This is a genomic window from Actinoplanes sp. G11-F43 (genome assembly GCF_050589265.1).
Lineage (GTDB): Bacteria > Actinomycetota > Actinomycetes > Mycobacteriales > Micromonosporaceae > Actinoplanes.
Window position 1 is genome coordinate 1 of sequence record NZ_JBNZCE010000003.1, and the last position, 57,671, is coordinate 57,671.

Genomic DNA, 57,671 nt, shown 5'->3' on the forward strand with positions numbered 1-57,671 from the left:
GACCTTTCCCCCGCCTCCGACCTTTCCCCCGCCTCCGACCTTTCCCCCGCCTCCGACCTTTCCCCCGCCTCCGACCTTTCCCCCGCCTCCCACCTTTCCCCCGCCTCCCACCTTTCTCCGGCTTTGTCCGTTCTCGCCGCGCGGCCGTTCGTCGGGCGCGACGGTGAGCTGCGGCGGCTCGGTGAGCTGGCCGCGACGGTGGCACGGGAGCGCCGGCCCCGGCTCGTGCTGCTCTCCGGTGATCCCGGCTCCGGCAAGACCGCCCTCGCCGAAGCACTGGCCACCCGGCTGGCCGTGGACGGCTGGACCGCCGCGTGGGGAGTGGGCCCGGAGCACGACGGCGCCCCGGACGCCTGGCCGTGGAACCAGATCGCCACCGGTCTGGGCCGGGAGCTCGGCGCCACCGGGCCCGGGTTCGGGCTCTACCGGGCGGTGCTGTCGATGGTGGGCGAGGTGTCCGGGCGTACCCCGGTGGTGTTGATCCTCGACGATCTCCAGAACATGGACGCGGGCGCCTTGGACGTGCTGTCCGCCCTGTTCAGCGGTCCGGAAACGATCAGTGGGCCGGTGCTGATCGTGGGCACCCACCGGGCGTCCGAGAGCACCGTCGGCCTGACCGCGGCGCTGGCCCGGCTGGCCCGTGCCGAACCCGTCCGGATCCCACTCGGAGGCCTGTCCGAGACGTCGACCGGGCGGTTGGCCGCGCTGGTCACCGGGGCCGAGCCGGACGTCGAGACGGTACGGGTGCTGCACCGGCGCAGTGGCGGCAACCCGTTCTTCGCCCGCGAACTCGCCCGGGTGCTGGCCGCCGAGGGGCGGGCCGGGCTGGACACCGTGCCGACCGGCGTACGCGATGTGCTCCGGCACCGTCTGGACCGCCTGCCCGCGGCCGCCCGGACGGTGTTGCGGCAGGCCGCCGTCCTCGGCCGGGAGATCCGCCCGGACGAGCTGATCGGGCTCGCCGGTTCTTCGGGGTCTGCCGAGGCCGTCGTGCTGGACGCCCTCGACGACGGTCTGCGGGCCGGGTTCCTGATCGAGGACGGTGACCGGCTGCGGTTCGGGCACATCCTGGTCCGGGACGCCCTGTACGCCGAGATCTCCGGCCCGCGCCGATCCCGCTGGCACGCCCTGGCCGGGGCCGTGATCGAGACTCATCGGCCCACCGCCGTGACCGAACTGGCCCATCACTTCGATCGTGCCCGGCTCCTCGGCCCGGCCACCCGGTACGCCCGCGCCGCCGCCGAGCGGGCCGAGTCCCGGTCCCACCCGCACGAGGCGGCCCGGTTCTGGCGACAGGCCCTGACCTCCGCGGACCCGGCCGCCCCGGACCGGTCGACGGTGATCATGGGGCTGGCCCGGGCGCTCGCGCTGATCGGCCGTCTGGACGAGGCCCGTGCCCTGCGCGCCGAGGTGGTCGGCGATCCGGCGCTGACCGCGGCCCAGCTCGCCGGCTTCGGGGTGCCGGCGATCTGGCCCGGCAACGACGACGAGGACCTCTCCGCCCGGATCGTGACCGCCGCCGAACGGGCCCTGACCGGCCTGTCCCCGGACCAGCCGGTGATCCGCAGCCGCCTGCTCAGCACCCTGGCCCTGGAACTGCGCGGCACCACCGGCCGGCGGGGTGACACCGTGGCCCGCGAGGCGGAGGCGCTGGCCCGGGCGTCCGGCGACCCGTCGGCGCTGGCGTTCGCGCTGAACGCCCGGTTCATGCACACCTTCGCGCGTTGCGGGCTGGCCGCCGAGCGGGCCGTGATCGGCGCCGAACTCGTCGACCTCGCGGCCCGGCACGAGCTGGCCACCTTCGAGGTGCTCGGGCACCTGATCCTGCTGCAGGCCCGGTGCGCGCTCGGTGACCTGCCCGGCGCCGACGCCGCGGCCGAGGCCGTCGATCGGCTGGCCGACCGCTACGACCTGCCGGTCGCCGAAGCCTTCACCGCCTGGTACGCGGCGGTGCGCCTGGTCCTGACCGGCCGGGGCGAGGAGGCTGGGGAGGCGTACCGGAAAGCGGATCTTCTGCTCCGGGGCCGTGGCATCGTGGCGATGGAGCGTGGGCTCCTGCCGCTGGCCGAGCTGACCCTCGGTCAGGCCGCTGATCAGGTCGACTGGGGTCCGCACGAGCCGTGGGCCCGGCCGCTGATCCGGCTCGCCCAGGGACGTCCCGGTGAGGCCGCCGCGGCGCTCCGGGCGGTTCCGGAGTCACCGCACGACCTGCTGCGTGAGGTGCGTGCCTGCCTGGTCGCCAAGGCGGCGATCGCGGTCGGTGACCGGGAGACGATGGCCCGGGTGTACGAGGAACTGCGCCCCGCCGCGGGCGAGATCGCGGCCGGCAGTGGCCTCGTCACGCTCGGGCCGGTGGCGGACTGGCTGCGGGCCCTTCAGACCGCGTAGCGGGCGACCATCGTGGCCACCGCCTCCTCCACCGCGTGGTCGATCGCCTCCGGCGCCGGGGCCCAGTCGATGAGCAGCAGGTTCGGCCAGAAGACGAAGTTGGAGATCATGCCGAGGAACTGGGTGGCGGCCAGCTCGGTGTCCGGCACCCGGGCGGAACCCGCGGCGTCGGCGGCGGCCAGGTAGCGGCGGACCGACTCGAAGTACGGCAGCTTGCCCCGGCTGAACTGGGCCTCACCCAGCTCCGGGAACCGGGGCAGCTCGGCGATCACGATCCGGAACAGGGCGGTCATCCCGGGGCGGGTCAACAGCGCCACGTAGCGCTCGCCCATGGTGGTCAGGCCGGCGCGCACGTCGTCCGGCGCGGGCTGCGGCTCGTCCTCGTCACCCAGATGCCACGACTCGGTGACGATCGCGTCGAACAGGGCCGCCTTCGTCGGGAACTGCTTGAACAGGGTGGCCTTCGAGACGCCGGCGCTCTCCGCGATCCGGGCCAGGGAGATGCCGTCGTAGCCGGACGCCAGGAAGAGGGTGGTCGCCGCCCGCAGGATGGCGGTGCGTTTCTCCTCGGCGACGCGGCGGTGGTACGCGGACGGCTGGGTGCTCATCGACTCATTATGAGTCACTTGACTCACCTCTCGCACCCGGCCTAGTCTTCCATGGCGAGGTGAGCCGGTCAGCTCACCATAGGGCAGGAGTGTGACATGCGATTCAGCGGACAGACCGTCCTGATCACCGGTGCCACCGGCGGCATGGGCGAGAGCCATGTGCGGGGTTACCACGCCGAGGGCGCCCAGGTCGTCATCGGCAGCACGCCGGGCCGCCTGGAGACGGCTCACCGGCTCGCCGACGAGCTGGGGGAGCGCGCGCTGGCCGTCCGGCTCGACGTGACGAGCGAGCGGGACTGGGCGGCCGCCGTCAGCGTGACCGCCGAGCGGTTCGGCGGCCCGGCGATCCTGGTCAACAACGCCGGTGTGCAGAACCCGGCGGCCACCGTCGAGGACACCGATCCACGGGTGTGGGAGCGGACCTTCGCCGTCAACGTGACCGGCCAGTTCCTCGGCATCCGGGCGGTCACGCCAGCGATGCGCCGCTCCGGCGGCGGCGTGATCGTCAACGTGGGTTCCACCATGGGATATGGCGCGACGGCCTGCTACGCGCCCTATGTCGCCGGCAAGTGGGCGATCCGCGGCCTCACCGGCAGTGCCGCCCTGGAGCTGGGCCGCGACAACATCCGCGTCAACGCCCTGCATCCTGGCGTGGTCGAGACCAAGCTGATCACCGAGCCCGCGGAGCCCGGCGGGCGGCCGATCTCGGACTTCTACGACCCGACACCGTTCGCGGTGCCGCGGATGGCCCGACCGGCCGAGATCACCGCGGCCCTGCTCTATCTGACCTCCCCGGAGGCGGCCTTCCTCACCGGGACCGAGCTGGTCGTCGACGGCGGGCTGCTCCTGGGGCCGGCGCTCCCACCACTCCAGGCCCCGCGGGCCGGTCTCGCGGGGGTGGCCTGAGATGGCCGCGGACCCGGTGGCGCCCGCGATCCGGCGCGCCCTAGAGCTGACACCGGCCTCACCCACCCGGGCCCGGATCATCGACATCACCACGATCGGCCGGCGGACCGGGCGGCACCGGCGGATCGAGATCTTCTTCTATCGGGTGCGCGGCCGGTTCTACCTGTGCAGCGGGCTGCTGCCGTCGCCGAGCTGGTTCGCGAACCTCAGCGCCGACCCGGATTTCACCGTGCATCTCAAAGACGGCGTCCGTGCGGACCTGGCGGCCCGCGCGCGCCCGGTCGTCGATCAGGCCGAGCGCCGTGCGGTGCTCACCGAGATCGTCGCCGACCTCAACCAGCCCAGCAATCCGGGCACCATCGTCCAGCCGGCCCGCCTGGAGGACTGGCTGCGGAGCCGCCTGGTCGAGTTCACCCTGACGATCGATCAGTGACCTCTGGTCAGTAACGCTTGTCGTGGTCGGCTTGACCAGGCAGATCGCTCTGAACGTGCGACCGCTCCCAGCAAGCCGGCACCCGCAGCGACGGCGAACACCGTGTGCCACCGGTGACGCCGGCTCCCGCGGAGGCTTTCATCGCGGTCATGTCCCCTTCGCGTCTCATGCGGGCTCATGCCGACACGGGTCGATCCCTCCGCGAGAACGACCGATGAACCCTCACAGATCTTGGTCGCTTCTCCACCGGCACTTCTCCGCCGGCACTTCTCCGCCGACGCTTCTCCACCGGCACTTCTCCACCGGCGGGAGTCTTGTTCTTTCATCGCCGATCCGTTCTCGGGCGATTCTCCGCGTAAGGGCGACCGCATTCTGTCGGACTTTGGCGTATTTACCCACCCGGGCGAGCCATTTCCTCGACTCTCCCGGATCGCTAGCGGCCCATCCCTCACGCGGACGACCCATTCAGCTGATATCTTGGAAGATTTGCCACCTTTTTGAGCCTTCTCCCCGGCGGCTGGGCCGCTCGTCGTCGATTCCCGCGCGAGTCCACCTTGTGCTTCTAATAACATCGGCCTTGTGCTTCTAACATCGGCGATCTTGGGGGATTTGCCACCGTTTCCGAGTCTTCCTCTGGGCTACCGGCCCGTCCGCTGTCAATTTCTCGCGCGAGTGTCCGCCCTTCCGGTCCCGTCTTGGTTGATCTTGGCGGATTTTCCACCGGATAGAGCCTTCTTCTCGGCTGCTGGCCTGCTCGCGGTCAATTCATCGTGCGAGTGTCCGCCTTCCAGCTCCGGCCCGGCCGATCTTGGTGGATTTACCCCCGGAAAGAGTCTTGTTCTCGGCTATCTGATCACTTGCGGTCAATCCCTCGCGTGGGCAAACCGTCCCGCCGGGATCTTGGCGGATTTACCACCTTATTCGGTGGAAAATCATCCAAGATCGGCCAGAGTGGGGCCGGAAAGCGGACACTCGCGCGGGGAATTGACTGCGGACGAGCCACTAGCCCAGAGGAAGGCTCGAAACGGTGGTGAATCCACCAAGATTTCTGCTGAGCGGGTCGCCTGTGCGAGGGATTGACCGCAAGTGATTAGGCAGCCGAGAAGCGGACTCCTTCCGGGGGTAAATCCCCCAAGATCGCAACTGGGCGCATCGCCTCTGCGGGGGGGGCAAGTGATCAGGCGGCTGAGAGCGGGAATCTTTTGAGCCTTCTTCTCGGCCGCTGCTCGATTTGCCCTAAGTGTCCCGCGAGGCTGCCCTCCCCTCGCGGATTGTGATGGATCTTGGAGGACCTGCCACCGTTTTGGTTCTTGTTCTTGGTCGCCTGATCGCTTCCGGTCAAACTTTGCGTGGGTGATCCGCCCATTTTTAGGAGATTTACCCCCTCGACTTTCGCCATTTTGCAGAAGATGTACGTAGCAGGGTTCCCAGCGTCAGCCCAGGTCAAGCCTTGCGGTGGTGTCTGTATCGAGGATCTTGAGGCTCATGCGAGATTCTCTTCGAAAGTCGCCCTGCCCTGTATGGTCGCCGCCTGCAAAACGGCGAAAGTCGAGACCACCGGAAAGAAGAGTCTTCTTGGTGGAGGGCCGGGTATTGCGCAGGTCCTCGGCCGGGTGGCACGGCTCCGTCCCGGTGCGGGCACACCGGGGCCGGTTTGTGCGCGGGCACGGACGCCTTGGGCCCGGTGGGGCGTCACGGTCCTCCGGTCGTGTTCCCGCGTCGGTGTGCTCGGTCTGACCAGCGCAAACGAGCCGCGAACGTGTGCGCCGGCCGGGCCGGTGTCCGTGGCTGGCGGCTGGCGGCTGGCGTCAGGCGGAGTCGCGGAGGACCAAGGGGGTGGGGAGGAGTTGGCCGGTGGTTTCCGGGTGTTCGCCGTTCAGCTGGCGTAGCACCACCTGGGCGGCGCACGAGCCCAACTCCTTGGCCGGCTGGTGAACCGTGGTGAGCTGGGGCTGGCAGCGGACCGCCCATGTGCTGTCGTCGAAGCCGACCAGGCCCACGTCGCCGGGGACGCTGCGGCCGGCCTCGCGCAACGCCTCCAGCGCTCCGGCCGCGATCGCGTCCGAGGCGGCGAAGACGCCGTCCAGGGACGGGTCGCGTGCGAGCAGGTCGCGCATGCCCTTGACGCCGGAGCCGTAGTCGTAGTGCGGGACGTCGGCGACCAGGGTTTCGTCGAAGAGGGAGCCGAGGGCGGTGCGGAAGCCGGTCAGCCGGTCGATGCCGGAGTCGCGGTCCAGGGCGGCGGCGATCATGCCGATCCGGCGGCGGCCGGTGCTCACCAGGTGCGCGGTGATGGCCTGGGCCGAGCCGACGTTGTCTATCCCGACGAAGGGGATGTTCTGGTCGAGGTCGGGCGGGTGGCCGACGAACGCCGCGGGCAGCGAGAGATCGCTGATGACCTTGATGATCGGGTCTTTTGTTCTGGCCGAGACGACGATGGCGCCGTCGACGAAGCCGCCGCTCAGGTAGCGGGCGACACGCTCGGTGTCGCGGGCCGACTCGACGACCAGGCTGACCATCTGATGGTCGGCCAGGGACAGGGCGGCGTTGGCGCCCAGCATGATCGAGCCGATGTTGGGGTCGTCGAGAAAGAGCGAGTGTGGCTCGTGCGCGACGAACGCGACCGCCTGTGACCTGCGCATCTTGAGGGCGCGGGCGGCATTGTTGGGCACATAGCCCAGATCGGTCATCGCCGCTTCGATGGCGGCGCGGGCCTCGGCCGAGACGTAGCCGCCGTTGATGACCCGGCTGACGGTGCCCCGGGACATGCCGGCCGCGGCCGCGATGTCGTGCACCGTGGCTCTTTTTTGGGGCTGTGGCCGGGACATGAGCTAACAGTAACCCTCCCGCTATTGACCTCGTCGCAGGCCAGTCCTACTGTGTGCACGTTCACACACCCGTAACCGCCGTTTAGGCTCACAGAAATGTGTGCACGTGCACACATCCAGGAGTTCTATGAAAACCGTCCGTATGCCGCTTCCCGGCGTCAGTCTGGGATGCGACTACAACCCGGAGCAGTGGTCGCCTGACGTCTGGCGTGAGGACGCCGCGCTCATGCGACAGGCCGGGGTGGGCCTGGTGGCCGTCAACATCTTCGGCTGGTCCAACCTGGAGCCGAGCCCCGGCGAGTACCGGTTCGACGACCTGGACGAGGTCATCGAGTTGATGCACGCGAACGGCATCAAGATCAACCTGGGTACCGGCACCTCGTCGCCGCCGCCCTGGCTGACCACCCAGCACCCGGAGGTGCTGCCGGTCGCGGCCGACGGCACGGTCCGGTTCCCGGGTGGGCGGCAGGCCTGGTGCCCCAGCTCGCCGGTCTTCCGCAAGCGTGCGCTGGATCTGGTCGAGCGGGTCGCCCGCCGCTACGGCGAGCACCCGGCGATCGCCCTCTGGCACGTCTCCAACGAGCTGGGCTGCCACAACGCCCTGTGCTACTGCGAGACCAGCGCCGAGGGGTTCCGCACCTGGCTGCGCGGCCGGTACGGCAAGATCGAGACGCTGAACGAGGCGTGGGGCACGTCGTTCTGGAGCCAGCGGTACGGCGCCTGGGCGGAGATCCAGCCGCCACGGCTCGCGCTGTCGCTGCGCAACCCGGCCCAGCTGGTCGACTTCCAGCGGTTCAGCTCGGAGAACCTGCTGGACTACTACCGGGCCGAGACGGCGATCCTGCGCGCGCACTCGACGGTGCCGGTCACCACCAACTTCATGGTCACCGCGCACATCCGCAACCTGGACTACTGGTCCTGGGCGCCGGAGATGGACGTGGTGGCCAACGACCACTACCTGGACCACCGTCTGGGTGAGCCGGTCCCCGAGCTGTCGTTCGCCGCCGACCTGACCCGCGGGCTGGCCGGTGGCCGCCCGTGGATGCTGATGGAGCAGGCGGCCGGCGCGGTCAACTGGCAGCCGCACAACCTGACCAAGGCGCCGGGCGAGATGATCCGTAACTCGCTGACCCACGTGGCCCGCGGCGCCGACTCGATCTGCTTCTTCCAGTGGCGGGCCTCGGCCCAGGGCGCCGAGAAGTTCCACTCGGCGATGCTGCCGCACGCCGGCACCGACACGGTGGCCTGGCGTGAGGTGCTGAAGCTGTCCGAGACGCTGGGCCGGATCGGCGAGGTGGCCGGCTCCGAGGTGGAGTCGGACGTCGCCCTGCTGTTCAGCTGGGAGTCGTGGTGGTCGGCCGAGGGGGAGGCCCGTCCGTCGCAGGCGGTCACCTACCTGGACCAGGTGCACGCGAGTCACCGGGCGCTGCGCGCGAACGGCGTGACCGTGGACGTGATCGCGCCGGGCACCGATCTCACCAAGTACAAGCTGGTCGTGGTGCCGGGTCTCTACATGATCTCGGACGCCGACGCCCAGGCGATCACCGACTACGTGGCGGCCGGCGGGAAACTGCTGGTCACCTTCTTCAGCGGGATCGTCGACGAGCGGGACCGGATCCGGCTGGGCGGTTACCCGGGCGCGTTCCGGGACGTGCTGGGGGTGGTGGCCGAGGAGTTCGGGCCGTTGCTGCCCGGCGCCGAGGTCGATCTCAGCGACGGCACCACCGGCACGCTGTGGACCGAGCGGCTGCGCACCACCACCGCCACCGCGCTCGCCACCTACGAGAACGGCCCGATGACCGGGCTTCCGGCGATCACCCGGAACGCGTACGGCAAGGGAACCGCTTGGTACGTCGCGACAAAAACAGACATGTCTGATTTGCTCAAAGAGGCCGCCGGGGCCACCGGCGAGAAGAACGACCAACTCGAGGTGGTACGCCGGAAGAACGGCGACCGTGGCTACCTCTTCGTCATCAACCACAGTCCCGACCCCGTCGAACTGCCCGCGGCCGGGCACGACCTGGTCACCGATCAGCCGGTGACCGGAGTGCTGCGCGTCGAGGGCGGCGGTGTCGCAGTCGTCCGGGAGGAGGCATCGTGAAGGGGAAGAAGGGCGCTCTACTCTTCTTCATCGCGCCGTTCGGCCTGCTGTTCGCGGCCTTCTATCTGGCCCCGATCGGGTACGCGATCAAGCAGTCGCTGTACAAGGTCGAGCGCCAGGGCACCTTCGGCAAGGCCCAGGAGGTGTTCGGCGGGCTGGACCAGTACGTGCGGGTCTTCTCCGACGGCCCGTTCTGGGACTCGATCGGCCGGGTGCTGCTGTTCGGCGTCGTCCAGGTGCCGGTCATGCTCGGCATCGCGCTGTTCCTGGCGCTGCTGCTGGACTCCGGCCTGGTGAAGGGGCGGCGGTTCTTCCGGCTCGCGTTCTTCGTGCCGTACGCCGTCCCGGGTGTGGTCGCCGCCATCATGTGGGGCTTCCTGTACTCGCCGAACCTGTCCCCGTTCACCGCGGTGACCAGCGCCGTCGACATGCTCTCCGCCGACTTCGTGCTGTGGGCCATGGCGAACGTGGTGACCTGGGTCTACGTCGGCTACAACATGCTGATCATCTACTCCTCGCTGCTGGCCATCCCGCAGGAGGTGTACGAGGCGGCCCGGATGGACGGCGCCGGAGCGATCCGGACCGCGCTCTCCATCAAGATCCCGCTGGTCATGCCGGCGATCATCCTGACCACCGTCTTCTCGATCATCGGCACCCTGCAGCTGCTCGCCGAGCCGGCCGTGTTCCGTACCTTCAGTTCCGCGGTGACCAGCACGTACACGCCGAACCTGACGGTCTACTCGACGTCGGCGATCCCGAACTTCAACCTGGCGGCGGCGTTCTCGGTGGTGCTGGCCCTGGCCACCTGCCTGCTGTCGTTCGGCTTCCTCAAGCTCACCCAGCGGGGAGGCGACAAGTGAAGAACGTCAACCGCATCGGCCCCATGCTGGTCATGGGCGCCGCCACCCTCTACTTCCTGGTGCCGATCTGGTGGCTGGTGGTGGCCGCGTCCAAGAGCCGCAGCCAGTTCAACAACACCGACCCGCTCTGGTTCGCCGACTTCGCGCTGGGCGACAACCTGAGCGAGCTGTTCGCGTACCGGGACGGGGTCTTCCTGCGCTGGATGCTGAACAGCGTCCTGTACACCGGCGGCGCCGCGCTGATCGGCACGGTGCTGGCCGCGATGTGTGGATACGCCCTGGCCAAGTACCGTTTCCCGGGCCGGGACGCGATCTTCAACATCGTTCTGTCCGGGGTACTTGTGCCGGCCACGGCACTGGCCCTACCGTTGTTCCTGATCTTCAGCCAGTTCAACGCGACGAACACCTTCTGGTCGGTCTTCCTGCCCAGCCTGGTGAACCCGTTCGGCGTCTACCTGGCCCGGATCTACGCCACCGCGAGCGTCCCGGACGAGCTTCTCGAAGCCTCCCGCCTGGACGGCTCCGGCGAGGTCCGCACGTTCTTCACGATCTCCGCCAAGCTGATGTTCCCGGCCCTGGTGACGATCTTCCTGTTCCACTTCGTGGCCGTCTGGAACAACTTCCTGCTGCCGCTGATCATGCTCGGCAACGAGCGGCTGTTCCCGGTCACCCTCGGCCTCTACTCCTGGAACACCCAGGTGAACCAGATCCCCGAGCTGCGGATGTTCGTGCTCACCGGCGCTCTCGTCTCGATCGTCCCGCTGGTGATCGCCTTCCTGCTTCTGCAGCGCTTCTGGCGCAACGGCCTCGGCTCCGGCGCCATCAAGTAATTCCCTTCCGAAAAATGTGAGGATCATCGTGCGTCCACCCATGCGATCACTCGGCATTCTGCTGACCTCGGCACTCGCCCTCGGAGCCTGCTCCTCCGGCGGCGACGACACCGCCACCGGCGAGGGGACCGGCGCGGCCAGCTGCGCCCCGTCGTCCGGCCCGGTCGAGCTGACCTACACCACCTGGATCCCCGGGATCGAGAACGTGGTCAAGCTCTGGAACGACAAGAACCCGAACATCCAGGTCAAGGTGCAGACCGGCCCGAACGGCAACGGCGGCACCTACGCCAACTTCTTCAACCAGCTGAAGGCCGGCAACGCCCCCGACCTGGGCCACATCGAATACGACGCGCTGCCCAGCTTCCGGGTCCAGGACGGCCTGACCAACCTGGCCGAGTGCACCGAGGTCACCGCCGCCAAGGACCAGTTCGTCGACTGGACCTGGGGCCAGGTCACCTTCGGCGAGCAGAACTCGGTCTACGGCATCCCGCAGGACTCCGGCCCGATGGCGATGTTCTACCGCAAGGACCTGTTCGAGAAGAACGGCATCGCCATCCCCACCACGTGGGAGGAGTACGCCGCCGCGGCCGAGAAGGTGAAGGCCGCCGGTGGCTACATCACCAACTTCTCGCAGAGCGACATCAACCAGTTCGCCGGGCTCGCCTGGCAGGCCGGCGGCCGCTGGTTCGCCAACGACGGCGACAAGTGGACGGTGAACTTCGGCGACGAGGGCACCACCAAGGTCGCGAACTACTGGCAGGACCTGATCAGCAAGAAGCTGGTCTCCAGCGTGCCGCCGTGGACCACCGAGTGGGACAACGCGTACAACAAGGGCAACGCCTGGACCTGGGTCTCCGCCGTGTGGGGCGCCAACTCGATCATCTCCGGCGCGCCGGACACCTCCGGCAAGTGGGCGGTCGCCCCGATGCCGCAGTGGACCGCCGGTGGCACCTCGGCCGGTAACTGGGGCGGCTCCTCGACCGCCGTCTTCAAGACCTCGAAGCACCCGTACGAGGCCGCGAAGTTCGCTCTCTGGCTGAACACCGACCAGGAGGCGCTGACCGCCCTCAACAAGGAGGCCCAGCTCTACCCGGCCACGAAGTCCGGAGCCACCCTCCCGGCGCTCACCGAAGGCGTAGAGTTCTACGGCGGCCAGAAGATCTACGAGGTGTTCGCGACCGCGTCCACCCAGGTCGCCGCCGACTTCGTCTGGGGACCGACGATGACTGACACGTACGCATCCGCGTCCGACGGCTTCAAGGGCGTCGTCTCGGGCACCGGCACGCTGTCCGACGCGCTCAAGACCGCCCAGGGCAAGACCATCGAGACGCTGAAGTCTCAGGCCATCCCGGTCGCCGAGTGACCGTGTTCCACCTGCGCGCCGCGGGCACCAGCCTTGTGCTGGACGCCCGCGGCGTCGCGCCGTCGATCCTGCACTGGGGCGCCGATCTGGGCGATGTCGACGTCGAGGCCTGGGCCGACGCCATGGTTCCGGCTGTGCCGCCGAGCTCGATCGACGTACCCCTGCGGTTGTCCCTTCTGCCGTCGCTGACCGAGGGCTGGAGCGGCCGGCCCGCGCTGGCAAAGACCTCTGAGCTACGGCTAGCCGAACATCAGACAGGTAACCGCTCCATCGCCGTACGGTCGGAGAGTGCCACCGCCGAGGTCCTCAGCGAGCTGAAACTGTCCTCCGAAGGCGTCCTGCGGGTTCGGCACACGCTGACCAACCGTGGCGACGCCGACCTCGCGGTCCCCGGCCTGGACGTGCTGCTCCCGATCCCGGACGAGGCCGCCGAACTGCTCGACTTCACCGGCCTGTGGTGTCACGAACGGCAGCCCCAGCGGCTCCCGCTGCGGCACGGCGTCTGGTCCCGGGAGAGCCGGCACGGCCGTCCCGGTCACGACGACGCGTTCCTGATGGTGGCCGGCGAGCCCGGCTTCGCGTTCCGCACCGGCCGGCTGTGGGCCGCCCACCTGGCGTGGAGCGGCGACAAGCGGATCTGGGCCGAGCGCTCGGCCCTCGGCTACGGCGTCCTGGGCGCCGGTGAACTGCTCGCCCCGGGTGAGGTCACGCTGGCACCGGGGGAGACCTACGAGAGCCCGTGGCTGATCGCGGTCTACTCGGAGACCGGCCTGGACGGGGTCTCGGACCGGCTGCACCCGTGGATCCGCCGGATGTCCCCGCTGCGGATGCCGCGCCCGGTGGTGCTGAACACCTGGGAGGCGGTCTACTTCGACCATGACCTCCCGGTCCTCAAGGAACTCGCCGACGCCGCGGCCGAGGTCGGGGTGGAGCGGTTCGTCCTGGACGACGGCTGGTTCACCGGCCGCCGTGACGACCGGCGGGCCCTCGGCGACTGGTTCGTCGACGGCACGGTGTGGCCGGACGGCCTGCACCCGCTGATCGCGCACGTCCGGGAGCGGGGCATGGAGTTCGGCCTCTGGGTCGAACCGGAGATGATCAGCCCGGAGTCCCGGCTGGCCGCCGAGCATCCGGACTGGATCCTCGGCGGCGGCACCGGGCCGACCTGGCGTCACCAGCGGGTCCTCGACCTGGAGAAGGCCCACGACTACCTGCTGGAACGGCTGACCGCGCTGCTCACCGAGTACCCGATCGCATTCCTCAAGTGGGATCACAACCGGGATCTGCTCACCCCCGGTGACGCGCACCGGCAGACCCGGGCGCTGTACCGGCTGCTGGTGGCTCTGCGGACGGCCTTCCCGCATGTGGAGATCGAGAGCTGCGCCTCCGGCGGAGCCCGGATCGACCTGGGTATCCTGCCGCGGGTCGACCGGTTCTGGACCTCGGACACCAACGATCCGCTGGACCGGCAGTCGATCCAGCGCTGGACGTCGGTGGTGGTGCCTCCGGAATTCCTCGGCGGGCACCTCGGCGACGGCGTCGCGCACGTCACCGGGCGTACCTCGGCGCTGGGGTTCCGCCTGGCCACCGCCCTGTTCGGCAGCGCCGGCATCGAATGGAACCTGACGAAGGCGTCGCCGGCCGAGAAAGCCGACATCGCCGCGTGGATCGCCGAGCACAAGCGGCTGCGGCCCCTGCTGCACACCGGCCGGGTGGTCCGCGCGGACACTCCCGACCCGGCCCAGCAGTTGCACGGGGTGGTCGCTCAGGACCGTTCGCATGCGGTGTTCGCACTGGTCACGGTCGGTACCCCGGCGGCCGCCCTGCCGCCGCCGATCCGGTTCCCGGGGCTGGACCCGGACCGGCTCTACACGGTCCGCCCGATCGGTGTCCCGCCCCGGGTGATGCAGGACGCCCCGCCTCCGTGGCTGGCGGACGGGGTGACCCTGCCCGGCCGGGTTCTCACCTCGGCCGGCCTGCCGGCCCCGCTGCTGGTCCCGGACCAGGCCCTCCTGCTGGAGCTGACGTAACCCCGCGTGCCGCGTAACGGTGCGTTCCGCACCACAACGCGGCACGCGGTCGGGGTTGGGGCCTGATGTGCCGCACAGCGGTGCGTTTCGGACCGCAGCGCGGCACGCGGTCGGGGTTGGGGCCTGGTGTGCCGCACAGCGGTGCGTTTCGGACCGCAGCGCGGCACGCGGTCGGGGTTCGGACCTTGTGTGTCCCGTAGCGGTGCGTTTCGGACCGCAGTGCGGCACGTGGTCGGGGTTCGGACCTTGTGTGTCCCGTAGCGGTGCGTTTCGGACCGCAGTGCGGCACGCGGTGGGTGGGGGTGGGTGTGGTGNGACTTGCGGGGCGGAGCGCCCCGCAAGTCACCACACGAACGCCTGCGCGCGGCCCGGGTCAGGCGCCGCCGAAGCGTTCCGTGCGGACCTTCTTCGGGTCGTGGCCGAGCGCGACGAGCATGTCGGCCACCACCTCGACGAAGGTGTTCGGGCCGCAGACGAAGCAGTCCGGTTCGAAGTCCGGCGGCCAGGCGTGCGTGTTGACCACCGCGACGTCGATCCGTCGCGGCGCGACCGGCCAGCCCTCCGGCACCTCCCGGCTGTAGACGAAGTGCACGTCCAGCCCGGGATCGGAGACGGCCCGGCGGCGCAACTCGTCGGCGTACAGCACGTCGGCCGGGGTACGGACCGCGTAGATCAGCCGGAACAGCTGCCGTCCGCGGGCCCGGATCATCGCCATCAGCGGGACGATCCCGGAGCCGCCGGCGATCAGGGTCACCGGGGCCGTCGACTCGGCGCGCCAGACGAACCAGCCGCCGATCGGGCCGCGGACCTCGATCTGATCGCCGGGTTCGACGACCTCGGTGAGGTAGGGCGACACCTCACCGTCGTCGAGGCGCTGCACCGAGATCTCGACGGGATGCACGGCGGACGCGATCGAGTAGCTGCGCTGTGCCTGGTATCCGTCCGGCGCGGTGAGCCGGACGTCGATGTGCTGACCGGGCAGGTGGCCGCTCCACTCCGGGATGTCGAGCACCAGGGTCCGGGCGGTGCCGGTCTCCTCGCGCGTCTCCCGGACGGTGGCCGCCTGCCAGGTCAGTCGCCGTGGTACCGCTGCTCTTGCCACGGGTCTCCATACATGTGGTAGCCGGCTTCCTCCCAGAACCCGGGCTCGTCCTCGTGCATCATCCGCAGCCCGTCGACCCACTTCGCGGACTTCCAGAAGTAGAGGTGCGGGATCAGCAGCCGGGCCGGGCCGCCGTGCTCGGGATGCAGGGGCTCACCGTCGTACTCGTAGGCGATCCAGGCCTTGCCGTCGAGCAGATCGTCGAGCGGCACGTTGGTGGTGTAGCCGCCGTAGCTGTGGGCCATCACGTAGTCGGCGGCGGTCTCCACGTCCTCGAAGAGGGTGTCGAGGGCGACGCCCTTCCACCCGGTGCCGAGTTTCGACCACTTGGTGACGCAGTGGATGTCGACCGTGACGTCCTCGGCGGGCAGCGCGGTGAACTGTTTCCAGTCCCAGGTGTGCTTCTCGCCGGTCTCGGTGACGATGGTGAAGTGCCAGCGGTCGAGGGGGATCCGTGGCGTCGGCCCGGCGGACAGCACCGGGAAGTCGTGCGCGAGATATTGACCGGGAGGCAGGTCGGGCGACGGTTCACGCCGCCGCCCGCCGAAGCCCCGCGAGATGATGCTCATGAGGTACGAGTAAACCGCACCGCTGTCACGTTCAGGCCTTGACCGTTCCGCTGGTCACACCGGCCACCGCCGTGGTGGAGGCCAGCACCACCCGGTAGCTGCCGCCGGCCACCAGCCCGGTGATCTTGCGGCTGGCCGTGGCGGAGTAGGACTTCGCGGTCGTCCACTTGCCCTTGACCAGGCGCTGGAGGGTCATCTTCTGCCCGGTCGCGCCGGTCACCTGGACCGTGATCGCGCCCTTGCCGGACTTGGTGGCCTTGACCACGGCCTTGACCGTGTAGGTGGTGCCGGACGAGGCCTTCTCGACGGTGTCCGACTCGGGGACGGTCAGAACGACCTTGAACGCGCCGGTCGCGGTGTGGGCGACGGTGTATTCGCCATCGTCGTCGGTCATCCCGGTGCCACAGGACGTCTTCGTCCCGACGGTGACGCAGGCTTCGACGTTCTGGCCGGTCAGATCCTCGAAATCGGATCCGGTGGTGACGTGGAAGGTGGTCCGGGTCTTCGTGCCGTAGGTGATGGTGCGCGCGGAGTATTCGGTGGTGACCTCGGGGATCACGCGCTCGTCCCCGTCCCCGTCTCCGTCTCCGTCTCCGTCTCCGCCGAGCGACTCCAGGGCGGCCGCCGCGTCGACGCGCCCGTTGCCGAAGTCCTTGTCGAACCCGGCCGTGCCCAGGTCGACGGCGGTGCTCTCCAGGGTCTTCTCGATCTCGTCCGGGGTGATCTCCGGCTGGTACGCCTTGAGCAGCGCGGCCACCGCGGCCACGTGCGGCGCCGCCATCGAGGTGCCGCTCGCCTTGCGGTATTCGCCGCCCGGCCAGGTGCTGAGGATGCCGCTGCCGGGCGCGGCCACGTCCACGTAGTCGCCCCGGTTGGAGTAGTACCCCACGTGATCGTTGACGTCGGTGGCGGCCACCCCGATCACTCCGGGGTACGCCGCCGGGTACGACGGGGGGCTGCCCTCCTCGCGTTCGTTGCCGGCCGCCGCGATCACCGTGACGCCCTGCTTGCGGGCGTAGTCGACGGCGGCTTTCTCGGCGGCGGTGGCGGTGTCCCCGCCGAGTGACAGGTTGATGATGTCGGCGCCGTTGTCGGCCGCCCAGACGATGCCCTCGGCCTCGTCGGAGACGTCGCCGCCGCCTTCGGCGTCGAGCACCTTGACCGGCAGGATCCGCGCGTCCGGGGCGATGCCGGCGATGCCCGCGCCGTTGCCGGCGATGGCCGCGATGGTGCCGGCCACGTGGGTGCCGTGCCCGTTGTCGTCGGTGTCGCCGCCCGCGGTGTCCGCGATCGCGTCGTATCCGGGCAGGACCTGTCCGGCCAGGTCGGGGTGGTCGCCTTCGACGCCGCTGTCGATCACGGCGATCACCACGCCGTCGCCGGTGCCGGACTTCCAGGCGGCCGGCACATTGATCTTGTCGAGGTCCCACTGCTGACCGCGGAGGGTGTCGTCGCCCGACGGCACGTCCAGTGCGTGGACCCGGGCGTCGACCTCGACCGCGACCACGTCGTCCCGGGTCGCGGCGGTGGCGGCGATCCGGGCGGCCTGCGCCGTGCCGGTGACCGTGCGCACCGAGAACGTGGGTCTGCCGGTGGCGTCCAGGGTGGTGGTGACCAGTCGCACCGGCGGCCCGGCCGCGTAGGAGACCGGGCTGAACGCCTGGCTTCCGGTGGGCAGCGCGAACACACCGACCGCCGCCGCGGTGATCGCGGCCATCCCGCCCGCGAGGAGACTCCGCCGTGCCCGCATCCGCGTCCCACCCTCCGTAGTGGGCCGCACAGGTGTGCCCGGCCCGTGTCGACAAAGGTGGGGCCGGCGGAGTGCGGAGCGGGCTCACGCGGGTTGCGGTCCGGGTGCGCGAGGTAGGGTCGGGACCATGCCGTTGACGGGTGAATACGCTCCCAGTCCCTCCGACTGGGCTCGCGAGCAGGCGGAGAAGTACGAGGCCACCGGCGGTGCCGAGGCCAACGAGATCATGGGTCGGCCGATCATCGTGCTGACCAGTGTCGGCGCGAAGAGCGGCCAGCTGCGCAAGACGCCGCTGATGCGGGTCGAGCACGACGGGGAGTACGCGCTGGTCGGATCGCTCGGCGGCGCCCCGAAGAACCCGGTCTGGGTCTACAACCTGCGGGCGAACCCGCGGGTCGAGCTTCAGGACGGGGAGGTGAAGCAGGACTACATCGCACGGGAGGTCTCCGGCGCGGAGCGGGACGTGTGGTGGGAGCGGTCGGTGGCCGCCTACCCGCCGTACCAGGAGTACACCGAGAAGACCGGCCGGGAGTTCCCGGTTTTCGTGCTCAGCCGGTCCTGATCTTCTTGTCCGAGCTGGCCGGGCCGTAGGATTCGACAAGCACCGGAGCGTCCAGCAGGGTGGAGATCGCACCGCACCAGTCCTCGGGGCGGTGCGTCTCCGCCGGCCGGGCGCCCGCCAGCGCCACACCCAGGCGTTCCTGGTGGCCGAGGTCGCGGAACGGTCCCGGTTCGATCCGGGTCCAGATCTCACCCCCGATGGTGTACGAGGTACAGACGCGCAGTCGCGGGCAGCGGTCCGGGACGTCCAGGTGCGTGATCGCCAGCGCGTCGACACCTCCGGACACCTCCACCGCGTAGCGATGCGCGACCGCGTCGAAGTGGCCGGTGCGGAAGGCGCCCTGCCACGGGTCCCGCCCGTTGTGCCGTTCCGGCAGATCCAGCCCGGCGTCCTCGGTGACGAAGGGGCCGGCGCCGTGCCGGGTGGTGTACGTGCGTACCACCCCGAGTCTTTGAAAGTCCTGGCACAGCTCCGTCACGTTGCCGAACGTGGTGGTCGACCAGGTGGTGTGCGGATGCCAGCCGCGCCACTCGTCGAGCAGCACCCCCTGGGCGCCCTCGAAGACGCACGGGCCCTCGGCCAGCAGCCGGGCGGTGAAGTCGCCGCCGACGATCCGGACCGTCTCGCCGAACGCGGTGAAGGCGTCCACCACGTCGTCGAGCGGCACCTCGTGGTCGTCGTAGAAGTCGCGCAGGGCGGCGAACCGGCGGCGCAGGCGTGCGGGGGAGAGGACGTCATGGACCCGTGGCGCGTCCGGGTGCTCCACCGCGTACGCCATCGTCTCGCCCACCCCCATCCCGCACGAACCGTGCCGGGAATCGCCCCGCGCGATCTCCCGGCGCCGGTTCGCTCTGCGATGCCACGGAGTGGCGAGCAGCGCATCCCCGTCCACCGTGAGCAGGTGGTAGGGGTTGCCGAGCGCTGCCGCCTCACCCGCCAGCGCTAGCGGGTCCACGACCGTGAACCGCGTCAGGTGGGTCGGCACCCCGCGCAGTGTGCCCGACCCGAACTGGGCGAACGTGTGGTGCCGTCCGTCCTCGGTGACGACGTTGTGCGCGGCCTGCGCTCCCCCGTTGAAACGCAGGACGGCCCGCCGGTCCTCCGCCGCGCAGAGGGCGTCCACCACGGTGCCCTTGCCGGCGTCGCCGTAGCCGAGATCGACGACGGCCACGTGATCGGTCACAGTCGCTGGTTCCCGCCCGGACCGCCGGCGATCTCGAAGGTGGACCGGACCACCGGCGTACGCTGCAACGGCGCCAGCGCCCGCTCCACCGAACCGCCGGCCCGGGAGCCGACGTCGGTCAGGTCGGAGATGCCCTCGTCCAGATCGATCGCGTCCTCACCCAGCCCGACGGTCAGCGCGATCGTCTCGCAGACCGCGTCCAGGTCGTCCAGTTCGAGGACGTTCTGCCCGAGCAGCTTGCGCCAGCGGCCCAGCACCTCGCGGTCGCCGCTGTGGTGGGCCGCGGTCGGCAGGATGTAGTAGACGTCGTACTTGCGGCGCAGTTCGGTCAGGATGTCCTCGGTGGAGATCGGCTCCGGCAGGTCGTCGCCGATGACCGCCTTCACCTCGCGCGGCTTGACCCGCGGGTACGGCAGCTCGTCGCCGATGATGAACAGGTAACCTCGCCGGCCCCGGTTCACCATCGAGTCCAGCAGCGTGTGCCGGGCCATGAAGTAGAGCGCCAGCTCGTACGACTCGTGTTTCTGGCCCCCGCCGCCGCCCTCCAGGACGATCCGCTCCAGGTGCTCGTCCATCCGGTTGTCCGACTCGAACTGGCCGACCTGCAACGGTGCCCGGTCACAGGTGGCGTCGCCGATCGCGCCGAACATGATCTGCGGGTCGACCGCGTAGCTCTTGCGGGTCAGCAGCCCCAGCAGTTGCGGCAGCTTCGTCTGCAGGACGCGTGGCACGTTGCCCATCGAACCGGTGACGTCGAAGAGCACGGCGATCGGCGTACTGAACGGGTGCTCGTCGCTGTCCCGGCTCTCCCGCATGAACACGCCGTGCGGGCTCAGGTCCGGGTGGACCGTCCGGGCGCCGCCGTCGCTGTACGCGAACGCGCTCGTCCCGGAGGCCGCGCGGTAGTTGGCGGCCGCCGTGTAGACGTCGGTGGACCAGTGTCCGCTTCCCATTTTGTCCTCCTAAGGAACGAACGGCCGGAACTTGCGCGGGCCGTAAAGCCGGTGAATCAACTCGTCGAACTCGCCCAGCAACGCCCAGGCGTCCTGGGGCCGCATGCGCGGCGCGTCGTACATGCAACCGGCGGCGAAGCGCCGCAGTGGGGCGGGCATCCGCGGCCCGATGAGCCGTGTCATCAGGCCTGTCGCCATGTAGATGTCGGTGGCGGGACCGGCGAGTCGGTCGTTGAGCACCTCCGGCGGATAGTCGGACAGTCGTGCCTTCACTATCGCCGCCGGTCGATGTCCCGCATAGCACCAGTCGACCAGGACCAGACCGTGTTGCTCCGGGTGGATCAGCACGTGCTCGGGCAGGATCGCGCCGTGCGTGACACCGGCCCGGTGCGCCCAGCCGAGCGCGGTCAGCAGCCGCCGCCACATCCAGGCCACGTCCCGCGGGTCCCGCTCCTTGAGCCCGACCTCGGCGAGAGTGATCATCTCGGCCTGGTACTCCATCACGTTCACCCGGCGCCGGTGCCGCTGCCCGTCCTCGCAGATGAAGCTCTCGATGAGCCGGGGCGCGTACGCCCGGAACTTGGGGTCACCCTCGCTCCACAACCGCCGCAACGTGGCCGCCTCGGTCTCCATCAAGTCGTTGTCGACCGCGCTGCGCGGCACCTTGATCAGCACCGACCCGTCCACATACAGCTCGGCCAGGTCGCCGCTGGCCTGGAGGTGGTCCATCCGGTACGTCCGGCGCCGCCCGTGCAGCACCGGCGCCCGCTCGGCACGTTTGTAGAGATGTGCCAGCTTCGCGAAGGCGTCCGTGGCGGTCGCCTGCCGGGCGACGCCCACGGTGTCCGGGTGGACGAGCTTCGCCCACTTCTTGAACGCCCGCTTCTCGCCCAGCTCCCGGAAGTCCCGCGCCGCGGAGATGCGGGCCACCGCCTCGTCGAACGACAGCGTCTCGATCCTGGCCGTACTGATCATCGCACTCGGTCCTCCCTGGTCGGCCGGAGCAGCGCCGGGTGCAGCAACCGGGCGTCTCCGGCCCGGTACAGCTTCGCCTTCGGCCCGCCCCGCTCCCCGCCCTTGGCCGTCGTCCCGCCGGTGCTCTCCACGAAGCCCGGGACCGACAGCACCTTCCGGTGAAAGTTGCCGGCGTGCAGCTCCTCGCCCCACACCGCCGCATAGACCTGCCGCAACTCGCCGATGGTGAACTCGCCGCCGGTGAAGGCGGTGGCGAGAGGCGTGTACTCCAGCTTCGAACGGGCCCGCTCCAGCCCGTCCGCGAGGATCTCGTCGTGATCGAAGGCCAGATCCTTGGCCTCGTCCACCGGCACCCAGTAGGCGCGTGCCGCGTCACTGCCGGCCGTCGGCTCGGGCAGGCTCGGCGCGAACGCCAGGTAGGCCGCCGAGACGACCCGCATCCGGGGGTCACGGCCCGGATCGCCATACGTCTGCAGCTGCTCCAGATGGACCCGGTCCAGGTCGCCCTCGCCCGGGGTCAGGCCGGTCTCCTCGGCCAGCTCCCGCAGCGCCGCCTGGTCGAGCGTCTCGTTGCGGACGAAGCCGCCCGGCAGGGCCCGCTGACCGGCGAACGGCTGGTGACCCCGCTCGACCAGCAGGACGGACAGCTTGCCGTCGCGGATGGTCAGCGCCACGACATCCACCGTCACGGCGACCCGCGGGTAGTCGTCGGGGTCGTACCGCGCCAGGAAGGTCGCCTCGTCCATGCGGTCCATCTCTTAATGAGTCCTTCTCCATATGAGTCTTACTTTGTTTGAGTCTTACTCGATCTGAGTTCAACCTAGCGCGAGCCGCGAGCATCGTCAACATGATGGATCAGCCTGGTCCGACTTATACGGTTATCTCTTAGTTGAGACCGTTTCGTCATTACGCTTCCGGCGGGCGGCCTGCTCTGGCCAGCCCCACCCCACGCTCGGTCGACGAAAGGCCCTCGCATGCCCAAGATCCGGAAGAAATCCCTGGCCCGAGCCCTCGGCGCGGTCACCGCCTCGGTAGCCACCGCAGCCGCCGCGGTCGTGGCCGGTGCCCCCGCCTGGGCCGGAACCGCCACCCCGACACTCGCCACCCTCGGCGCCACGGTCAAGGTCGCCGACCCCAGCCTGGCGAACGTACCGGCGCCCGGGGTCCTGCTACGAGCCGACGCGTGTGGGACAAGCACCTATGCCACACCAACCGCGACGGTGCTCGCGGGTGAACAGATCGCCAAGGTCAGCGACGGCCTCACCTTCCGGGTCCCGGCCGCGGTGCCGCTCGCCGTCAACGGCGCGGCGAAGAACTACAACGTCTGCGTCTACCAGAGCGCGACCGTCGGCGCCCAGCCGATCACCGCGGCCAACGCCCCGCTGACCGTCTACCAGCCCTCCTCCGCCAGCCCCGCCACCGGTGTCAGCGGCGTCTCCACCACCATCTCGCTGAGCGCGCTGAGCACCCTCTTCAGCGGTCTCGTGACACCCGCCGCGCTGTTCACCACCGGCACCTGCCCCATTACCTACAACGCGTCGAACGGCACCGCGGCCACCGTCGTGAAGACCGGCCTGGCCAACACCAGCGCCAGCGTCACCGCGCCGGCCGGCCTGGCAGCCGGCACGTACAGCGTGTGCCTCTACTCCGGAACCGGCCTCACCGACACCCTCCTCAGCGTCGCCAACTACGTGTCCACGCTGCCGCAGGTCACACTGAGCAGCGCGAGCGGGCCGTACGACGCCACCAACGGGATAACCCTGGGCAGTGGCACCACCAGCCTGTTCAGCGGCGTCTCCGCACCGGGCGTCCTGTTCACCAGCACCGCCACCTGCCCGGCCGGCTACGACGCGAGCGCGAACACCACCTTCGCGGTCCCGGCCTCCGGCATCCGCAAGCTCGCCGCCAACCGCCTGGCCGTCACGGTGCCGAAGCTTCCGCTCGCCGCCAACCGGCAGCCGGCCACATATCAGCTCTGCGTCTACGGCGGAAGCGCGGCCGACTCGGCGCTGCTCTCCGCGGCGCAGTACGTCTCGACCGTCCTGGCCAACCCGGTATCGATCACCCCGGGCGCCGGTCCCAGCACGGGTGGCACCACCATCACCGTCAACGGCACGGACTTCCCGACCGGCGCCGGCTCGATCAGCGCCACCCTCGGCGGGGTTCCGCTGCTCGACGTCACCCCGGTCAACTCCACGTCGTTCACCGCGACCCTGCCGTCGCGCGGCGCCACCGAGACCGCGCCGCTCGTCGTCACCACCCCGGCCGGAACCAGGGCGCTGCCGGGCGCCTTCGCCTTCCGGGACGCTCTCAAGCTGCTCACCAACACCGCGCCCAACACCACCCCGACCGTCGACGTGGCGGTGCAGGGCTCCAACTTCCTCAGCCGGCCGTTCGGGACCGGGGGCAACTCCTCGCGGATCTTCCTGGTCCGCGGTGAGTACAACGGCATCGAGTCGTCCAGCGGGGTCCGTTCCAACGGCCCGGTCTCCGAGTGCGAGAACGTCCTGGTCATCAGCGACACCGAACTGGTGTGCACGCTGCGCCTGAACCGGCGCCTCGGTACCGATCTGCTTCCCCTCGACCCGGTCGGCCTCGTCCAGTCACTGACCAGTGATCTCGGCACCATCGCGGGCAGCCGCCTGGTCACCTCGCTCGGCAAGGTCTTCACCCGCAACGACATCGGCCAGAAGATCGTCCAGACCACCGGCACCGCGGCCATCCCGGCGAACACCACCATCAAGCAGGTCCTGGCGCCGGGGCTCGCGCTCCTGTCGGCGCCCGCGACGGCCACCGTCGCCACGATCGGCGCCGACATCGGCGGCATCGTCAACACCATCGCAGGCGGCCTGCTCACCACCAACGGCAGCAACGTCGTCTCGCTGGCCACCGGCACCCTCGGCAAGGCCGACATCGGCCGGGTCCTCAACAACGTGACCGGGATCCCGAACGGCACCACCATCACGTCGGTCGCCCCGAACGGCCTGACCGCCACCCTCTCCGCCAACGCCACCGCCAGCACCGGCGGAACCCTCTCCATCACCGGCACGACCGGCAGCAGCACCAACGTCACCGGCACGTTCACCAGCGCCGACGTCGGGGCGATCATCGGCACGAACACGCTGAACATCCCGCCCGGCACGAAGATCGCCTCGCAGACCGGCACGGCAGCGGTTCTGTCCGCGGCGGCCACCGCCACCGCGACGTCGGCCACGAGCACGCCGGTCGAGCGCCCGGTGACACTGAACCTGTACCCGGCCGTGCCGGTGCAGGAGGGCGCCTACAACCTGACCATCGTCAGCAACGGCGCGCCGAACGCCGCCACCGAGGACCCCGACTATCAGCAGACCGCCGTGACCAGCGGTTCCACCTTCACCGTCGGCGCATTCTGACCGATACGCGAAAAAGCGCCGTCCCGCTCAGGCGGGGCGGCGCTTTCCCGTCGGTGCTCAGGCGTGCTCGTAGGTGAGACAGTCCGCCTTGTCGGCGGAGGCGCCCACGGTGATCGCCGGAGCGCGGCACTCCAGGTTGTCGTTGTACTTGCAGTCGGCCCGCTTGCAGGCGCCGACCTGGGCGGTGGCGATGCCCATTCCGCCGGAGAGCCCGGCGCCCGCGAAGGTCCCGCAGGCGGAGTTGCTCTCGCTGATGGTGATGGCGAACGCGGTGCAGCCGTCGTGGTTGTACCCGCAGTCGGTGACGGTGCAGGTCTGCACGCGCGGCATGTTCATCATCTGAGTCACGATGTTCTCCTTCGACCGGCAATCGTTTCGCCGTCATCGAATATAACCATTACTCAGATGCCCTACACGTTTCAGGGGTCACATTTCTGAGATTCCCAAAATTGTAAGGCAAGGCTTACTTCCGTCAATTTAGCTAACCCATACCTAATGCATTCCTGATGCTTATCGGTCATCGTCGAAGCCTGGCAGCGTAGTCCCGGCACCGGTTCCCGTCTGACATATGGGTATGTTTTCGACTCTACCCTGACGAACCGGTCGGAATCGTTACGCTTCCCGCGAGACGGCCCGGCGCCACCGACGCGTGCGGGCCCACCCATTCCACAGACGCGGTTCCTGGAACCCGTAGGAGGACCTCGCATGCGCAAGTCCCGTAACAAAACCGGCTCCCGGGCACTCCGGGCCGGTGTCGCCGTCACGGCGACGACCGCCGCCGTGGTGGCCGGAACCGCACTGCCCGCCTATGCCGCGGCCTTCGTGCTGAGCACGACCCAGATCTCGGCGACCGGTGGCACCCCCGTAACCCTCTACGGCGGGTCGGCCCTGGCCGGCAAGGGCGTTCGGTTCGTCCCGAACGCGACGACCTGCCCCACCGCCTACGACACGGTGGACGCGACCTCGCCGGCCGCGGGCGCGCTGGTCGGCTCCACCACCAAGGCGTGGGTGTCCAGCCCGGCCGGGCTGACGCTGGGCTCGACCTACAAGCTCTGCCTCTACGCTGACGCCGCCTCCGGGGCGGCCTACGCCACCGACTCCACCACCGACACGATGGTGGTGGTCAACATCGGCAACCTGAGCACGACGACCGGTAACGCCAACTCGCGCCCGACGATCTCCGTCACCGGCGCGAACTACGCGACGAACGCGACCTTCGCCTCGCAGTTCATCTCCGGGGCCACCACCTGCCCGACGACGTACCAGGCGACGGGTGTCGCCAACATCGCCGCCGCGACGTCGCGGACCTCGGCGACCTCGGTCACCGTCACGGTGCCGACGCTGGTGGCCGGAACGCCGTACCTGGTGTGCACCTACAACGGGTCGACGGTCAACTCCAGCACCCTGCAGATCCGGGCCAGCAGCACCTTCACCACCGCCCCCACCCCGGCGCTGCCGGCCGCGACGATCAGCCCGGCCAGCGGTAGCTCCGGCGTGGCGACCAACATCCTGGTGAACGCCCCGTCGACCAACACCTCGCTGTTCACCGGCACGCCGGAAGTCCTGATCACCCGGAACAGCTGCCTGACCACCCGGCCCACCAACGCGAGCCTGATCACCCCGGCCGGCTGGGAGACCACCGCCGCGGCGACGACGAAGATCACCAACGCCAAGCTCGCGGTGGCGGTGCCGACCTCGACCGTCAACGCCCACGGTGACGTGACCACGCCGTACAGCGTCTGTGTCTACGCCTCCAACTCCAGCGGCTCCGCGCTGCTGGCGTCGCCCATCACCTACGCGGTGGCCCCGCTGCTCACCGTCGCCGACGCGACCACCCGGTTCCAGGTGGGCTCGCAGGTGAGCCCGACCACGACCGCGTCCGGGCCGTCGCAGGGTGGCTCCACGATCACGGTCACCGGTCTCACCGGTATCCCGTCGCAGGCCTCGGTGGACGGTGGTGCCACTCTCGCCGCCACGCTGGGCGGTAGCCCGCTCACCGGGATCAAGGTCATCGACGCGACCTCGTTCACCGGTGTCACCTCGGCACGTGCGCCCGGTGTGGTGAAGCTGGCGGTCACCACGGCGGCCGGCACGGTCACCGCTCCGACCGCCCGCTACACGTACACCTACGGCATCACCACCGTGCCCAACACCGCGACGCAGGGCTCGGCCCCGGTGCTGGACATCACCGGTGCCGGGTTCAGCGCTCTCACCTTCGCCGACCCGACCTGCACCGGCGGCCCGCCGGTCACCTCCTGCGCCACGCCGGCGGCGGACAAGTCCTACGTGCTGCTGACCGACAACTCGTGGAACGGCCAGACGTTCGGGGCCTCGGTTCTGGCCTGGAACAGCACCCACACCGGCACCGCCTTCTGCAGGAACGTGCTGCCGATCAGCGACGAGGAGCTGATCTGCACGATGGATCTCGCCAACAAGATCGACGCGGTCGCCGGCACCAGCCCCTTCGCGGCCACGCTGAGCGGCACCGCCGTCCCGGCCGGGACCTACACCGTCACCGTCGTGAACGACGCGGACGGCCTGGAGAGCGGTGAGTTCTCGATCCAGTCGAGCGGCTCGACCTTCACGGTCGCCCCGTTCTGATCTGAGCACTGAACCAGCAGTGGCCCGGAGCATCCGCTCCGGGCCACTGTTCTTGTCGCGTCTCAGTCCATCGCCGACCAGCTCTTCTCCAGGGCGGCGACCGCCTTGTCCCGGGACGGTTTGCCCTTCGGGTCGACCACGATCGCCAGGACGCTCTTGGCGTCGGTGGTGCGCCAGCACATCAGCAGATTCTTCCGCTTGGCCGGCGTGGGGTTGGAGCTGAACTGGAAGGTCTGTGAACAGGAGGCGTCCCCGTGCTTCTTGATCCCGCCGGCCACGTAGGCCAGCTCGGACTGGCCGGTGAGGTCCTTGCGGGCGGTCACGATGCGCACGATCCCGCCCTCCTTGAGCGAGCCCTTGGTGGTCCGCTTGACGTCGTCGGTGTCCTCCACGCTCTGTTCCCGGAACGGGCGCTGCACCTTGACGCCGCTCTCCGCCATCTTCCGCCGCGCCTCCTTGATCTCGTCCACCACCTTCTGCGGCAGTGGTGATCCCGAGGCGTCGGTGGTGGGGACCGGCGAGGGCGTGGTATCGCCGGGTTTCTGATCCAGTGGTTCGCTGATCCGGACCGCCTGGTTGACCGTCTCGGACGGCGCCGGCTTGTCGGCGTCCATGATCGCGGACGTGGTCAGATAGGCCCCGCCGCCGAGCAGCGCGGCCAGCCCGGCCACCCCCGCGGTGACGCGTTTACGGGTGTTCCTCGGGCGGGCCGCGGCCGGTGGTGTGGTGGGTTCGCTGCCGTCGGTCATATGGTTTGTCTCCCTGTTTTCGCTACTGCGGAAACCTGTCGTCAGGCCATCGCCTCCATCGTCGCAATGCCGATGGCGGGCCGTGCCGAAACCGCTGACTAATGGCGGCGAACTCGGCCCGGCCACCATTCTTTCCACCAATACGCCGAGAGGGGCGAATGGCCGAAGCCATCCGCCCCTCTCGGCGAGAGACTGCTGTTCGTCAGCTGGTCAGGTAGGTGAAGTTGCTCTTCTCGCTGAGCGGGCTGGTGCCGTTGTTGGCGCCGACCACCACGACCGGGCAGACACCGGCGTAGGTGCTGGCACCCAGGCCGCTGGCGTTACCACCCACGTTGGTCGGGGTGGTGACGGTCAGCACGGTCGCGGTCGCCGCCGTCACGACGCCGGGAAGACCGCAGAAGTTGACGGTCCAGTCGCCGACTGTCGTGCCGAAGTTGGTTCCGGTGATCTTGACTGTGGTCGCGGTGTTCGACTTGCCGGACGTGACGTCCAGCGACGTGACCGTCGGAACGCCCACGATGGTGGGGTTGCCGATGTCCGTGCTCTGGAACGTCTTGGAGACGCCGTTCTGCGAGATGGTCAGGGTGGGGGTCGCGTTGGCGGCCAGCGCGGTCGCGGTCTTGGCGATCCAGAAGTTGCCCGGAGTGCCCGCCGCGCTGTTGGCCTGCGCCGTGCCGTCCGGTGCGACGAACCCGACGGTGGTCAGCGGTTTGCCGCCGAACGAGCCGGAGAGGGCGTTGGCGGACAGGCCGCTGAACGTGGTGTTCGCGTCGGCCTTGATCCGGATGGTCTGGCCGCCGGTGGTGGTGAAGTTGGTGACCTGGTTGGCGGCGAGAAGCGTGGAGCTGTTCTCGGTGATGATCGGCTTGGCGGCGGCGAGGGCGGGCGGGTTCACGAAGGTCACCGCGGCGGCCCTGGTGACGGTTCCGCTGTTGGTCTGGTTGATGGTGATGTCGGCGGCGCCGGCCGCGCATCCGTCGCCGGGGTTGGAGCCGGCACCCGGTGTCTTCACCGAGATCGAGGTGGAGCTGCTGACCACGTAGCTCTGCAGGTTGGCGCAGTCGGGGTCGGAGCCGAGGTCGATGCCGGTGATCTGATCCTCGTCGAAGTTGGTTCCGGTGAGGATGATGACCCGGTTGGACGTGCCCGCGGAGACCTTGGCCGGCGAGGCGCCGGTGAAGGTGACGTTGTAGTTCACGGCGGCCTGGGCCGGAGTGCCCATCGCGAGCGATGCGCTCACCACGAGGCCGGCTGCGGCAGTCACGGCGGCCGCACTGCGTCGACGCCTCGATGAGAGAAGCGACATTGGGAGGAGTCCTTCCATGCGTTAGACGACAGTCCGTCCGGTGGCTCACCAAAACGTGGCGTACGAAAGCACCGACGTGACTGAGAGTGTCCTCAGACTAGCCACGCGTGTGTGGTTCCGAGACGATTTCGAGGCTTAAGTGAGCCCGTCTCGGACGTCAGCTCTGACTCTCCGTCACCAGTGGTCGACTTCTGTCACGGCGGTGGCGCAAAGCCGAGATCCGATCGTTTTCCGTAGCTAGGCTGTGTTGCTGCTGATTCGGGGGGATTGTCATGCATTTCAGTCGTACCGCTGCACCGCAGCGCCCACTCCGCCGTACCGGACGGTCCGGTCTCGCCGTGACCGCGATGTCCGCGCTCCTGGTGGCCGCGGCCGGGGCCCCGGCGAGCGCCGCACCGGCGGCGATGACCTTGAGCAGCCCGGCCGGGCCGAGCGGCGGCGGCAACATGGTCGTCGGCACGCTGACCGGAGCCGGGGTCAAGGCCACCACGTTCCCGGCCGGGACGCTTCCCACCGTCCAGTTCCAGTATGTCGGCGGCCCTGTCTCCGGGTGTGCGGCCATCGCCCAGGAGATGGCCGAGATCAGCGCCGAGGGCGCCGTCGCCACCGGCGGGGTGGTCCAGGTCAGCCCCCTCGACGTGCGCCGGATCTCCGGGACACGGATCGCGTTCAAGGTCCCGTCCACCGACTATCTGGGCAACAACATCAACACCGGCGGTCTGGTGCTGACCGAGGACCAGATCACCGCCAAGTGGAACGTCTGTGTCTACGACTCCGACTCCACCGCCAACAGCAGCCTGCTGGCCGCCTCGACGTACACCCTGGTCCGGCGGCCGACGATCACGTCGATCGTGCCGGCCAGCAGCCCGGCGTCCGGCGGCCAGACGATCACCGTCAACGGCACCGGGTTCACCGCGGTCAACACCCCGATCACCGCCTCGATCGGCGACGTCCCGCTCACCGACATCGAGGTGGCCCCGAACGGCGCCAGTTTCACCGCGACCACCGGGCCCCGGGCCGCCGGTTCCGGGCTGCTGCTCACCGTGACCACCGCGGGCGGCTCGGTGAACAGCATCGACCCGGACAACGACATCAACACCAACGACAACCCGATCACCTTCGAGTACAGCAACGGCGTCCGGGTCCTGCCGAACACCGCGCCGGCCGGATCCGTGCTCACCGTCTATCTGACCGGCGTCGGGTTCTCCCAGCTCACCTTCGTGGCCGGGCCGCCGACCAGCAACAACGCGCACATCTTCCTGGTCGCCGGGGCGTATGACGCGGCGAACAACCGCGGGGTCGCCGAGTGCCGGGACGTCACCGTCCTCAACGACACCGAGCTGGTCTGCACCCTGAACCTGGCGGGGAACCGGCTGAGCCCGACGACCAGCGCGCCCCTGCCGAACACGACGATCGCCGACAACGCCTATCTCCTGACCGTCGTCTCGGACGGTGGGCTGGGCGCCGGCTCCGGACCCGGCAGCCAGGCCAATCCGTCCGTGGTCAGCACCGGCGCGACCTTCGTGGTGGCTCCGTACTGACGTCCTGCTCCCCAACGGCAACCCGGGAAAGGATCGCGCCCCGACCCGTACCGCCGATGCTGCTCCTCGACCGTGAACGGGAGAGGAGGCGCCGGGATGAGGGCTCAGCTGTATCGTTCGGCCGCCGGGGCCCTGGGACTAGCCGTCGCGGCGGGCACACTCGCTCTGCCCGCCGCCGCGGACGCCGCGTCCCGCACCGTGCGCGTGGTCACCACCACGCTCGACGGCGACGGGCGGCCGGTGTTCACCGTCGCCGAGGTGACCGAGCGGGCCGTGCCGAGCATGCGGCGGGCCGCCGGCGTGGTCGACGTCGAGGTGGACGCGCCGATGTACGCGCTCGGCGTGCCCACCGGCTCCGACCCGTACCGCGCCCAGCAGTGGAGCCTCGCCAGACTCCGTACCACCGAGGCCTGGAAGAGGTCGACGGGCGCGGGCGTCACCGTCGCGGTGATCGACACCGGGGTGGACGCGTCGCACACCGATCTGCGGGCCGCCGTGCTCGCCGGATACGACGCCACCACCGGCCGGGCCGGGGTGAGCCGGGACGCCAACGGGCACGGCACCCACGTGGCGGGCACGATCGCCGCGGTCACCGGCAACGGGACCGGGATCAGCGCGGTGGCGCCGGACGTCCGGATCCTGCCGGTCAAGGTGATCGGGGACGACGGCGAGGGCGCCGCGTCGGACACCGCGGCGGGCATCGTCTGGGCGGCCGACAACGGCGCGCAGATCATCAACATGTCGCTGGGCGGCCCGGTCCAGGTCTCCGCGGTCAGCAGCGCCATCGCGTACGCCCGGGGCAGGGGCGTCACCGTGATCGCGGCAGCGGGCAACGAACGTACCGCCGGAAGTCCGGTCTCCTATCCCGGCGCGGACGCCGGGGTGATCGCGGTGGCCGCCACCGACTCCGCCGACCGGGTGGCCCCCTACTCGAACGCCGGCTCGTATGTCGACGTGGCCGCGCCGGGCAGCGCGATCCTGAGCACCTGGCCGGGTGGCGGCTACCGGCAGTCCAGTGGCACCTCGATGGCCGCGCCGCACGTGGCGGCCGTCGCCGCGCTGCTCAAGGCCTTCCAGCCGGACCTGACGCCGGACCGGATCGAGTCGGCCCTGGAGAGGTCGGCGGCCGACCTGGGGGCCAAGGGGTTCGACCGGGACTACGGCTACGGCCGGATCGACCCGGTGGCGGCGCTGACCGCGGTGACGCCGGTGACGCCGCCCAGCGATCCGCCCGCCACCGGCACGGCGCCCCGGCTCAACCCGCTGATCACCACGAACGTCACCAAGCGGGAGGTCGCCTACGGCACGAAGACCTCGACCACCTTCACCGTACGGGTCTCCGGCACCGTCTGGGCGAACAAGCCGGTGCAGCTGTGCGTGGACGGCGACTGCTCGGACACCACGACCACCTCGTCCGGAACCGTGGTGGTGAACCGCCCGGCGACCGGCGCCGTCACCCTCCAGGTGCGGATGGCCGAGTCCGCCACCACCCTGGCCGCGTCCTCCCCGGTGGCGACCTGGACGGTCCGGGCGACGGTCAGCGCGAGCCGCACCGCCCGCGGCGCGATGACGGTGACCCTGAACGGGGTGGACGGGCAGACCGTGCAGGTCCAGCAGTACGCCGCCCCGCGCGGCTGGGAGACCGTCGGAACGTATCCCGCAGTCGCGAAGATGCAGGTCACGGACCTGCGAGTGGGGCAGAAGCACCGGGTGGTGGTCCCGGACAGCGCGACTCTTCTGGGCGCTGCGAGCAACGCCGTGACGGGCTGAGGAGGCTACAACCGACGGGCAACGGTCGGACAACCGGATATGCACCCCACCTCCTCGAATCTTTGTCTTGTCGCTGTTCGAGGGGGAGGAACACTGTTGATGAAGTCCCAGGTCCGTAAGTTCGCCGCCGGTGCCGTCGCTGCGGGTGCGCTCGCCGCTGTGGGTGTCTTCGCTCTTCCGGCCGGCACCGCCGACTGGAACCCGGTGTCGTACGGTCTGACCTCGGCTCCGGAGGAGATCGTTCCGGCCGTCGTGACCGAGGCGCAGCCGGCGCGCGTCGTGTCGACGACCCTCGACGAGGACGGCCGCCCGGTCGTCACGGTCAAGGAGGCCACCGACAAGGCCGCCGCGCTGGCGCTGGTCGAGGCCGCGCAGCAGGCGGACCGGGCGATCGGCGTGGAGATGGACGCCCCGGTGCACGCGCTGGGTGTGCCCACCGGCTCCGACCCGTACCGGGCCCAGCAGTACAGCCTCAGCAAGGTCCGGGTCACCGAGGCCTGGCAGCGGTCGACCGGCGCGGGCGTCACCGTCGCCGTCATCGACAGCGGTGTCGACGCCAACCACGCCGACCTGAAGGGCAACGTCCTCAGCGGCTACGACGCCATCACCGACCGGGCCGGCAGCACCTCCGACAAGCACGGTCACGGCACCCACGTGGCCGGCACCATCGCCGCGGTCACCGGCAACGGCGTCGGCGTCACCGCCGTCGCGCCGGACGTCAAGATCCTGCCGGTGAAGGTGCTCGGCGACAACGGCAGCGGCAACATGTCGGACACCGCCGAGGGCATCGTCTGGGCCGCCGACAACGGCGCCCAGGTCATCAACATGTCGCTGGGCAGCACCGCCAAGGTCGCCGCGGTCACCAACGCGATCAAGTACGCCCGGGGCAAGGGTGTCACCGTCATCGCCGCGGCCGGCAACAGCCGCCGTGAGGGCAGCCCGACCTCCTACCCGGCCGCCGACGAGGGTGTCATCGGCGTGGCCGCGACCGACTCGTCGGACCGCATCGGCGAGTACTCCACCGCGGGCGGCTTCGTCGACGTGGCCGCCCCCGGTTCCGGCATCGTCAGCACCTACCCGTCCGCGCTGGGCGCCTCGTACAAGTCGATGAACGGCACCTCGATGGCCGCCCCGCACGTCGCCGCGGTCGCCGCCCTGATGAAGAGCTACAACACCGCCCTGACCCCGGACCAGATCGAGTCGGCGCTGGAGAAGTCGGCCGTCGACCTGGGCGCCAAGGGCTTCGACAACGACTTCGGGCACGGCCGCATCGACGCGGTCGCCGCGCTGGACGCCGTCGCCCCGGCGACCCCGCCCACCACGGCCCCGACCACGCCGCCCACCAAGGCGCCGACCACCCCGCCCACCAGCGCGCCGGTGACCACCCCGCCGACCAAGGCCCCGACCACGCCGCCGACCAGCGCGCCGGTCACCACCCCGCCCGCCACCACCGCCCCGGCGCCCGGCGGCACCAAGGTCACGCCGGAGATCACCGCCGACGTCACCTCCGCCGAGGTCGTCTACGGCACGTCCACCACCACCACGTTCTCCGTCACCGCCGGTGGCCGCGCGTGGGCCGGCCAGCCGGTCGAGGTGTGCGTGACCGAGGCCGGCGCGGACGAGGACTGCACCGCCGCCACCACCGGTGTCAACGGCATCGTGCGCCTGAACCGCACCGCGACCGCCACCTACCAGGTCGTTCTCAAGGCGGTGGCCACCGACGCCTCGGAGGAGTCCGTCTCGGCCGCGGTCAGCTACCAGGTGAAGGCCGCCGTGACCGTGGTCCGGGTCGGCCGTGGACAGCTCGGTGTCACCCTGACCGGCGCCACCGGACAGGCCACCGAGGTGCAGCAGCGGGTCGGCGCCGGCTGGCGGACCATCGGCACCTGGACCGCGCCGGCCTCGCCCTCCCGGGTGACGATCAGCGGTCTCGCCCCCGGCCAGACCTACCGCATGGTGGTTCCGGACAGCCCGGCCGTCGCCGGTGTGGCCAGCGCCCCGATCGTCGCCTGAGCACGTGAGACCGCGGCGGGACTCCCTCTCGGAGTCCCGCCGCGGTTCGTTCGTCATCCCAGGCTGAGCCACTCGCGGTTGATCGCCGCGACGCTCTCCGCGGTGGCCGAACCCGGCCCGATGGTGATCACGCTGCGGTACTCCGACGTGCGCCAGCACACCAGGATGCCGGGCGCCGCCGGGGGCAGCCCGGTGCCGAACCGCATCTCGCTCGTACACCGCACGCCCTGCCCGACCGCCCGGCCCTGATCCCGGGAGAGCAGGGTCAGCCGTTCGCCGGTCAGGTCCCGGCGGGCGCTCACGATCCGTAACGTCCCCGCGCCGAGGGCCTCGGTCCGTTCGTGGATCTCCTCGTGCGCGCCGAGCATCCCCTCGACGGCCGCCGTCGCGGCCGCCTCGGCCGGTTCCGGGATGGCGTCGAAACTCGGGGGAGGCGGCGGGACCGGGCTGATCCGGACCGGCGCGGCGTGCCTGGTCGCTTTCGGGGTACGCGTGATCGACGGCTCCACCGGCGCCGGCGCGGGCACCGACTCGGTGACCGCCGGGCTCGTCATCGGCGCCAGCGCGGCGGGTTCGGGCTGGCGGGGCTGGTTGTCGTTGATCAGCTGGGTGACCAGGAAGCCGGCTCCGGCCAGGACCGCGGCCGCGCCCGCCACCCCGACGATCGCCTGTTTGCGCCGCCGGGCCGAGCGCTGCGGGTCGGCCGCCGCCGAGGACATGTAGAGCCCGCTGTCGGGTTCCGGATTCCCGTCGTAGGTCATGTCACCGTCCTCGGCCGTAGGGGCGTCGCTCAGCCCCATGCTCCCAAAGAGGTGGACATATCGGGCGGGATTCCGATCATCTGCTCCGGCCCGGATTCTCGACTCACGGTGACGACTCCAGAACGACGGGTGCCGATGCCCCGGCCGGGCGTCACCCGGACAAGCGAGCGGGCCGCGCAGGCTGTTGACCCCCGGGCGATGCGCGCGCAATGTGTGGGGCACACGGGTGCGAAGGGCGGGCGTACCCGGCGTCGTTCCCTCGTGCCCGCGTCACGAAAGGAGCGGCCTCGTGCGCGACCAGGCGGAGCACGACCCCGCCCGGCCGTCCTGGGACTGCCGCGTCTGCGGCCGGCCGTGGCCGTGCGATCCGGCCCGGGAGGCGCTGTCCCGGGACCGCAGCCGGGTCGAGCTCGCCGTCCTGATGTGGGACCACCTCGAGGAGGCCGCCCGGGACATGCCGCGGGCGCCCGCCTCGGAACTCTTCGACCGCTTCCTCCGCTGGACCTCCTGAGGCCCCGCGTTCCTACTTGAGGCCGGCCACCGCGGCGTCGGTGCCGCCGCGCCACAGGATGCCCGCCTCGCGGAACCCGGCCGTGCGCAACGCCTCGACGTGCCAGGTGGCCGGCGGGATCCACTCGAAGTCGTGGTGCTTCTCCGGGTAGATCCGGGCCCGCTCGACAGCCTTCGCGGCGAGCTGCTCGTCGGCTCCGGCCAGCTCCCACCAGCGCGGCCAGGAGGTGGCGGCGCCGGTCGCGTACCGGGCCTCGCGCACCCGGTCCCGGTGTGCGCGCAACTTCTCGGAGAGCCCCGGCAGCCCCTCGTCCTCCATGTGGTCGGCGTTCGCGAACACGCCGCCCGGGCGCAGCACCTCACGCACCTCGGCGTAGAGCGCACCGACCCGCTCCGGCGGCAGCCAGTGCAGCGCGGTCGCGGTCAGCACCGCGTCGAACGGCTCGCCGGGCAGCTTCGCCCGCCAGCCCGGGTCGCTCAGGTCGGCGTCGACCACCGTGCCCCGGTCCCGCAGTGAGGACTCGGCCATGGCCAGCAGCACCGGATCCTGGTCCAGGACGGTGACCCGGGCCCGGGGGAACCGGGCCAGCAGGCGCAGCGAGATGCTGCCGGTGCCCCCGGCCAGGTCGAGCAGCCGGGGCTCGTCGCCGTCGGTGACCGCGGCCACCGCGTTCAGCATCGCGGCGAACCGCTCCTCCCGGTCCGGCATGAACGCCTCTTGCTGCCGGTCCCAGCTCTCCTGCCACGCGGCCGGATTCTTCAGGTAAGCACTCATAGCCCTTACGGTAGTTACATGGTGGGGCCCTGCATACCCTCTTCGGCCAGCTTCCCGGCGAAGGCGCGAAGATCACGGCGCTCGATCGCGGCGGCCATCAGATCGGGGAACGCGTCCGGCGTACACGCGAACGCCGGCACCCCCAGAGCGGCCAGCGCCGCCGCGTTCTCATGATCGAACGCGGGCGCGCCCTCGTCGGACAGCGCCAGCAGCACCACCACCTGCACCCCCGCCGCCGTCATCTCGGCCACCCGGCGCAGCATCTCCTCCCGGACCCCACCCTCGTACAGGTCGCTGATCAGCACGAACACGCTTTCCCGGGGACGGGTGACAAGCCGTTGCGCGTACGCCACCGCCCGGTTGATGTCGGTGCCGCCACCGAGCTGCGTGCCGAACAGCGCCTCCACCGGATCGGCCAGCCGGTCGGTCAGATCCACCACCGCGGTGTCGAACACCACCAGCGACGTGCGCAGCGACCGGATCGAGGCCAGCACCGCCGCGAACACCCCGGCGAACACCACCGACGCCGCCATCGAACCCGACTGGTCTACACAGAGCACCACGTCCCGCTGGACCGCGGAGCTGCGCCGCCCGTAACCGACCAGCCGCTCCGGCACCACCGTCCGGTGCTCCGGCAGGTAGTGCCGCAGGTTCGCGCGGATCGTCCGGTCCCAGTCGACGTCCGCCCGCCGGGGCCGGCTGGTCCGGGCCGCCCGGGACAGCGCGCCGGTCACCGCGGCCCGGGTCCGTCGCGCGATGCGGCGCTCCACCTCATCCACGACGGTACGGATCACCTGTCGCGCCGTCTCCCGGGCGGTGTCCGGCAGCACCCGGTTCAGCGACAGCAGTGTCCCGGCCAGGTGCACGTCCGGCTCCACCGCGGCCAGCATCTCCGGCTCCAGCAGCAGCCGGGTCAGGTCCAGCCGCTCGATCGCGTCGGCCTGCATCACCTGCACCACCGTCGCCGGAAAATACTCCCGGATGTCGCCCAGCCACCGGGCCACCCGCGGCGCCGACTCGCCCAGCCCCGCCGACCGGCCCGCACCCCGCCCGGCCCCCGCCTCCACACCGTCGTAGAGCGCCCCCAGCGCGGCATCCATCGCCCCGTCCCGCCCACCGGCCTCCCCGAGCGCCTCCCCGGCGGCCGCCCCGAGCACCAGCCGCCACCGCCGCCGCCGCTCCACATCCCCGTCCACCCCGTCCCCCTCGCCCGTCACCGCGTCCCGCTCTCCGCCGTGCTCGTCAAGGGGCGGCCCAGCAGGGCGCTCAACACCGGCAGCGGCTGGGCCGCCCGGGTGGCGTCGAGCGGGGCCACCACCGGGCCGGGACCGATGCGCCGCCCGGCCACCCGCTCGCCGACGGCCCGGCGCTCACCGGCGTCGAACCCGCCGAACGTCCGCCGCAACAGCGGCAGCACACTGTCGAACACCTCCGCCGGAATGTCCGCCAGCCAGTCGTCCACCAGCGCGAACAGTGCCTCGTCGTGCACCAGCAGCAGCCCGCCCCCGGCCAGGAACCCCTCCACCCAGGCCGCCGCGTGCGCCGGAGGGGTGCCCACGGTCAACGGCAACCGCAGCCGCCGTCGCGCCTCCGGGCCGTCCAGCCGTCCCGCGTCCAGCAGCAGCCGGGTCAGCCGGCCGGCCGCGAGACCGTGCAGCCCCGGGCGTACCGCCACATTCTCGATCGTCGTCATCCATCGCTCGCGCGCCGGGCCCGCACCGAGCAGGCCGACCGCCCGGTGCACACCGTCCATGCCGTCCCGCAGCCGCCGGGCCGCCTCGTCGGAGAGCGAACCGGCCGCCGACGGCAGCGCCGCGCACACCCGGTCCAGCAGACCCATGGTCACCGTGGACAGTCCGTCCAGGTCGGTGCGGCGCACGTCGCCGTACCGCAGCGTCCGCGCCAGCGCCGGAATCGCCGCCATCAGGTGGTGCACATCGGTGTCGAGCGCGGCGCGGGTGTCCAGCGCGGCCAGCACCGGCGGGTACGCCCCGGCCAGCCCGGCGAGCAGGCACACCTCCACCAGCTCGGTCACCTCGGCCAGGCTCGCCGCGTCCGCCGCCCGCCGGGTGATCCGCGCGGTGGCCGCCGACGCCACCGTCGTGCCCCACATGCCGCCCTCGACCAGCCGGACCGCGAACTCCGGCTGCCAGGCCAGCAGCCACTGCTCCCGGAACGTGCCGGTGCCCCGGCCGGCCCGCCGCTCACCCCACGGCACGCCGAGCACCCGCAGCCGGTGCAGCAGCCGGCTGCGCCGCAGATCGGTCTCCTGCCGCAGATCCAGATCCACTGTGCGTTCGGCCGCCTCCGGTTTGAGACGCAGCGACCGCTGCCGGGCGGCCAGATCCCGGGCCAGCGGCACCCCCGGAACCCCGTCCGGCACCGCGCCCAGCCGCTCCCCGACGACCAGCCGCCGGGCGATCAGCGCGGCCCGCAGCGGCTCCCCGTCACACATCACCGCCTCGGCGGCCTCGGTCACCTCGGCCAGCCCGGCCAGCGGCCGGTCCCGCAGCGTGGCCAGCGCCTCCGCCAGCCGCACCGCCTCGATCACATGGGCCGACGAGGTGGGCACACCCTCCGCCCGCAGCACCCGGGCCGCATCCACCAGCCAGCGGGTGACCACGTCGTCCCCGGCGGTGAACAGGTGGTGGTACCAGCCCGGCGACCGGACCCCCGCGCCATAACCGGACCAGGACGCCAGCCGCCCGTACGTCCACGGCACCCAGGTGAACGCCACCCGCCCCCTCCGCCGCCCCCGGAGCAGCGCGGTGTCGTCCTTGACCGGAACCGCCCGCAGCAGCGCCGGCACATGCCAGGCCCCGCACACCACGGCGATCTCGGTGTGCCGGCGCCGTTCCTCCCGCAGCACACTGCGCATGTACGCCTCCCGGAGCAGATCACCGGGATCCTCCGGAGCGGTCTCCCGGATGGCGGCCATGGCCTCCGCGATCGCCGCGAACACCGGCACACCCCGATGCTCGACCACGTCCTCCCACCACCGCTCCGGATCGTCGTAGCCGGCCGCCGCGGCCAGCTCCCCGATCGGATCCACCGGCCGCCCCGGCTCCGGTTCCCCACCCGCGGTCGGCTCCTTCTCCCCGCCCGGTGACGTCGCGGCGGCCGTGCTCGACGGCGGGGGCGGGGCTGTCCGGTACGCGTACGGCAGATCGAAGAAACGGACCCGGACGCCGCGCCGGACCGCCCACCTGATCGCCTGCCACTCCGGGGAGAAGACCGCGAACGGCCAGAACGCCGCCTGACCCGGATCGTCCACCGCGTAACCGAGCAGGGCGACCGGCGGCTCCATCCCCTCCTCGCCGGCCCAGCGGACCAGATCGTCGGCCTCCGGCGGGCCCTCGATCAGCAGCACCTCCGGCGGGTGGGCGTCCAGCTCCCGCAGCAGGGCCCGGGCCGAACCGGGACCATGATGGCGTACGCCGTAGATCCGGTCAGGCATCGCGGGCGGCCCGGTAGAACTCGCGCCAGCCGGGGCGCTCCCGGACCACCGTCTCCAGGTACTCCCGCCAGACGACGGCGTCCGAGACCGGATCCTTGACGACCGCACCGACAATGCCGGCGGCCACGTCCGCGGGACGCAGCGTGCCGTCCCCGAAGTGCGCGGCGAGCGCCATCCCGTTGGTGACCACCGAGATGGCCTCGGCGGTGGAGAGCGTGCCGGTCGGCGATTTCAGCCGGGTACGCCCGTCCTCGGTCATCCCGGACCGCAACTCCCGGAACACCGTCACCACCCGGCGGATCTCCTCCATCGCGGCCGGCGCCTCCGGCAGCTCCAGCGCCCGGCCCAGCTGGGACACCCGCCGCGCCACGATCGCCACCTCGTCGTCGGCGCCGGCCGGCATCGGCAGCACCACCGTGTTGAACCGGCGGCGCAGCGCGCTGGACAGCTCGTTCACCCCACGATCCCGGTCGTTGGCGGTGGCGATCAGGTTGAACCCGCGCCGCGCCTGCACCTCGGTGCCCAGCTCCGGAACCGGCAGCGTCTTCTCGGACAGGATGGTGATCAGCGCGTCCTGCACGTCGGACGGCATCCGGGTCAGCTCCTCCAGCCGGGCGACCGACCCGGACCGCATCGCCCGCATGATCGGGCCGGGCACCAGCGCGGCTTCGGTCGGGCCGTCGGCGAGGAGACGGGCGTAGTTCCACCCGTACCGGATCGCCTCCTCGGCGGTGCCCGCGGTGCCCTGCACGAGCAGTGTGGAATCGCCGGAGATCGCCGCCGCGAGATGCTCCGACATCCAGGTCTTGGCGGTGCCCGGCACCCCGAGGAGCAGCAGCGCCCGGTCGGTGGCCAGGGTGGAGACGGCCACCTCGACCAGGCGGCGGGGCCCGACGTATTTCGGGGTGATCCGGTCGCCGTCACCAAGCAGATAGGTGACCACGGCCCGCGGCGACATCCGCCAGCCCGGCGGCCGGGGCCGGTCGTCGGCCTCCGCGAGCAGGGCCAGCTCCTCGGCGAACTGATGCTCGGCGTGCGGGCGCAACACCGCAGCCGGCCCTGCCGTCCTTTCCGCGGTCGGCTCTGCGGTCGGCTCCGCCGTCCGGTCGGCCGTCCGCTCCGGCCCGGCCGGGAAGTCGTTCATCGCAGCTCCTCGAGCATCTCGTGTCGAAAGGTCAGGGTGCGGGCCAGCTCGGCCACCGGACGGACCCGCGCCGGATCGAGCGTCCGGTCCAGCTGGCCGGCGAGACGGCCGGCGAGGTCGGCGTACCCCGGTGGCATCGCGGTTCCGGCGGCCCGGCACAGCTCGCTCAGCTGCCAGGTGTGCCGGTCGGTCCGGGCCCGCTGCTCCACCGTCTCCAGCACGGCCACCGACAGCCCGTCCGGCCACGGCCCCGGATGCAGCGCCAGCAGACGCTGCGCCGAACCGTCCTCGGACCGCAGTGCCGCGGCCGCCAGCCGGGCCAGCCGGCCGGGCGGCAGCACCAGATGCAGATCCCAGCGCACCGACTCCCGCAGCGTCGCCGACTCGGCGTCCAGCAGGGCGGCCGCCCAGTCCGGATCGTGCTGCGCCACCGCGGCCTTGGCCCACCCGTGCAGCAGCGGCGTCGCCCAGTCATGAGCCCGGGCCAGCCCGATCCAGCCGGCCGGCCCAAGCCCGGCCGGGCCGTCCGGGCCCGGCCGGGGGCCGGACCAGGTGGCCAGGGGAGTGCCGGCCACCACCTCCTCCAGCAGCCAGGCGCCCGTCCCGATCCCGCGGACCGGGGTCGCGCCCACCCCGTCGCGCCGCAGCTCGCTGTCGAGATCGGTGGGTGGCTCGACGACCAGCACACCGCCGGCCAGCCGGACCGCGGCGCGGGCCCGGGCCGCCATCCGCTCGCCCAGGGCCGCCCCGGGCAGGCGCCGGAGCAGGTCGAGCGCGGTCTCCCGGACCTCCCGGCGCCGGTCGTCGAGTGCCCGGTCCAGCAGCGGCTCGTCGGCCAAGGACAGCCCGGTGGCGAACGTGGCCAGACCACGGGCCCGAAAGTCCGCGGAGTCCTCGTCCCAGGTGCCGGCCAGCAGTTCGACGGCACGTGCCGGATCGGTGTCGCGCAGAGCCGCCAGGTGGCCGAGCCGTTCGGCGGTGGTGGCCGACGCCCAGTCCCCGGCCGGGAGTGGCGCGGCCTCGGCGAGCAGCCACCGCCAGTCGTCGCGCTGCCCGGCCAGCCAGGCCCCGCGCCGCCCCGCGACCAGCGCCACCTGGGCCCGGATGCTGGTGGTGCGCCGCCCGGCCTCCAACAGGTCCGGCAGGATCGCCGGGGGGACCACCCCGCCCCGCTCGGCGGCGGCGCGCAGCCATTGACCGAGGAGTTCCTGCTCCTGATGCCCACCGCCGGGCGCCCCACCGCCGAGCAGCAGCGCGAGCCGGGCTCCCGCCGCGGCCGGCAGGACCGGGGTGACCTCGGCCGGCGCCGGAGCCGTCGGCACATGCCCGCTCTCCGGCTCCACCCCGGCGCGCCCGCAGACGAGCGCCACCGCGGCCGCCTCCAGCAGCGCCGAGGGGCTCCCGAGGTCGATGGTCAAGGCGCCGACCCGGAGGGTGGCGGCCGACCAGGGGCGGCGACCGGTGCCGACCAGCGCGGCGGTCAGCAACTCCGGCGGCAGCTCCGGCCGGCCGGCCGGGGGCGAACCGGTGGCCGGCGCGCTGACCGGCACGAACTCGCCGTCGACCCAGGCGGCGAGTGGCCGCAACCCGGCCGGCGACCACTCCGCCGCCACCGTGGCCGGAGCCGCCCCGGCCGCCGCGAGCAGCCACCACGGCCTGTCGAAGCCGGGAGCCAGCGGAAGGGCGCAGCCGGTGCCGTCGACGAGGAGGCCGCCCGACGCGGGGACGACACCGGACAGGAGCATCGGGGTCTCGTACCGCCAAGGGTCGCCGGTGATGAGTGACGCCCACCGGGAGAGCCCCGCCCGGAACGACCCCGCGCCCACCGGGGAGCCGACCGGCGCATCCTCCGGGTGGCGCGCGGCGATCAGGGCCCGCAGCGGCGCCGCGCCCGGATGAAAACAGAGGTCACCGTGGAATCCCCGGCCCGGGACGAGCCCGCCGGGCAGCGGCCGGCCGGGCGCCGCGAACTCCAGGATCAGCGCGAACCGCCCGGTGCCCGCCCCGAGCAGCCAGGTGCGCCGGCTGGTGAGCGGCCCGTCGTCGGCCTCCACCTGGCCGAGGATCTGCCAGTGGTCGGTCACCCGCGGCCCGGACAGCACCTCCGCGGACGCGGTCGGATAGCCGATCCGGCCGCGCACGGTCGCGGCCGTCGCCGGGTCGAGGGTGCCGAGCCGATCGTGGCCGGCGATCAGGAGGCGCAGCAGGGCGAACTCGCCGAGCAGCCGGTCGGCCCAGCGCTCGCCGACCCCGGCGATCCCGGCCAGCCGGCGGACGGCGCCGGCCACCGCGGGCGCCTGCGCGTCGACGAGCCGGGCGGCCATCGTCTCGAACGGCTGGGGCCCGTCCCGCCCGGCCGTGGCCAGCCCCTGCTCGATCTGATCGTCCAGCCAGCGGCGCAGCTCGGCCATGCCACCGGCGACCCGGTCGGCGCGCGACGGGGCTCGGGTGTGGACGGACGGCGACCTCTCAATGGACACGCCACGACCCTAGGCCCGGGGTACGACGTTTTCCGTCCCCGCACGCGGCACACTGGGAGCATGCGGGTGATCGTTTTCGGGGCGACGGGCATGGTGGGTCAGGGTGTTCTGCGGGAGTGTCTGCTCGCGCCGGACGTGACCGAGGTGCTGGTGGTGACCAGGTCGAAGACCGGGGTGCAGCATCCGAGGCTGCGCGAGGTGGTGGTCGAGGACGTCGCCGACCTCAGCCCGATGGCCGGTGAACTGTCCGGCTGGGACGCCTGTTTCTACTGCCTGGGCGTCTCATCGGTGGGGATGGACGAGGCCGCCTACACCCGGGTCTCCTACGATCTGCCGATGGCCGCCGCCCGTGCCCTGGCCCCGGCGAACCCGGACCTTACCTTCGTCTACGTCTCCGGGGAGGGCACCGATCCGGAGAGCCGGCTGATGTGGTCGCGGGTGAAGGCCCGGACCGAGCGGGAGATCATGGAGCTGTTCCCGAACGGGTTCGCCTTCCGCCCCGGGTTCATCCAGCCCACCCACGGGGTCCGGTCGAAGACGCGGTGGTACGACATCGCCTACACGGTCACCGCCCCGCTGGTGCCGGCGCTGCGCCGGATCGCCCCGCGCTACATCACCAGCACCGACGAGATCGGCCGGGCCATGCTGCGGGCGGCCCGGGGCGGGTACGCGAAGCGGATCGTCACGACGGCCGACATGCACTGACTGTCCCCACACGACCGCACCGAACGCGATCACCATGCCGGCCAGCTGCACCGGGGTGAGCGCCTGATCCAGAACGGCCCAGCCGATCAGGGTCGCGGTCAGTGGGGCGATCAGGTTCAGCAGCGACACCCGGGCCGCCGGAAGCAGTTCCAGACCACGGAACCACAGGGTGTACGCGAGAGCCGTGCCGATCAGTGACAGGTAGACGTACCCACCCAGGTTTGTCACCGACAGTGAGCTGGGCAGACCCTCCACCGCCAGGACTACCGGGACCAGCAGCAGACCGCCCATGGTGAGCTGCCACCCGGTCACGGTGAGCATCGAGACGCCCGGCCGGCCCCAGCGTTTGGTGAGCACCAGCCCGAGCGCCATGGAGACCGCCCCGGCCAGGCCGGCGAGGACGCCGACGGGGTCCAGGTGGGCCGCGGAGGTGAGCACGGCGAGGGCCACACCGGCAGCTCCGATCAACCCCGCGATCACGGTACGTGTGGAGACCCGCTCGCGCAGCAGCAGCACCCCGAGCCCGGCCACCAGCACCGGCTGCACCGCTCCGAGGACCGCCGCCATGCCTCCGGGTAGCCGATAGGCGGTCACGAAGAGCAACGCGAAGAAGATCCCGATGTTCAGCGCGCCGAGCACCGCGGACTTCCACCACCAGGCGCCGCGGGGCAGCCGCCGGGTGATGGCGAGCAGGGCCAGCCCGGCCGGGAGCGCCCGCAGCATGCCGCTGAGCAGGGGCCGGCCGGGTGGCAGGAACTCGGTCGTCACCGCGTAGGTGGTCCCCCACAGCGCGGGGGTCAGCGCTGTCACCAGCAGTACCCGCATCGTTCCCACTTCCCTCGCCATCAAGTATCTCGACGTAAAGATAAACTTTGTCGAGAAGCTCGTCATCAAGAAAATGGGGAACGTGACCGACGACATCGACCGGATCCTCGCCCAATGGGCCACCGAACGCCCCGACCTGGACACCGAGGCGATGGGCGTTTTCGGACGCGTCTTCCGCCTATCCCGGGTGGCCGGCGACGCGGTCGAGAAGGCGTACGCCCGCTATGGCATCGGCCGCCCCGAATTCGACGTGCTCGCCACCCTGCGCCGCTCCGGCGAGCCGTACCAGCTGTCACCCGGCGCGCTGGCCGCGTCGATGATGCTCAGCACCGGCGGCACCACCGCCCGCCTCGACCGCCTGGAGAAGTCCGGCCTGGTCACCCGTTCACCCGACCCGGACGACCGGCGGGCCGTCCTGGTCCGCCTCACCCCGTCCGGCCACCACCTGGCCGACGAGGCGGTCACCGCCGGCCTGGCCGAACAGCAGCGCCTGCTGTCCCACCTGCCCCCGGCCGACCGAACCCACCTGACCACCCTGCTCCGCGCCCTCCTCAACGGCCTCTGACGAAGGTTTCCACTGGCTCCTGTGCGGGTTTCCTGCAAAAATCGCCCTGTGATTGATGACGAGGGGGCATCGGTGCTCCTCGGATTCCGGGCGGAGAACGTGCGTTCCTTCCGGGATCCGGTGGAGATCAGCCTGCTGGCCACCGCTCTGGCCCAGCCGGCAGCGGTCCGCCGGGTGCGGTGGCGTGCGGGCGGGCGGCCGATCAGCGTGCTGCCGGCGGCCGGTGTCTTCGGAGCGAACGCGACCGGCAAGAGCAACCTGCTTCGTGCGATGCGGGACATGCGGCTGCACGTCCTCCAGTCGTTCCGGTTCGGGAATCCCACCGGTGGGATCGTCCGGCGGCCCTATCTCCTGGACCCGTCGTCCCGGCTCGCGCCGTCCCGGTTCGAGGTCGACATCGTGCTCGGCGGAGTGCGGTACGAGTACGGCTTCGTGCTGGACGACACCCGGATCCTGGAGGAGTGGGCGTACCGGTATCCCCACGGCCGCCCGGCCCAGTTGTTCCATCGCCGCGGTGACGCCGTCGATCTCGGATCGGTCGAGCGGGCGAAAAGCCGGGTGGTGGTCGAGTTGCTGCGCCCGAACGCGCTCTTCCTCTCCACCGCGGCGTCGGCGAACCATGCCACGCTCCTGCCGCTCTACGCGTGGTTCGAGCAGAACCTGGTCCTGGCCGAGGCGGACAGCCGGCCGGTTCGGCAGGCGCTGACCGCGCAGCTCATGGAGGATCCCGGAACGCGGGACCGGGTACTGGCGTTCCTCACGGCCGCTGACCTCGGTGTGACCGGCGTCCAGCAGATCGAACCTGATCCGGTCACCCGAGAGCGGATGCAGCGCGCCGTGCGGATCATTCTCGGACAGGAGGAGGAGCCCGATCCGTCGGCTGAGGGCCTGCCGTCCGCCTCTTTCGGGGTGATGATGACCCACCGGGGCGCCGACTCCGACGTCGCCATGAACATCGACGACGAGTCCCTCGGGACCCTGGTGTGGTTCGGGCTGGCCGGCCCGGTGCTCACCGCCATCGCGGACGGCACCGTCCTGCTCGCCGACGAACTGGACGCCAGCCTGCACCCTGCCCTGGTGGCCGAGTTGGTCCGGCTTTTCCAGGACCCGGCCACCAATCCACACCACGCCCAACTGATCTTCAATTCGCACGATGCGGCGCTTCTCGGGGAACCGGGTGTGGCCTCTCCACTCGGCCGGGATCAGGTGTGGTTCGTGGAGAAGTCGAACGACGGCGGTTCCCGGCTCTACGGCCTGTCCGATCTGGCGCCCCGCAAGGAGGAGGCGATCGGCCGCCGCTATCTGGCGGGTCGTTACGGCGCGGTTCCGATCCTGTCCCGGCAGCAGCTCGCCGCCGCGGTCAGCCCGGCGCCGGAAGGGCCGGCCCGATGAAACGCTCCGGAGTTCCGGTCCGGCCGGTGACCACCAACGCCCGGCGGCACGAGATCCTGGCCTTTGTGGAGGGCCGCGAGACCGAAGAACGCCACCTGACCTACTGGGCCCGTCGGCATCGTGACCGGGTCCTTGTCACGATCGACCCGTTTCGTGGTGGCCCGCTGCAATTGGTGGAGAACGCTGTTTCGGCGAAGAGACGTGATGAACGGGACGCCAAGCGAGGGCGGGGAAAACCCTACGACGAGATCTGGTGCGTCTTCGACGTCGATGAGCACCCGAATCTCGGGAAAGCGATAAGCCTCGCGGAGAAGAACCGGATCAATCTGGCGGTTTCGAATCCCTGCGTCGAGCTGTGGTTCCTGCTGCACTTCACGAACCGGACCGCCTATCTCGATCGGTATAGCGCTCAGCGGCTCTCCCGTGTCCATCTCGGCGCGGGCAAGGTGCTCGACGACACCGCCCTCGATGCTTTGGCCCTCAGGCATGCGGAAGCCACCCGGCGCGCTCGGGACCTGGATGACAAACACCGAGGTGACGGATCGCCGTCCGGGGCCAACCCCAGTTCGGGCATGTGGCGTCTGGTGGATCGGATCTGTGCCGGCTGACCGTCATGCCGCCCGGTGGCTTTCCGGGACGGTTTCCGCGGGTGGGGGCGGGGGAGGGGGCGTGCCGTCGCCGAACGGGCGGCCGCCCAGGTCCTCGCGGCCGTGGGGGGTCAGCCAGGCGCTCAGGTCCGGGCCGGACGGGACGACGCCGCTAGGGTTGATGTCGCGGTGCACCTCGTAGTAGTGCCGTTTGATGTGATCGAAGTCGATGGTGTCGCCGAAGCCGGGGGTCTGGAACAGGTCGCGCGCGTACGCCCACAGCACCGGCATCTCGGTCAGCTTCTGCCTGTTGCATTTGAAATGGCCGTGATAGACGGCATCGAAGCGGGCCAGTGTGGTGAACAGCCGGACATCGGCCTCGGTGATCTGGTCGCCGACCAGGTAGCGCTGCCCGGACAGGCGTTCGGAAAGCTGGTCGAGACGGTCGAACAACCGGGTGTACGCCTTCTCGTAGGCTTCCTGGGTGCCGGCGAACCCGGCCCGGTACACGCCGTTGTTCACATCCGCGAAGACCGCCTCGTTCACCTCGTCGATCGGCCCGCGCAGCCGTTCCGGATAGAGTTCCGGCGCGCCGTCCCGGTGGAATGCCGTCCACTCCAGGGACAGATCGATGGTGATCTGCGCGAAATCGTTGGTGACGACCTTTCCGGTGGGCACGTCGACGATCGCCGGAACGGTGATGCCCTTGTCGTAGTCCGGGAACCGGGCCAGGAACGCCTCCTGCAACCGCTCGATGCCGAGAACCGGATCGCGCCCGCCCGGATCCAGGTCGAACGTCCAGCTCCGCTCGTCGTGGGTGGGGCCGGCGACACCCATCGACAGCGCGTTCTCCAGGCCGAGCAGCCGGCGCACGATGATCGCCCGATTGGCCCACGGGCAGGCCCGGCTCACCACCAGCCGATAACGCCCGGCTTCGACCGGGAAACCGTCACCGCCGTTCGCGGTGATCCGGGTGGCGATGTACCGCTGGTCACGGGTGAACTCACCCGACGGATTCAGGTAGGCCATGCTTTCACCATTCCCGGGCCACCCCGAAAATCACACCCTTTTCCGGTACGCGTAATCAGAGCGCTGTGGCGGCCCCGCGAGGTGGGCGCCGCACCGGACCGTCCGGCGACCGCCGGGCGAATGCGCCGGTCACCGGAAGCGGTCCCGGGAACAGGACGGTCCGGAACGGCTGGACGTGAAGGGGCGAGGCATCCCCCCGTGTGCGACGCCTCGCCCGGCTCACGATCGTGAGGACGGAGGGCCGGGCGTGTTCGCACGGCGCCGGGCACTGGTGTCACGTCTCACGAGAACGCCCGGCCGCTGGGCGTTGTCGCCTTTATAGCATGTTGCGAAAGCGCTTCCAGTACTTTTTTGGGAGCGTGCCCACTTATGGCCGGTTACTGCTCAGCCGGGAAGATCCGGGCCGTTCGTCCGGTCCGGTGCGACGCGCACACGTCACCCGGTCGTGTCTTACGTTTCCCGAACATTCCCCGTGTCACCCGGACGGCATGATGGGGCGGTGACGGATGCGCCGGCCCGGGGCCTGGTCCTCGTGGTGGAGGACGAGCGGCCGATCGCCGACCTGGTGCGGCTGTACCTGGCCCGGGAGGGTTTCGGGGTCCAGGTGGAGCGGGACGGCCCGTCCGGTCTGGCCGCCGCCCGCCGGTTGCGGCCGGTGGCGTGTGTCCTGGACATCGCGCTGCCCGGCCTGGACGGCACCGAGATCTGCCGCCGGTTGCGGGCCGCCGGCGACTGGGTTCCGGTGATCCTCCTGACCGCCCGGGACGACGAGGTGGACCGGATTCCGGTGCCGGTCGACACCGATCCGGGCCGGATCCGCCAGGTGCTCGACAACCTGTGCGAGAACGCGCTGCGGGTGCTCCCGGCCGGCGCCCCGCTGGTCCTGGCGGTCCGTTCCGAGAACACGGCCGGGGTCCTCGAGATCCGCGACGGCGGTCCCGGTTTCACCGATGACGACCTGCTGGTGGTGTTCCAGCGCGGCGAGTTGAACCGCCGCTACCGGGGTGTCCGCGACGTCGGCAGCGGACTGGGCCTGGCTCTGGCCGCCCGCCTGGTCACCCGCCTGGACGGCCGCATCACCGCCGCCCACGCCCCCGAGGGCGGCGCCATGTTCACCATCCGCCTCCCCCGCCACTGACCCCTGTGGACGGGCCGGCTTTACCGAACTCGAACACGACCCTGACCGGGCCCGATCGTCCGGCGGCCAGCATCGCTGTCATGACCCGTACACCCCAGTGGTTGATGTTCTCTCTGGCCGCGACCCTCGCACTCACCGGTTGTGGCGGGCCGGCCGCGGCCACCGGCACCGCCGGCGCCGAGAGTGTCGCTCTTCAGGCGGTCGGCTACCGCGCCGACGAAACCGAAGCCGGGACCGAGGCCGCCGAACCGGGCGTCCGGCCGAGGCTGGTGCGCAAACTGTTGCGGCGCGACGCCCTGCACGGCGAGGTGGTGGTGCAGGACCGGGACGACCAGATGCACACCGTGGTCGTGCAGCGGGGCGAGGTGACCGCGGCGTCCGCTGACGGTTTCACCGTACGTTCCGCTGACGGTTTCGCGTTGTCCTGAACCTACGGCGACAAGGCGCGTGTGGTCGAGCAGCGTGAGGAGACCGGCCGGGACGTGATCCGCCTCGGCGCGAAGGTCGGTGTCGGCGGGATCCGCGACGGCGAGACCACGAAGGCCCGCCTGATCCTCGTCGGCTGATCACCCCTGCCCGGAGCCGGACGCGGCGCCGGGCAGGGGTCCGTCACTGAAGAAAACCGCCGAACGGCGACAGCAGCAGTTTGCCGAGGCCGGTGGCGGTGTTGTCGAGGCGGCGGCGCTCCTTGTCCAGAGTGATCATGTCGTGCCGGACGGCCCAGATCTTCTGTGCGTTACGCCAGGCGACGTTGCGGGTGTACTCCACCATCTCGCCCTGCCACCAGTCGTCCAGGTCGCCGTTCATCGTGTCGATGAGAAGCTGCCAGCGGTCCAGATAGCCGCGGCGCAGCCCCGGGATCTCCTCGGCGAAGATGTCGTTGACCTGGAGGTAGTCGTGGTGCTGGTCGCTGCCGTCGATCGGGTCACTGCCCAGGTGGTCGAAGGTGGTGACGAGGGCGAACGGCAGGTCGAAGTTGATGTGCGCGTTGACGCCGGCGACCGCCGAGGGCAGTGGCCGGGCGTCGGGGCCGGGAATCCGGCAGAACAGTCCGGCCCAGACGCCGGGGCACGCGGGGCTGCCCTCGGTCCAGTAGCGCAGAGCGTCGAAGTAGCGGGCCGCGAATTCGACGTCGAGCCGGGAGAGGAATGCCGGGTCCTTGAACTTGCCGGCGTAGAGACGCTCCAGCACGTTCTCGGTGATCGTCAGGTAGAGCTTGTTGAAGTCGGCCAGTGGGTTGCTATCGAGCAACGGTGGCACGCGGCAGAGGACTGCCTGGAGTTCAGCGAGCTGTTCGACCACTCCGGGTACGTCGTCGGGGTGCCGTTGCAGGATATCGGACATCTCCTGCTGAACGGGGCCCCAGATGGGCTGGGTCATCGGATCCTCCGTGGGTGAAGCAAAGGCAGCGGAGGGCCCCCAGCACCGGCCCGGCTCCTCGAGGGAACCGGGCCGGTGCTCCCCCGTGGGGGACACATTTCCACGGGGGATCCGCTGTGGGATCGGTAGAACTACGTATTCCGCATACGTATGTCACGGGGAGATAACGAACTCCTGGTCAGGCTGCTGTCAGGAAGACGCGACTGGCCTGCACGCGGGTTCGGACCTGCAATTTGTCGAAGATGTGCCCCAGATGGACGCCGACCGTCCGCTCGCTGATGAACAGCAGCTCACCGATCTCCCGGTTGGTCAGGCCGTCGGCCACCGCGGCGAGCACCTCCCGCTCGCGCCCGGTCAGCGCGGACAGCTCGTCGGCGGCCCGCTCCACGGCGGTCCCGGCGACGGTGGTCTGCGCGTCGTCGCCGAGAGTGACCCGGAACCGCTGGGCGATCCCGATGATCTCGTTGGCGAACGGCCGGGCGCCCATCGCGAGCGCCGTGGCGTACGCCTGGCGGAGCCCGTTGACCGCGGCCGTCCGGCGGACCCGGCGCTGCAGCGACGCCTCGGCGTGCCGCAGCCGGGCATAGGCGGCCGGGTAGGGCTGCTGCCGCCGGTCCCAGATCGCGGCTGCCCGCGCCCACGGCTCGGGATCGTGCCGGTCCTCGATCCGGCTCAGCTCGGCGGTGCACAGGTCGAGGTAGCCGTCGACCACCGCGCGCACCGCGGGCGGGGCGTCCACCACACCCTTGACCAGGCGATCCATCACCGTCCGCAGACGCCGGATGGCGCCCTGGTCGGTGGGCTGGGCGGCCACGTGGGCCTGCGCCTCGGCGCGCAGCCCGTGCCAGGCCAGGACGCCGAGGAGGACCAGGTCGTCGGAGCGGGTCTCGGTGACACCACGCTGGACGGCGGCCCGCGCGGCGGCGTGCTCGCCCTGCCACATGGCCAGCCCGGCCCGCAGGGTGAGCATCGGCAGCACGTGCCGGGCCCCGCCGCCGGCCAGCAGGGTGGCGACCGCGTCCAGGTCCCGGCGGGCGTGGTCGACCTCGCCGAACCCGACCCAGAGCTGGGAGCGGGCCAGCAGCAGCTCGACCGCGTCGGCGCCGGAGGGCCGGTGCCGCATCGCGGTCTCCAGCACCGCGTACGCCTCGGACCACTGCCCGATCCGGAACAGCCCCTTGGCGGCGATCGCCAGCAGCCGGGTCTGGTAGGTCCGGCCGACCCCGCGCTCGGCCAGCCGGCCGGCGCCCCGGCGGGCCACCAGGACCCCCTCCTCGATGCTGTTCAGCGGGCCGGTGAGCAGCTCGGCCAGGTGCAGGTAGGCGACGCCCAGGTCGTCCGGGTGACCGGAGCGCTCGGCGATCTCCACGGCGTGCCGGATCACGGCGAGGCCGGCGTCCGGATCCTCGCGGAAGGCGGCGCTGAACCCGAGCGCGGCACTGGCCCGGACCAGGTCGGTGGTGGCCCCGTTGACCGCGGCCAGCTCCAGGGCCTCCCGGGCGTGCTGGTTGGCGTCCGCGTACCGGCCCAGGTGCAACAGCAACTCGGCCAGGTACGCGGCGGCCGAGGCGCGCCGGCGCGGGGTGCAGTCGGGCGCCTCCAGGGCGCGCTGGTACTCGATCTCGGCGGTCGCCGAACGCCCGGCGGCGGCCAGGTACCGGGCACGGCGCAGGTGCACGTCGGACTGGCCCGGGGCGTCCGGCCGCCCGGCCAGCTCCTCCAGCCGGGCCAGGGCCAGCAGGTGCTCGCCACAGTGGTGTGCCGACTCGGCGGCGTTGCCCAGCAGCTCGGAGCGCCGCGGGTCGGTCTCGGCGGACAGCTGCAACGCGATGGTCCAGTAGCGGTGGGCCTCGGCGAACCCGTACATCCGCTCGGCCGCCCGGGCCGCCGCGACCACCGGGTCCAGGGCCCGGCCCGGCTCTCCGGCCCGCTGCCAGTGGTGGGCCAGGCGGGCGTTGTCCGGCTCGCCCTCGAACGACTCCAGGGCCTCGGCGTACCGCCGGTGCAGGGACGCCGCCTCGGCCGGCAGCACCTCCTGCTCCAGGACCTCGGCGACCAGCCGGTGGCGCAGTTTGTACCCGTCGCCGTCGCTGGCCACGAAACGGTGCGTGACCGCGGCCCGAACCGCTTCGATGAGCTGGTCCTCGGCCAGCGGGACCACCCGGGCCAGCACCGAGTGGTGGATCGGCTCGACCCCGGCGGCGATGGCGTGCACCACGGTGTGGGCGTTCGGCGGCAGCTCGTCCACCCGGGACAGGAAGATCTCGCGCAGCGTGTCGGACAGCTCGATCCGGCCGTCGCGCAGGTCCCGGGACAGCTCCTCGACCACGAACGGGTTGCCACCACTGCGTTTGAAGACCCGGTCGGCGTCCTCGACGGCCGGTGTCCGGCCGACGATCGCGGCCACCAGCTCGTGGGTCTGGTCCTGGTTGAGCGGCGCCAGGTCGACCACCCGCACCGACCGCAGCCGGCGCAGCTCGGCCAGCACCCGGCGCAGCGGGTGGGTGCCGTGCAGGGCCTCGGCCCGGATCGCGGCGAGCACCGACACCCGCACGTCGCCGAGCCCGGCCAGCAGATAGAGCAGCAGCTGCCGGGTGCTGCGGTCGGCCCACTGCAGATCGTCGAGCACGAGCAGCAGCTGCTGATCGCCGGCGATCGCGCGCAGGTCCCGGGACACCCGTTCGAGCAGGGCGCCGGCGTCGTCGGCGGTGGTGGACGGACGGCTGTCGTCGTGCCGGCGCAGCGCCTGCAGCACCGGGTGCAGCGGCGACGCGTCTCCGATGTCGAGGCAGGTGCCGAAGAGCACGGCGAAGCCACCGCCGCGCAGCGCGTCGGCGGTCTCCCGCAGCAGCCGGCTCTTGCCGACACCGCTCTCGCCGGTCACGAACACGGCGGAGGTGCCGCCGGTCCCGACGTTGCGCAGGTAGGACTGCATGTCGGCCAGCGTGCCGGTACGCCCGACAAGCGGTCCTTCGTCCCCCATGCTGGCCATGTCCGGCAGCCTAATCCGTATCCGCCTATCACTATGTCGTCGGTTCGGACTGTTCTGCGTCACAAGAACGACGGAATTCGATGCTGTCAGAGATACGTCGTTCTGCGGATCCGCGTGCCGGGGAGGGCTGGCACCGTACTCCCGGTCAACGCATTGATCTGGGGGAGCGAAGACATGAGCACCGTCATCAGCGCCGTTCAGGAGCGGCGACAGACCGTAACCGTGCTGTTCATCGACATCGTCGGCTTCACCGCTCTGGTGGACCGGCTGGACTGCGCGGAGGTCCGCGCGCTGCAGAGGGACTACTTCTCGGCGGTGTCCGAGGTGGTCCGGGCGTGCGGGGGGATCGTCGAGAAGTACGTGGGCGACGCGGTGATGGCGGTGTTCGGTGCCGCGGAGGACGGCTTCCGGCCGGAAGCGGCGGCCTCCGCGGTGCGGGCGGGCCTGTCGGTGCAGGAGACGTTGAGGGGGCGACTCCTCGCCGGCAGGTTCCCCGTCCGGACACGTGTCGGTCTGGCCACCGGTGAGGTGATCGTCGACCCGATGGCGGCCTTCGACGGCGGATACGGGATGATCAGTGGCAGCGTGGTGAGCACGGCGTCCCGTCTCCAGGCGTACGCGCCGCACGGCACCGTGGTGGTCTGCTCGGCGACCCGGGAGGTGACCGACGAGCTCATCGCCTATCAGGAACTGCCTCCGGTGTCGGTTCCGGGCAAGGCCTGTCCGCTGGACCTCTGGCGAGCGCTCCAGCCGCAGACCGCGCCGTTGGCTGGTGTGGTGTAACGCACTTTTTCGCGTTGATCATCCCCTTTTCGGCCACGGACTGGTCTAGACCTGCCTCGCCTGGGGCAGAAGTGTCGGAGGGGCCGGGTAGGCTCGCGCCGTCCTTGACCACCATGGCCGATCGGGAGTGCCGCGTCGTGACCGCGCAACCAGAGACCTTGTACGGGGCTGACGACCTCACGCACCTCGAAGGGCTGGACGCTGTCCGTAAACGCCCGGGCATGTACATCGGCTCCACCGACAGCAGGGGCATCAACCACCTCGCCAACGAGATCATCGACAACTGCACCGACGAGGGTGTCGGCGGGCACGCCACCAGCATCGCGGTGATCCTGCACGCCGACGGCTCGGTGCAGGTCGACGACGACGGCCGGGGCATCCCCACCGACGTGCACGCCAAGTCCGGGCTGAGCGGTGTCGAGCTGGTGCTCACCCGGCTGCACGCGGGCGGCAAGTTCGGCGGCTCCGGTTACAAGGCGTCCGGTGGCCTGCACGGTGTCGGCGCCTCCGCGGTCAACGCGCTGGCGCTGCGCTTCGACGTGACCGTCAAGCGGGCCGGCAAGGTCCACGAGATCTCGTTCCAGCGTGGTGTGCCCGGCGTCTTCGACGGCCCCGGCCCGGACGCCGCCTTCACCCGCGAGCCCGGTCTGCGGGTGGCCCGCCGGATGAAACGCGGCGAGCCGAGCGGCACCTCGATCCGTTACTGGTACGACGCCCGCTACTTCGAGACCGGTGCCCGGCTCGACGTCGAAGCGGTCCGCACCAAGCTGCGCAACACCGCGTTCCTGGTCCCCGGCGTGCAGTACACCCTCTTCGACGCGACCGCCGAGGAGCCCGCCACCGAGACCTTCCACTACCCCAACGGCCTCTCCGACATGGTCGACTTCCTCAGCCCGGCCTCGGACAAGCCGGTCTCCGGCATGCTCCTGGTCACCGGCGAGGGCACCTACAAGGAGAACGCCGCCGACGCCAACGGCGTGATGCAGTCGAACGTGGTCCGGCACGCGCAGGTCGAGGTGGCCTTCCGCTGGGGGACCGGCTACGAGCGCAACGTCGAGTGCTTCACCAACACGATCCGCAACATGCACGGCGGCACCCACCGCAAGGGCTTCGAGCGGGCCCTGGTGCGGTCCATGACCGACGCCATCCGCAACACCCGCGGGCTGCTCAAGCCCAAGGAGGAGCCGCCCGTCCTGGACGACTTCCTGGAGGGCATGACCGCGGTCATCCACGTGCGGGTGCCGGAGCCGCAGTTCACCTCGCAGACCAAGGACGAGCTGTCCACGGCCGGTGTCACCCGGGTGATGCAGGGCCTGGTGGAGGCGTACGTCAAGAATTGGATCGACGACCGGAAGACCAAGACCGAGGCCCGCACCGTCCTGCAGAAGGTGGTGGACGCGGCACGCGTCCGTCTCACCCAGAAGCAGCAGAAGGACGCCGCCCGCCGCAAGACCGCCCTGGAGGGGGCGTCGATGCCGGCGAAACTGGTGGACTGCCGGGCGATCGGCATCGACCGCTCCGAGCTGTTCATCGTCGAGGGTGACTCGGCGCTCGGCACCGCCCGGATGGCCCGCTCGTCGGAGTACCAGGCGTTGCTGCCGATCCGCGGCAAGATCCTCAACGTGCAGAAGGCGAGTCTCCAGCAGGTCCTGGACAACGCCGAGTGCTCGGCGATCGTCCAGGTGCTCGGCGCCGGTTCGGGCCGCACCTTCGACATCGGCCAGATGCGGTACGGCCGGGTCATGATCATGGCGGACGCCGACGTCGACGGCTCGCACATCCGGACCCTGCTGATCACGCTCTTCGCGAAGTACATGCGGCCGGTGATCGAGGCCGGGCGCCTGTTCGCCGCGATGCCGCCGCTGCACAAGGTGGTCACCAAGGGCCGCAACGCCGAGACCATCTACACCTACACCCAGCAGGAGATGGAGAGCACCGTCGGCCGGCTGGAGCGCGGCGGCAGGCAGGTGCAGAAGCCGGTGCCCCGGTTCAAGGGTCTCGGTGAGATGGACGCCGACGAGCTGTGGGACACCACGATGAACCCCGCCGAGCGGACCGTCCGGCGGATCACCATCGAGGACGCCGAACGCGCCGAAGCCACCCTCGAACTGCTGATGGGTGAGCGTGTGGAGCCCCGGAAGAACTGGTTGATCGAGGCTGCCGGCCGGATCGACCAAGAGACCATCGACGCCTGAGAGGCCCGCGACCCATGGCACGCCGTAAGAACGACAAGCGCGTCGACCTGTCCGCGTTCGACCAGGCCGGCGCCCGCGTCATCGACAACCCGCTGACCACCGAGGTCGAGGACTCCTATCTGGAGTACGCGTATTCGGTC

45 protein-coding genes and 1 pseudogene (1 of these 46 running past the window's edge) are annotated in these 57,671 nt (G+C 70.8%); 24 read left to right on the top strand and 22 right to left on the bottom strand.

Translation table 11 applies throughout. From position 1 onward, the window contains the following. Positions 1-123: 123 nt before the first annotated feature. Positions 124-2,388 (top strand): ATP-binding protein, encoded by a 2,265-nt coding sequence (locus tag ACQ0O7_RS01915; RefSeq protein ID WP_430779970.1) that lies wholly within the window; start codon positions 124-126, stop codon positions 2,386-2,388. On the opposite strand, the gene ACQ0O7_RS01920 is transcribed toward ACQ0O7_RS01915, so the two are convergent. Continuing rightward, a complete protein-coding gene (locus tag ACQ0O7_RS01920; protein ID WP_430779971.1) occupies positions 2,376-2,996 on the bottom strand; it encodes a TetR/AcrR family transcriptional regulator in 621 nt (206 codons plus the stop codon). The two genes, ACQ0O7_RS01915 and ACQ0O7_RS01920, sit on opposite strands and share 13 nt — an antisense overlap. A 96-nt stretch (positions 2,997-3,092) precedes the next feature. Here ACQ0O7_RS01920 and ACQ0O7_RS01925 point away from each other — a divergent pair, with 96 nt between their 5' ends. Beyond that, the gene (locus tag ACQ0O7_RS01925; RefSeq protein WP_430779972.1) at positions 3,093-3,902 is read left to right on the top strand and encodes an SDR family NAD(P)-dependent oxidoreductase; all 810 of its coding nucleotides are present in this window, start codon (positions 3,093-3,095) and stop codon (positions 3,900-3,902) included. 1 nt (position 3,903) lies between these two features. Continuing rightward, positions 3,904-4,335, top strand: a complete 432-nt coding sequence (locus ACQ0O7_RS01930; protein WP_430779973.1) for a nitroreductase/quinone reductase family protein — start codon at positions 3,904-3,906, stop codon at positions 4,333-4,335. A 1,808-nt stretch (positions 4,336-6,143) separates the two neighbouring features. On the opposite strand, the gene ACQ0O7_RS01935 is transcribed toward ACQ0O7_RS01930, so the two are convergent. Further along, positions 6,144-7,130 carry a LacI family DNA-binding transcriptional regulator gene (locus tag ACQ0O7_RS01935; RefSeq protein ID WP_430779974.1) on the bottom strand — a complete coding sequence of 329 codons (987 nt, stop codon included), beginning with the start codon at positions 7,128-7,130 and terminating at the stop codon, positions 6,144-6,146. Positions 7,131-7,290: 160 nt separating this feature from the next. Here ACQ0O7_RS01935 and ACQ0O7_RS01940 point away from each other — a divergent pair, with 160 nt between their 5' ends. From ACQ0O7_RS01940 to ACQ0O7_RS01960, 5 genes are read left to right on the top strand one after another with little or no spacing between them, the layout of a single operon-like run. Then, positions 7,291-9,264 carry a beta-galactosidase gene (locus ACQ0O7_RS01940; protein WP_430779975.1) on the top strand — a complete coding sequence of 658 codons (1,974 nt, stop codon included), beginning with the start codon at positions 7,291-7,293 and terminating at the stop codon, positions 9,262-9,264. Further along, a complete protein-coding gene (locus tag ACQ0O7_RS01945) occupies positions 9,261-10,124 on the top strand; it encodes a carbohydrate ABC transporter permease (RefSeq protein WP_430779976.1) in 864 nt (287 codons plus the stop codon). Before ACQ0O7_RS01940 ends, ACQ0O7_RS01945 begins: the two co-directional genes overlap by 4 nt. Next, the gene (locus tag ACQ0O7_RS01950) at positions 10,121-10,954 is read left to right on the top strand and encodes a carbohydrate ABC transporter permease (protein WP_430779977.1); all 834 of its coding nucleotides are present in this window, start codon (positions 10,121-10,123) and stop codon (positions 10,952-10,954) included. Before ACQ0O7_RS01945 ends, ACQ0O7_RS01950 begins: the two co-directional genes overlap by 4 nt. 40 nt (positions 10,955-10,994) lie before the next feature. Then, positions 10,995-12,317, top strand: a complete 1,323-nt coding sequence (locus tag ACQ0O7_RS01955; protein ID WP_430779978.1) for an ABC transporter substrate-binding protein — start codon at positions 10,995-10,997, stop codon at positions 12,315-12,317. Beyond that, positions 12,314-14,347, top strand: a complete 2,034-nt coding sequence (locus ACQ0O7_RS01960; RefSeq protein WP_430779979.1) for an alpha-galactosidase — start codon at positions 12,314-12,316, stop codon at positions 14,345-14,347. The genes ACQ0O7_RS01955 and ACQ0O7_RS01960 overlap by 4 nt, the downstream gene beginning before the upstream one ends. Before the next feature lie 373 nt (positions 14,348-14,720). On the opposite strand, the gene ACQ0O7_RS01965 is transcribed toward ACQ0O7_RS01960, so the two are convergent. The 3 genes from ACQ0O7_RS01965 to ACQ0O7_RS01975 are packed head-to-tail and all read right to left on the bottom strand — an operon-like array spanning position 14,721 to position 17,768. After that, positions 14,721-15,449 carry a ferredoxin reductase gene (locus ACQ0O7_RS01965; RefSeq protein ID WP_430779980.1) on the bottom strand — a complete coding sequence of 243 codons (729 nt, stop codon included), beginning with the start codon at positions 15,447-15,449 and terminating at the stop codon, positions 14,721-14,723. Next, the gene (locus tag ACQ0O7_RS01970; protein ID WP_430779981.1) at positions 15,419-16,018 is read right to left on the bottom strand and encodes a sulfite oxidase-like oxidoreductase; all 600 of its coding nucleotides are present in this window, start codon (positions 16,016-16,018) and stop codon (positions 15,419-15,421) included. Before ACQ0O7_RS01970 ends, ACQ0O7_RS01965 begins: the two co-directional genes overlap by 31 nt. Before the next feature lie 31 nt (positions 16,019-16,049). After that, positions 16,050-17,768, bottom strand: a complete 1,719-nt coding sequence (locus ACQ0O7_RS01975; RefSeq protein WP_430779982.1) for a S8 family serine peptidase — start codon at positions 17,766-17,768, stop codon at positions 16,050-16,052. A gap of 127 nt (positions 17,769-17,895) precedes the next feature. Between ACQ0O7_RS01975 and ACQ0O7_RS01980 the strand changes: the two genes are divergently transcribed. After that, entirely contained in the window at positions 17,896-18,330 is a 435-nt protein-coding gene (locus ACQ0O7_RS01980; protein ID WP_430779983.1) for a nitroreductase family deazaflavin-dependent oxidoreductase, read from the top strand. On the opposite strand, the gene ACQ0O7_RS01985 is transcribed toward ACQ0O7_RS01980, so the two are convergent. The 4 genes from ACQ0O7_RS01985 to ACQ0O7_RS02000 are packed head-to-tail and all read right to left on the bottom strand — an operon-like array spanning position 18,317 to position 22,187. Further along, positions 18,317-19,513, bottom strand: a complete 1,197-nt coding sequence (locus ACQ0O7_RS01985) for an adenylosuccinate synthetase (RefSeq protein WP_430779984.1) — start codon at positions 19,511-19,513, stop codon at positions 18,317-18,319. The genes ACQ0O7_RS01980 and ACQ0O7_RS01985 overlap by 14 nt on opposite strands. Beyond that, positions 19,510-20,466, bottom strand: a complete 957-nt coding sequence (locus tag ACQ0O7_RS01990) for a hypothetical protein (RefSeq protein WP_430779985.1) — start codon at positions 20,464-20,466, stop codon at positions 19,510-19,512. Before ACQ0O7_RS01990 ends, ACQ0O7_RS01985 begins: the two co-directional genes overlap by 4 nt. A gap of 9 nt (positions 20,467-20,475) precedes the next feature. After that, positions 20,476-21,441 (bottom strand): molecular chaperone DnaJ, encoded by a 966-nt coding sequence (locus ACQ0O7_RS01995; protein WP_430779986.1) that lies wholly within the window; start codon positions 21,439-21,441, stop codon positions 20,476-20,478. Continuing rightward, a complete protein-coding gene (locus ACQ0O7_RS02000; RefSeq protein ID WP_430779987.1) occupies positions 21,438-22,187 on the bottom strand; it encodes an NUDIX hydrolase in 750 nt (249 codons plus the stop codon). The genes ACQ0O7_RS01995 and ACQ0O7_RS02000 overlap by 4 nt, the downstream gene beginning before the upstream one ends. Positions 22,188-22,415: 228 nt before the next feature. Between ACQ0O7_RS02000 and ACQ0O7_RS02005 the strand changes: the two genes are divergently transcribed. Continuing rightward, the gene (locus ACQ0O7_RS02005; RefSeq protein ID WP_430779988.1) at positions 22,416-24,833 is read left to right on the top strand and encodes an IPT/TIG domain-containing protein; all 2,418 of its coding nucleotides are present in this window, start codon (positions 22,416-22,418) and stop codon (positions 24,831-24,833) included. A 57-nt stretch (positions 24,834-24,890) separates the two neighbouring features. Here ACQ0O7_RS02005 and ACQ0O7_RS02010 read toward each other — a convergent pair whose 3' ends face one another. Then, complete coding sequence (locus ACQ0O7_RS02010) at positions 24,891-25,181, bottom strand: DUF1540 domain-containing protein (protein ID WP_430779989.1); 291 nt, start codon at positions 25,179-25,181, stop codon at positions 24,891-24,893. 357 nt (positions 25,182-25,538) lie between these two features. On the opposite strand from ACQ0O7_RS02010, the gene ACQ0O7_RS02015 reads away from it, so the two are divergent. Next, positions 25,539-27,434, top strand: coding sequence for a hypothetical protein (locus ACQ0O7_RS02015; protein WP_430779990.1), 1,896 nt, complete (start codon positions 25,539-25,541; stop codon positions 27,432-27,434). A 62-nt stretch (positions 27,435-27,496) separates the two neighbouring features. On the opposite strand, the gene ACQ0O7_RS02020 is transcribed toward ACQ0O7_RS02015, so the two are convergent. Both ACQ0O7_RS02020 and ACQ0O7_RS02025 read right to left on the bottom strand, forming a co-directional pair. Next, a complete protein-coding gene (locus tag ACQ0O7_RS02020) occupies positions 27,497-28,183 on the bottom strand; it encodes a hypothetical protein (RefSeq protein WP_430779991.1) in 687 nt (228 codons plus the stop codon). Between the two features lie 202 nt (positions 28,184-28,385). Next, positions 28,386-29,423 (bottom strand): IPT/TIG domain-containing protein, encoded by a 1,038-nt coding sequence (locus ACQ0O7_RS02025; protein ID WP_430779992.1) that lies wholly within the window; start codon positions 29,421-29,423, stop codon positions 28,386-28,388. A 413-nt stretch (positions 29,424-29,836) separates the two neighbouring features. Between ACQ0O7_RS02025 and ACQ0O7_RS02030 the strand changes: the two genes are divergently transcribed. The 3 genes from ACQ0O7_RS02030 (at position 29,837) to ACQ0O7_RS02040 (ending at position 34,813) form a co-directional block, all read left to right on the top strand. Next, complete coding sequence (locus tag ACQ0O7_RS02030) at positions 29,837-31,030, top strand: IPT/TIG domain-containing protein (RefSeq protein WP_430780322.1); 1,194 nt, start codon at positions 29,837-29,839, stop codon at positions 31,028-31,030. A gap of 96 nt (positions 31,031-31,126) precedes the next feature. Then, positions 31,127-32,800 (top strand): S8 family serine peptidase, encoded by a 1,674-nt coding sequence (locus tag ACQ0O7_RS02035; protein ID WP_430779993.1) that lies wholly within the window; start codon positions 31,127-31,129, stop codon positions 32,798-32,800. 99 nt (positions 32,801-32,899) lie between these two features. Continuing rightward, a complete protein-coding gene (locus ACQ0O7_RS02040; RefSeq protein ID WP_430779994.1) occupies positions 32,900-34,813 on the top strand; it encodes a S8 family serine peptidase in 1,914 nt (637 codons plus the stop codon). Between the two features lie 53 nt (positions 34,814-34,866). Here the strand turns inward: ACQ0O7_RS02040 and ACQ0O7_RS02045 are convergent, their stop codons facing one another. Next, positions 34,867-35,574, bottom strand: a complete 708-nt coding sequence (locus tag ACQ0O7_RS02045) for a hypothetical protein (RefSeq protein WP_430779995.1) — start codon at positions 35,572-35,574, stop codon at positions 34,867-34,869. Positions 35,575-35,863: 289 nt separating this feature from the next. Between ACQ0O7_RS02045 and ACQ0O7_RS02050 the strand changes: the two genes are divergently transcribed. Continuing rightward, positions 35,864-36,085, top strand: a complete 222-nt coding sequence (locus ACQ0O7_RS02050) for a hypothetical protein (RefSeq protein WP_430779996.1) — start codon at positions 35,864-35,866, stop codon at positions 36,083-36,085. A 12-nt stretch (positions 36,086-36,097) separates the two neighbouring features. On the opposite strand, the gene ACQ0O7_RS02055 is transcribed toward ACQ0O7_RS02050, so the two are convergent. The 5 genes from ACQ0O7_RS02055 to ACQ0O7_RS02075 are packed head-to-tail and all read right to left on the bottom strand — an operon-like array spanning position 36,098 to position 43,940. Next, on the bottom strand, positions 36,098-36,859 hold the full coding sequence (locus tag ACQ0O7_RS02055; protein WP_430779997.1) for a class I SAM-dependent methyltransferase: 762 nt from the start codon (positions 36,857-36,859) through the stop codon (positions 36,098-36,100). Positions 36,860-36,873: 14 nt separating this feature from the next. Beyond that, positions 36,874-38,076, bottom strand: coding sequence for a VWA domain-containing protein (locus ACQ0O7_RS02060; protein ID WP_430779998.1), 1,203 nt, complete (start codon positions 38,074-38,076; stop codon positions 36,874-36,876). Further along, positions 38,073-40,316 carry a DUF5682 family protein gene (locus ACQ0O7_RS02065; RefSeq protein ID WP_430779999.1) on the bottom strand — a complete coding sequence of 748 codons (2,244 nt, stop codon included), beginning with the start codon at positions 40,314-40,316 and terminating at the stop codon, positions 38,073-38,075. Before ACQ0O7_RS02065 ends, ACQ0O7_RS02060 begins: the two co-directional genes overlap by 4 nt. Continuing rightward, entirely contained in the window at positions 40,309-41,460 is a 1,152-nt protein-coding gene (locus ACQ0O7_RS02070; RefSeq protein ID WP_430780000.1) for an ATP-binding protein, read from the bottom strand. Before ACQ0O7_RS02070 ends, ACQ0O7_RS02065 begins: the two co-directional genes overlap by 8 nt. Next, a complete protein-coding gene (locus ACQ0O7_RS02075) occupies positions 41,457-43,940 on the bottom strand; it encodes a DUF5691 domain-containing protein (protein ID WP_430780001.1) in 2,484 nt (827 codons plus the stop codon). The genes ACQ0O7_RS02070 and ACQ0O7_RS02075 overlap by 4 nt, the downstream gene beginning before the upstream one ends. A gap of 60 nt (positions 43,941-44,000) precedes the next feature. Between ACQ0O7_RS02075 and ACQ0O7_RS02080 the strand changes: the two genes are divergently transcribed. Beyond that, positions 44,001-44,645 (top strand): epimerase, encoded by a 645-nt coding sequence (locus tag ACQ0O7_RS02080; RefSeq protein ID WP_430780002.1) that lies wholly within the window; start codon positions 44,001-44,003, stop codon positions 44,643-44,645. 21 nt (positions 44,646-44,666) lie between these two features. Here the strand turns inward: ACQ0O7_RS02080 and ACQ0O7_RS02085 are convergent. Then, positions 44,667-45,566: pseudogene (locus tag ACQ0O7_RS02085) on the bottom strand (EamA family transporter); the annotation flags it as partial. On the opposite strand from ACQ0O7_RS02085, the gene ACQ0O7_RS02090 reads away from it, so the two are divergent. The 3 genes from ACQ0O7_RS02090 to ACQ0O7_RS02100 are packed head-to-tail and all read left to right on the top strand — an operon-like array spanning position 45,544 to position 48,035. Then, positions 45,544-46,035, top strand: coding sequence for a MarR family winged helix-turn-helix transcriptional regulator (locus ACQ0O7_RS02090; protein WP_430780003.1), 492 nt, complete (start codon positions 45,544-45,546; stop codon positions 46,033-46,035). The pseudogene ACQ0O7_RS02085 and the gene ACQ0O7_RS02090 sit on opposite strands and share 23 nt — an antisense overlap. Positions 46,036-46,083: 48 nt before the next feature. Then, complete coding sequence (locus ACQ0O7_RS02095; protein ID WP_430780004.1) at positions 46,084-47,427, top strand: AAA family ATPase; 1,344 nt, start codon at positions 46,084-46,086, stop codon at positions 47,425-47,427. 26 nt (positions 47,428-47,453) lie between these two features. Further along, positions 47,454-48,035: an RloB family protein gene (locus ACQ0O7_RS02100; protein WP_430780005.1), complete on the top strand. Its 582-nt coding sequence runs from the start codon at positions 47,454-47,456 to the stop codon at positions 48,033-48,035. A gap of 3 nt (positions 48,036-48,038) precedes the next feature. Here ACQ0O7_RS02100 and ACQ0O7_RS02105 read toward each other — a convergent pair whose 3' ends face one another. Continuing rightward, complete coding sequence (locus ACQ0O7_RS02105) at positions 48,039-49,043, bottom strand: glutathione S-transferase family protein (protein ID WP_430780006.1); 1,005 nt, start codon at positions 49,041-49,043, stop codon at positions 48,039-48,041. 499 nt (positions 49,044-49,542) lie between these two features. Between ACQ0O7_RS02105 and ACQ0O7_RS02110 the strand changes: the two genes are divergently transcribed. Next, complete coding sequence (locus ACQ0O7_RS02110) at positions 49,543-50,181, top strand: ATP-binding response regulator (RefSeq protein ID WP_430780007.1); 639 nt, start codon at positions 49,543-49,545, stop codon at positions 50,179-50,181. Positions 50,182-50,261: 80 nt separating this feature from the next. Further along, positions 50,262-50,609: a hypothetical protein gene (locus tag ACQ0O7_RS02115; RefSeq protein WP_430780008.1), complete on the top strand. Its 348-nt coding sequence runs from the start codon at positions 50,262-50,264 to the stop codon at positions 50,607-50,609. A 181-nt stretch (positions 50,610-50,790) separates the two neighbouring features. On the opposite strand, the gene ACQ0O7_RS02120 is transcribed toward ACQ0O7_RS02115, so the two are convergent. Then, entirely contained in the window at positions 50,791-51,561 is a 771-nt protein-coding gene (locus ACQ0O7_RS02120) for a DUF5995 family protein (protein WP_430780009.1), read from the bottom strand. Positions 51,562-51,739: 178 nt separating this feature from the next. Then, positions 51,740-54,553: a helix-turn-helix transcriptional regulator gene (locus tag ACQ0O7_RS02125; RefSeq protein WP_430780010.1), complete on the bottom strand. Its 2,814-nt coding sequence runs from the start codon at positions 54,551-54,553 to the stop codon at positions 51,740-51,742. A gap of 174 nt (positions 54,554-54,727) precedes the next feature. Between ACQ0O7_RS02125 and ACQ0O7_RS02130 the strand changes: the two genes are divergently transcribed. From ACQ0O7_RS02130 to ACQ0O7_RS02140, 3 genes are all read left to right on the top strand, one after another. Continuing rightward, on the top strand, positions 54,728-55,336 hold the full coding sequence (locus tag ACQ0O7_RS02130; protein WP_430780011.1) for an adenylate/guanylate cyclase domain-containing protein: 609 nt from the start codon (positions 54,728-54,730) through the stop codon (positions 55,334-55,336). Between the two features lie 113 nt (positions 55,337-55,449). After that, positions 55,450-57,531, top strand: a complete 2,082-nt coding sequence (locus ACQ0O7_RS02135; RefSeq protein WP_430780323.1) for a DNA gyrase/topoisomerase IV subunit B — start codon at positions 55,450-55,452, stop codon at positions 57,529-57,531. Positions 57,532-57,545: 14 nt separating this feature from the next. Then, positions 57,546-57,671, top strand: the beginning of a protein-coding gene (locus ACQ0O7_RS02140; protein WP_430780012.1) for a DNA gyrase/topoisomerase IV subunit A. The gene runs 2,394 nt beyond the window's last position; only the first 126 of its 2,520 coding nucleotides appear in the window; it begins with the start codon at positions 57,546-57,548; the stop codon falls past the right edge of the window.

Excerpts from the sequence above, each read along its gene's own strand:
- ACQ0O7_RS01920 (WP_430779971.1), bottom strand. The coding sequence starts at position 2,996 with ATGAGCACCCAGCCGTCCGCGTACCACCGCCGCGTCGCCGAGGAGAAA.
- ACQ0O7_RS01925 (WP_430779972.1), top strand. The coding sequence starts at position 3,093 with ATGCGATTCAGCGGACAGACCGTCCTGATCACCGGTGCCACCGGCGGC.
- ACQ0O7_RS01930 (WP_430779973.1), top strand. The coding sequence starts at position 3,904 with ATGGCCGCGGACCCGGTGGCGCCCGCGATCCGGCGCGCCCTAGAGCTG.
- ACQ0O7_RS01940 (WP_430779975.1), top strand. The coding sequence starts at position 7,291 with ATGAAAACCGTCCGTATGCCGCTTCCCGGCGTCAGTCTGGGATGCGAC.
- ACQ0O7_RS01955 (WP_430779978.1), top strand. The coding sequence starts at position 10,995 with ATGCGATCACTCGGCATTCTGCTGACCTCGGCACTCGCCCTCGGAGCC.
- ACQ0O7_RS01970 (WP_430779981.1), bottom strand. The coding sequence starts at position 16,018 with ATGAGCATCATCTCGCGGGGCTTCGGCGGGCGGCGGCGTGAACCGTCG.
- ACQ0O7_RS01975 (WP_430779982.1), bottom strand. The coding sequence starts at position 17,768 with ATGCGGGCACGGCGGAGTCTCCTCGCGGGCGGGATGGCCGCGATCACC.
- ACQ0O7_RS01980 (WP_430779983.1), top strand. The coding sequence starts at position 17,896 with ATGCCGTTGACGGGTGAATACGCTCCCAGTCCCTCCGACTGGGCTCGC.
- ACQ0O7_RS01990 (WP_430779985.1), bottom strand. The coding sequence starts at position 20,466 with ATGGGAAGCGGACACTGGTCCACCGACGTCTACACGGCGGCCGCCAAC.
- ACQ0O7_RS01995 (WP_430779986.1), bottom strand. The coding sequence starts at position 21,441 with ATGATCAGTACGGCCAGGATCGAGACGCTGTCGTTCGACGAGGCGGTG.
- ACQ0O7_RS02000 (WP_430779987.1), bottom strand. The coding sequence starts at position 22,187 with ATGGACGAGGCGACCTTCCTGGCGCGGTACGACCCCGACGACTACCCG.
- ACQ0O7_RS02005 (WP_430779988.1), top strand. The coding sequence starts at position 22,416 with ATGCCCAAGATCCGGAAGAAATCCCTGGCCCGAGCCCTCGGCGCGGTC.
- ACQ0O7_RS02015 (WP_430779990.1), top strand. The coding sequence starts at position 25,539 with ATGCGCAAGTCCCGTAACAAAACCGGCTCCCGGGCACTCCGGGCCGGT.
- ACQ0O7_RS02020 (WP_430779991.1), bottom strand. The coding sequence starts at position 28,183 with ATGACCGACGGCAGCGAACCCACCACACCACCGGCCGCGGCCCGCCCG.
- ACQ0O7_RS02030 (WP_430780322.1), top strand. The coding sequence starts at position 29,837 with ATGTCCGCGCTCCTGGTGGCCGCGGCCGGGGCCCCGGCGAGCGCCGCA.
- ACQ0O7_RS02035 (WP_430779993.1), top strand. The coding sequence starts at position 31,127 with ATGAGGGCTCAGCTGTATCGTTCGGCCGCCGGGGCCCTGGGACTAGCC.
- ACQ0O7_RS02040 (WP_430779994.1), top strand. The coding sequence starts at position 32,900 with ATGAAGTCCCAGGTCCGTAAGTTCGCCGCCGGTGCCGTCGCTGCGGGT.
- ACQ0O7_RS02045 (WP_430779995.1), bottom strand. The coding sequence starts at position 35,574 with ATGACCTACGACGGGAATCCGGAACCCGACAGCGGGCTCTACATGTCC.
- ACQ0O7_RS02055 (WP_430779997.1), bottom strand. The coding sequence starts at position 36,859 with ATGAGTGCTTACCTGAAGAATCCGGCCGCGTGGCAGGAGAGCTGGGAC.
- ACQ0O7_RS02065 (WP_430779999.1), bottom strand. The coding sequence starts at position 40,316 with ATGCCTGACCGGATCTACGGCGTACGCCATCATGGTCCCGGTTCGGCC.
- ACQ0O7_RS02070 (WP_430780000.1), bottom strand. The coding sequence starts at position 41,460 with ATGAACGACTTCCCGGCCGGGCCGGAGCGGACGGCCGACCGGACGGCG.
- ACQ0O7_RS02080 (WP_430780002.1), top strand. The coding sequence starts at position 44,001 with ATGCGGGTGATCGTTTTCGGGGCGACGGGCATGGTGGGTCAGGGTGTT.
- ACQ0O7_RS02090 (WP_430780003.1), top strand. The coding sequence starts at position 45,544 with ATGGGGAACGTGACCGACGACATCGACCGGATCCTCGCCCAATGGGCC.
- ACQ0O7_RS02105 (WP_430780006.1), bottom strand. The coding sequence starts at position 49,043 with ATGGCCTACCTGAATCCGTCGGGTGAGTTCACCCGTGACCAGCGGTAC.
- ACQ0O7_RS02115 (WP_430780008.1), top strand. The coding sequence starts at position 50,262 with ATGACCCGTACACCCCAGTGGTTGATGTTCTCTCTGGCCGCGACCCTC.
- ACQ0O7_RS02120 (WP_430780009.1), bottom strand. The coding sequence starts at position 51,561 with ATGACCCAGCCCATCTGGGGCCCCGTTCAGCAGGAGATGTCCGATATC.
- ACQ0O7_RS02125 (WP_430780010.1), bottom strand. The coding sequence starts at position 54,553 with ATGGCCAGCATGGGGGACGAAGGACCGCTTGTCGGGCGTACCGGCACG.
- ACQ0O7_RS02130 (WP_430780011.1), top strand. The coding sequence starts at position 54,728 with ATGAGCACCGTCATCAGCGCCGTTCAGGAGCGGCGACAGACCGTAACC.
- ACQ0O7_RS02135 (WP_430780323.1), top strand. The coding sequence starts at position 55,450 with ATGGCCGATCGGGAGTGCCGCGTCGTGACCGCGCAACCAGAGACCTTG.